The organism is Frankia sp. Allo2, from assembly GCF_000733325.1.
GTDB classification, from domain to species: domain Bacteria; phylum Actinomycetota; class Actinomycetes; order Frankiales; family Frankiaceae; genus Frankia; species Frankia casuarinae.
The window spans coordinates 1-46,579 of record NZ_JPHT01000034.1 but is presented as its reverse complement, the minus strand read 5'-3'; the positions used below and the strand labels follow the sequence as shown (position 1 = coordinate 46,579).

Annotated in this window: 44 protein-coding genes and 2 pseudogenes; 33 read left to right on the top strand and 13 right to left on the bottom strand. The window is 68.8% G+C overall.

Features of this window, described 5'->3' with window-relative positions; translation table 11 throughout:
• Positions 1 to 1,231: 1,231 nt before the first annotated feature.
• The 6 genes from ALLO2_RS18595 (at position 1,232) to ALLO2_RS28370 (ending at position 8,228) form a co-directional block, all read left to right on the top strand.
• A complete protein-coding gene (locus tag ALLO2_RS18595; protein WP_201783644.1) occupies positions 1,232 to 2,434 on the top strand; it encodes a dehydrogenase in 1,203 nt (400 codons plus the stop codon).
• Between the two features lie 48 nt (positions 2,435 to 2,482).
• Positions 2,483 to 3,574: a TauD/TfdA family dioxygenase gene (locus tag ALLO2_RS18590; RefSeq protein WP_011436245.1), complete on the top strand. Its 1,092-nt coding sequence runs from the start codon at positions 2,483 to 2,485 to the stop codon at positions 3,572 to 3,574.
• A complete protein-coding gene (locus ALLO2_RS18585) occupies positions 3,571 to 4,878 on the top strand; it encodes an AMP-binding protein (protein WP_023841625.1) in 1,308 nt (435 codons plus the stop codon). Before ALLO2_RS18590 ends, ALLO2_RS18585 begins: the two co-directional genes overlap by 4 nt.
• A complete protein-coding gene (locus tag ALLO2_RS18580; RefSeq protein ID WP_011436243.1) occupies positions 4,862 to 5,515 on the top strand; it encodes a hypothetical protein in 654 nt (217 codons plus the stop codon). The genes ALLO2_RS18585 and ALLO2_RS18580 overlap by 17 nt, the downstream gene beginning before the upstream one ends.
• Positions 5,512 to 7,092: an AMP-binding protein gene (locus ALLO2_RS18575; RefSeq protein ID WP_035733783.1), complete on the top strand. Its 1,581-nt coding sequence runs from the start codon at positions 5,512 to 5,514 to the stop codon at positions 7,090 to 7,092. The genes ALLO2_RS18580 and ALLO2_RS18575 overlap by 4 nt, the downstream gene beginning before the upstream one ends.
• Positions 7,089 to 8,228, top strand: coding sequence for a DUF6624 domain-containing protein (locus tag ALLO2_RS28370; RefSeq protein ID WP_035733780.1), 1,140 nt, complete (start codon positions 7,089 to 7,091; stop codon positions 8,226 to 8,228). The genes ALLO2_RS18575 and ALLO2_RS28370 overlap by 4 nt, the downstream gene beginning before the upstream one ends.
• 24 nt (positions 8,229 to 8,252) lie before the next feature.
• Here the strand turns inward: ALLO2_RS28370 and ALLO2_RS18565 are convergent, their stop codons facing one another.
• Positions 8,253 to 8,708, bottom strand: a complete 456-nt coding sequence (locus ALLO2_RS18565) for a ribonucleotide reductase (RefSeq protein WP_232235194.1) — start codon at positions 8,706 to 8,708, stop codon at positions 8,253 to 8,255.
• A gap of 1,216 nt (positions 8,709 to 9,924) precedes the next feature.
• On the opposite strand from ALLO2_RS18565, the gene ALLO2_RS18560 reads away from it, so the two are divergent.
• Entirely contained in the window at positions 9,925 to 11,721 is a 1,797-nt protein-coding gene (locus ALLO2_RS18560; protein ID WP_035733813.1) for a radical SAM protein, read from the top strand.
• Between the two features lie 22 nt (positions 11,722 to 11,743).
• Here ALLO2_RS18560 and ALLO2_RS18555 read toward each other — a convergent pair whose 3' ends face one another.
• Complete coding sequence (locus ALLO2_RS18555; protein WP_035733777.1) at positions 11,744 to 12,364, bottom strand: hypothetical protein; 621 nt, start codon at positions 12,362 to 12,364, stop codon at positions 11,744 to 11,746.
• Between the two features lie 82 nt (positions 12,365 to 12,446).
• Here ALLO2_RS18555 and ALLO2_RS18550 point away from each other — a divergent pair, with 82 nt between their 5' ends.
• From ALLO2_RS18550 to ALLO2_RS18525, 7 genes are all read left to right on the top strand, one after another.
• Entirely contained in the window at positions 12,447 to 13,547 is a 1,101-nt protein-coding gene (locus ALLO2_RS18550) for an aldo/keto reductase (RefSeq protein ID WP_035733811.1), read from the top strand.
• Complete coding sequence (locus ALLO2_RS18545) at positions 13,544 to 14,374, top strand: endonuclease/exonuclease/phosphatase family protein (RefSeq protein ID WP_011436236.1); 831 nt, start codon at positions 13,544 to 13,546, stop codon at positions 14,372 to 14,374. Before ALLO2_RS18550 ends, ALLO2_RS18545 begins: the two co-directional genes overlap by 4 nt.
• Before the next feature lie 438 nt (positions 14,375 to 14,812).
• A complete protein-coding gene (locus tag ALLO2_RS25885) occupies positions 14,813 to 15,061 on the top strand; it encodes a hypothetical protein (RefSeq protein WP_023841619.1) in 249 nt (82 codons plus the stop codon).
• A gap of 217 nt (positions 15,062 to 15,278) precedes the next feature.
• Positions 15,279 to 16,058, top strand: coding sequence for a ribulose-phosphate 3-epimerase (locus tag ALLO2_RS18535; RefSeq protein ID WP_011436233.1), 780 nt, complete (start codon positions 15,279 to 15,281; stop codon positions 16,056 to 16,058).
• Between the two features lie 54 nt (positions 16,059 to 16,112).
• Positions 16,113 to 16,316, top strand: a complete 204-nt coding sequence (locus ALLO2_RS28365; protein ID WP_023841618.1) for an SAM-dependent methyltransferase — start codon at positions 16,113 to 16,115, stop codon at positions 16,314 to 16,316.
• A gap of 10 nt (positions 16,317 to 16,326) precedes the next feature.
• Positions 16,327 to 16,974 (top strand): SAM-dependent methyltransferase, encoded by a 648-nt coding sequence (locus ALLO2_RS18530; RefSeq protein ID WP_084588492.1) that lies wholly within the window; start codon positions 16,327 to 16,329, stop codon positions 16,972 to 16,974.
• Complete coding sequence (locus ALLO2_RS18525) at positions 16,971 to 17,663, top strand: hypothetical protein (RefSeq protein WP_011436230.1); 693 nt, start codon at positions 16,971 to 16,973, stop codon at positions 17,661 to 17,663. The genes ALLO2_RS18530 and ALLO2_RS18525 overlap by 4 nt, the downstream gene beginning before the upstream one ends.
• Positions 17,664 to 17,715: 52 nt before the next feature.
• Here ALLO2_RS18525 and ALLO2_RS25880 read toward each other — a convergent pair whose 3' ends face one another.
• Positions 17,716 to 17,877 (bottom strand): hypothetical protein, encoded by a 162-nt coding sequence (locus tag ALLO2_RS25880; RefSeq protein WP_157493461.1) that lies wholly within the window; start codon positions 17,875 to 17,877, stop codon positions 17,716 to 17,718.
• 889 nt (positions 17,878 to 18,766) lie between these two features.
• Here ALLO2_RS25880 and ALLO2_RS26575 point away from each other — a divergent pair.
• From ALLO2_RS26575 to ALLO2_RS18465, 12 genes are all read left to right on the top strand, one after another.
• Positions 18,767 to 18,943: a hypothetical protein gene (locus ALLO2_RS26575; protein ID WP_023841616.1), complete on the top strand. Its 177-nt coding sequence runs from the start codon at positions 18,767 to 18,769 to the stop codon at positions 18,941 to 18,943.
• A gap of 67 nt (positions 18,944 to 19,010) precedes the next feature.
• Positions 19,011 to 19,232, top strand: coding sequence for a hypothetical protein (locus ALLO2_RS26570; protein WP_023841615.1), 222 nt, complete (start codon positions 19,011 to 19,013; stop codon positions 19,230 to 19,232).
• A complete protein-coding gene (locus ALLO2_RS26565) occupies positions 19,229 to 19,429 on the top strand; it encodes a hypothetical protein (protein WP_023841614.1) in 201 nt (66 codons plus the stop codon). The genes ALLO2_RS26570 and ALLO2_RS26565 overlap by 4 nt, the downstream gene beginning before the upstream one ends.
• The gene (locus tag ALLO2_RS26560) at positions 19,426 to 20,385 is read left to right on the top strand and encodes an ROK family protein (RefSeq protein WP_011436227.1); all 960 of its coding nucleotides are present in this window, start codon (positions 19,426 to 19,428) and stop codon (positions 20,383 to 20,385) included. Before ALLO2_RS26565 ends, ALLO2_RS26560 begins: the two co-directional genes overlap by 4 nt.
• Complete coding sequence (locus ALLO2_RS18500) at positions 20,382 to 20,660, top strand: hypothetical protein (protein WP_011436226.1); 279 nt, start codon at positions 20,382 to 20,384, stop codon at positions 20,658 to 20,660. Before ALLO2_RS26560 ends, ALLO2_RS18500 begins: the two co-directional genes overlap by 4 nt.
• On the top strand, positions 20,653 to 20,940 hold the full coding sequence (locus ALLO2_RS18495; protein WP_011436225.1) for a hypothetical protein: 288 nt from the start codon (positions 20,653 to 20,655) through the stop codon (positions 20,938 to 20,940). The genes ALLO2_RS18500 and ALLO2_RS18495 overlap by 8 nt, the downstream gene beginning before the upstream one ends.
• A 698-nt stretch (positions 20,941 to 21,638) precedes the next feature.
• Positions 21,639 to 22,670: a replication-relaxation family protein gene (locus ALLO2_RS18490; protein WP_035733770.1), complete on the top strand. Its 1,032-nt coding sequence runs from the start codon at positions 21,639 to 21,641 to the stop codon at positions 22,668 to 22,670.
• A gap of 297 nt (positions 22,671 to 22,967) precedes the next feature.
• Positions 22,968 to 23,477 (top strand): hypothetical protein, encoded by a 510-nt coding sequence (locus ALLO2_RS18485; RefSeq protein ID WP_011436223.1) that lies wholly within the window; start codon positions 22,968 to 22,970, stop codon positions 23,475 to 23,477.
• 387 nt (positions 23,478 to 23,864) lie between these two features.
• Entirely contained in the window at positions 23,865 to 24,782 is a 918-nt protein-coding gene (locus ALLO2_RS18480; protein WP_011436222.1) for a hypothetical protein, read from the top strand.
• A gap of 402 nt (positions 24,783 to 25,184) precedes the next feature.
• Positions 25,185 to 25,790 (top strand): hypothetical protein, encoded by a 606-nt coding sequence (locus tag ALLO2_RS18475; RefSeq protein WP_035733805.1) that lies wholly within the window; start codon positions 25,185 to 25,187, stop codon positions 25,788 to 25,790.
• A complete protein-coding gene (locus ALLO2_RS18470) occupies positions 25,784 to 26,809 on the top strand; it encodes a hypothetical protein (RefSeq protein ID WP_035733769.1) in 1,026 nt (341 codons plus the stop codon). The genes ALLO2_RS18475 and ALLO2_RS18470 overlap by 7 nt, the downstream gene beginning before the upstream one ends.
• A gap of 1,253 nt (positions 26,810 to 28,062) precedes the next feature.
• On the top strand, positions 28,063 to 28,857 hold the full coding sequence (locus tag ALLO2_RS18465; RefSeq protein WP_011436219.1) for a hypothetical protein: 795 nt from the start codon (positions 28,063 to 28,065) through the stop codon (positions 28,855 to 28,857).
• Between the two features lie 273 nt (positions 28,858 to 29,130).
• Here ALLO2_RS18465 and ALLO2_RS18460 read toward each other — a convergent pair whose 3' ends face one another.
• The 3 genes from ALLO2_RS18460 to ALLO2_RS27455 form a co-directional block, all read right to left on the bottom strand.
• The gene (locus tag ALLO2_RS18460) at positions 29,131 to 29,340 is read right to left on the bottom strand and encodes a DUF397 domain-containing protein (protein ID WP_011436218.1); all 210 of its coding nucleotides are present in this window, start codon (positions 29,338 to 29,340) and stop codon (positions 29,131 to 29,133) included.
• The gene (locus ALLO2_RS18455) at positions 29,324 to 30,202 is read right to left on the bottom strand and encodes a helix-turn-helix transcriptional regulator (protein WP_011436217.1); all 879 of its coding nucleotides are present in this window, start codon (positions 30,200 to 30,202) and stop codon (positions 29,324 to 29,326) included. Before ALLO2_RS18455 ends, ALLO2_RS18460 begins: the two co-directional genes overlap by 17 nt.
• Positions 30,203 to 30,403: 201 nt before the next feature.
• Positions 30,404 to 30,763: a hypothetical protein gene (locus ALLO2_RS27455; protein ID WP_070982510.1), complete on the bottom strand. Its 360-nt coding sequence runs from the start codon at positions 30,761 to 30,763 to the stop codon at positions 30,404 to 30,406.
• Between ALLO2_RS27455 and ALLO2_RS23545 the strand changes: the two genes are divergently transcribed.
• Positions 30,645 to 31,190 carry an ATP-binding protein gene (locus tag ALLO2_RS23545; protein WP_232235195.1) on the top strand — a complete coding sequence of 182 codons (546 nt, stop codon included), beginning with the start codon at positions 30,645 to 30,647 and terminating at the stop codon, positions 31,188 to 31,190. The two genes, ALLO2_RS27455 and ALLO2_RS23545, sit on opposite strands and share 119 nt — an antisense overlap.
• Positions 31,191 to 31,290: 100 nt before the next feature.
• On the opposite strand, the pseudogene ALLO2_RS24870 reads toward ALLO2_RS23545, so the two are convergent.
• Positions 31,291 to 31,831, bottom strand: a pseudogene (locus tag ALLO2_RS24870) (IS6 family transposase); the annotation flags it as partial.
• A 559-nt stretch (positions 31,832 to 32,390) separates the two neighbouring features.
• On the opposite strand from ALLO2_RS24870, the gene ALLO2_RS18440 reads away from it, so the two are divergent.
• The 5 genes from ALLO2_RS18440 (at position 32,391) to ALLO2_RS18420 (ending at position 38,582) form a co-directional block, all read left to right on the top strand.
• Positions 32,391 to 34,079, top strand: coding sequence for a radical SAM protein (locus ALLO2_RS18440; RefSeq protein WP_023841612.1), 1,689 nt, complete (start codon positions 32,391 to 32,393; stop codon positions 34,077 to 34,079).
• A 6-nt stretch (positions 34,080 to 34,085) separates the two neighbouring features.
• Positions 34,086 to 35,171, top strand: coding sequence for a sulfotransferase (locus ALLO2_RS18435; protein ID WP_369808180.1), 1,086 nt, complete (start codon positions 34,086 to 34,088; stop codon positions 35,169 to 35,171).
• Positions 35,172 to 35,185: 14 nt separating this feature from the next.
• Complete coding sequence (locus ALLO2_RS18430) at positions 35,186 to 35,983, top strand: class I SAM-dependent methyltransferase (protein ID WP_198031037.1); 798 nt, start codon at positions 35,186 to 35,188, stop codon at positions 35,981 to 35,983.
• Between the two features lie 125 nt (positions 35,984 to 36,108).
• Complete coding sequence (locus ALLO2_RS18425; RefSeq protein ID WP_084588487.1) at positions 36,109 to 37,572, top strand: MFS transporter; 1,464 nt, start codon at positions 36,109 to 36,111, stop codon at positions 37,570 to 37,572.
• A gap of 134 nt (positions 37,573 to 37,706) precedes the next feature.
• Complete coding sequence (locus tag ALLO2_RS18420) at positions 37,707 to 38,582, top strand: phosphotransferase (RefSeq protein WP_035733766.1); 876 nt, start codon at positions 37,707 to 37,709, stop codon at positions 38,580 to 38,582.
• 224 nt (positions 38,583 to 38,806) lie between these two features.
• Here ALLO2_RS18420 and add read toward each other — a convergent pair whose 3' ends face one another.
• The 6 genes from add to ALLO2_RS18390 all read right to left on the bottom strand — a co-directional run bounded on the left by add (position 38,807) and on the right by ALLO2_RS18390 (position 45,918).
• Positions 38,807 to 39,760 carry an adenosine deaminase gene (gene add, locus ALLO2_RS18415; protein WP_035733765.1) on the bottom strand — a complete coding sequence of 318 codons (954 nt, stop codon included), beginning with the start codon at positions 39,758 to 39,760 and terminating at the stop codon, positions 38,807 to 38,809.
• 398 nt (positions 39,761 to 40,158) lie between these two features.
• On the bottom strand, positions 40,159 to 41,346 hold the full coding sequence (locus tag ALLO2_RS18410) for a cytochrome P450 (protein ID WP_051875387.1): 1,188 nt from the start codon (positions 41,344 to 41,346) through the stop codon (positions 40,159 to 40,161).
• Between the two features lie 45 nt (positions 41,347 to 41,391).
• Positions 41,392 to 42,705, bottom strand: coding sequence for an MFS transporter (locus ALLO2_RS18405; protein WP_011436206.1), 1,314 nt, complete (start codon positions 42,703 to 42,705; stop codon positions 41,392 to 41,394).
• A gap of 48 nt (positions 42,706 to 42,753) precedes the next feature.
• Positions 42,754 to 43,866 (bottom strand): LacI family DNA-binding transcriptional regulator, encoded by a 1,113-nt coding sequence (locus ALLO2_RS18400; RefSeq protein WP_084588486.1) that lies wholly within the window; start codon positions 43,864 to 43,866, stop codon positions 42,754 to 42,756.
• Between the two features lie 461 nt (positions 43,867 to 44,327).
• The gene (locus ALLO2_RS18395) at positions 44,328 to 44,741 is read right to left on the bottom strand and encodes a DUF6027 family protein (RefSeq protein WP_011436204.1); all 414 of its coding nucleotides are present in this window, start codon (positions 44,739 to 44,741) and stop codon (positions 44,328 to 44,330) included.
• Complete coding sequence (locus tag ALLO2_RS18390; protein ID WP_011436203.1) at positions 44,731 to 45,918, bottom strand: sulfatase; 1,188 nt, start codon at positions 45,916 to 45,918, stop codon at positions 44,731 to 44,733. Before ALLO2_RS18390 ends, ALLO2_RS18395 begins: the two co-directional genes overlap by 11 nt.
• Before the next feature lie 349 nt (positions 45,919 to 46,267).
• Here ALLO2_RS18390 and ALLO2_RS18385 point away from each other — a divergent pair.
• Positions 46,268 to 46,579: pseudogene (locus ALLO2_RS18385) on the top strand (transposase); the annotation flags it as partial.

Here is a 46,579-nt window from a genome sequence, read left to right as displayed (position 1 = left end):
CCTCCCGGCTGACCCCGACCCCCGAGACCCCAGCGGAGTGCCCCACGGTCACGCCGCCCACGATCATGCCCCAACGGGATTTCCGAATACGTACGCACGGAGAACCCGTCAACGCGGAACCCCAAAAGTGTGCCCGGATCGCCTGGTTTCCCCTCGACGAGATTCCCGACAGCACGTATCCATACACCCGTGTCGGCATCGATCTCCACAGGCGGCGGGAGAACTTTGCCATCTCCGGGTGGGAGACATAGAAAGCGCTACGACGGCATCCGTACCGTTTGCTAGCGAGCCAACTGATCCTTGCGAAAGCGGATCGAATATGTCCGGACCATCACACTCGGCCGGCGGTGGGACTGGATAGACGACATGTTGACGCCATTGGTGAGCCGGCAATCCGGTACTCCGGGTCCCGTGTCGGCTGTCATTCCATACCATGGAAATCTCAGCTCGGCTGGTCGTTCCTCTCAACCAGCGAGAGGACCGGCGAGTCGACACGGTCCGCCCCCTCGTCTCACCCTGCTCCCGAACGTTTCCCGAGTGTTCGCCATCCCTAGCGGCAATGATCTTCCTTCAAGTGAGGCATCTGCCCAGCTCACGGCGCTCCGCGGCCCCGAACCGAAGCTTCGCGCTGAAGGGAATGGTTCGCGCCCGTCCGCTGGGGATAGTGGCGTCACCTCGTGAGTTTCTCGTCCCGGTCAGTGGGCCACCCGGGGCGAGCGCCGCGTTGGTGCACGCTGCACCCTTTGGCCGGAAGGTTGGAATCTTGGCATCACGTGAGCNTTTCCTGACCCGCCGCTCGAACGACTCCTTCCCGCATGCCTGAGAGTATTCAAGTGTTGGAGAAATTCCTCGACTGCTCGCGCTTTTCTCTGGTCCGCCGCCGTCGATGCCAGGTGGAGGAAAGGGCGCATTGATATCGGCGGAGACTCGTGACCGGCATTTCACCCTGATTGCCGTCGATTCTTCTTCCCTGCTGCGCCTTCCGGTCGCTCTTGCCTCGCTACCGGCATGAGTCAGGTTGATTGCGCGGCGCACCTCTACCTGTAACCCATCGAGAGGAACGATGATGAATGCGCGGGTTTTCCATACCGTCGTGGTGGGTGCCGGCCCCGGGGGGTTGATTGCAGCCTACCGATCTGATGTGCCCGCGCCGGGCCTTCTCCTCCTCGACGGAGGTGACGATGTGGAGGAGCGGATTGGCGCTCTGGGCTCCGATAGCCGAGGGGACGTGGTGACCCGGGGGTTTGGCGGTGCCGGGCTGTTCTCGGACGGCAAGCTGTGCTTGTCACCGCGGATCGGGAGCACCGTCAGCCACAGATTCGATCCTTCTCGCGTTTCCGCGCGGCAGCACGCGATCGATGAGGTTCTTCGCTCCGGCGAGCGGGCCGACCTGCACGGCGGGGACGCCGAAGCCGCAGAAAATTTCGAGAAACGCGCGAAGGTCGCCGGATTAGAATATGTTCATTATCCGGTCCGTCACGTCGGGACCGACCAGCTACCTCGGATGCTCAGCCGGTTGCGGACGCGTCTGGCGGCGAGGGCGACGGTCGCCTGCCGTACGACGTGTATCGGTATCCGCCCGTCAGGACGTTCCGATTTCCGGTGGGAGCTGGAGTTGGATGGTCCCGGGGTCAGGCGGGTCCACGCGGTCAACGTCGTCCTGGCCCCGGGGAAGGTCGGCGCATCGTGGCTCGGGGACGTGGGTCGGGAGCTGGGCCTGGGCCGCGACGACGCCCAACCGAAGATCGGGTTCCGGTTGGAGGGAGCGAAGGAGTTCCTCGGACCGCTGCTGGAGATAGCCACCGACCCGAAGGTCATCTGGAGCGGGCCCGATGGGGTCGAGGTCCGAACCCACTGCGTGTGCTACGGCGGCGACGTCGTCGCGGCCGACTATCACGGGCTGACCCTGGTAGGCGGGCATGCGACCTCAGCGCATGCCGAGAACCGCTCCAACAGCGCGATTATTGCAACGGCCGGCCGGAGATTGCCCCTCACCGCTGACGATGCCCGCACGCTCGTGGCCGCGATCAACCGCCGCCACGGTGGGCTGATCGGCCAGCGGCTCGGCGCCTTCCTTCCGGACACGCCTCTGCCCACCAGCCAGGCGGTAGGCGAGTTTGTGCCGAGCCTGCCCGATGCCGCGCCCGGCGACTTCACCGCCGAGTTCCCGACAGCGATCGTGAGCGCGCTACAAACATTTCTTTTCCGGCTCGCCTCCCTGTGTCCGGGGGTTCTGCACCCGGATAACTTTCTCTACGGGCCCGCGGTGGAACGGTGGGCATCACGTTTCACGGTTACCGACGAGATGGAAGCCCCAGGCCAGCCGGGACTGTATCTCGTGGGCGACGGCCCCGGGCTCACCGGCGGCATCATCGGCGCGGCGGAAACAGGCTGGCTCGCGGGCGACGCCATTACTGCGCAGGCGCGCCGTTAGTGCACTTTTCGCCCATTAATATCGGCGACTCAACATCGGAGGTCCGCTATGGCGGAAACCATCGACTCCATTTTCATACCGACCGAGCTGACAGCCGGTCATGCACCGCTCTGGACCGGTCGGGAGCTGCATCCCGATGCCTATCTCCAGCGGATCGACGATGCGCACCGCGCCGACCTGGCCGCGGCGGTGCGCGCGGCGAGTGCCCGGTTGGCATCCCGAGACCTGTTCCACGACCGTGACCTCACAGACCAGGACGTTCTCCTGCCGCACCTGGACGCGCCGCTCGCCGCGCTCGCCACGGCGGTCGCCGTGGGACACGGCTTCGCCGTACTCCGGGGCTTACCTGTGGAGGATCTCGACGACCGCGAGTGCCTCGTGCTGATCCGCGGCATCGCGGCCCGGCTGGGACGGATCGCGACCCAGAGCCGCGACGGGCAGCTTGTCCGTCGCGTTCGGGCGAGTGGCCGGCAGCTCGGTGACGGCCGGGTACGGGGACACCAAACCGCGGAACGGTTGTGGTTTCACACTGACGGCGCCGACGCGACGCTGCTGCTGTGCCGGCGCCCCGCGGACCGGGGTGGGATGAGCCGCGTGGCGTCCGCCGCGGCGGTGCACAACGCGATGCTCGCGAGCGCGCCGAACCTCGTCGCCGAGCTCTACCAGCCGTTTCACTTCCACATGGCCGGCGGGAACATCCCCGGCGGCCCACCGACGTTCCTCTCGCCGATCTTCTGCGCGTACCGCGGGCTTTTCAGTGTCCGCTTCGTGCGGCACACGCTCCTGGAGACGCAGACGGTCACCGGTGTGCCGCTGTCCCCGACAGCTCTCGCGGCGTTTGACCTCCTCGACGAGGTCGCCGACCAGCTGGCCTGCGACATGGAACTTCGGCCCGGTGATCTCCAGATCGTCCACAACCACTGTGTTCTGCATTCCCGCACGGCCTACACCGACGCGCCCGACCCCCGGCAGGCCCGCCACCTGCTGCGCTGCTGGATCACCCTGCCGGCCCCCGACCGCCGGCCCGGTGCCGTCGAGCAGGGCCTGCGAGGCGGATGGCTCACGGACGATCTACAGCAGGCTGCCGCCTCCACCTGGACACCTCCCACCGCCGCCGGTCTTGCGGACGGCCCCACGTGACCGGCCCGCAGGCATGGCGGCAGGAGATCACCGTCGCCCTCGACCGACTGGCCCGTGATCGCCGCGACCAGCCCGCGGTGATCGACTCCGGGGGTGCGTGCACCTTCGGCCAGCTGGGCCGGGACGCCCACCGTCTTGCCCGTGATCTTGGCGGTGAGGGCGGCCGTGGCCTGCTGCGTCCCGTCACCGCCCGGTCGGAGGCGGATTTCCTCGTCGAGGTGTTCGCCACCTGGCTGGCCGGGGGAATCCCCCTGCCGCTGTCCGCCCGTGGGGCCGCGGTGTCGACACCGGATTTCCCGCGCGCTCCGGCTGGCGGATGCGAGCCGTGGAAGGCGATCGTCGGCGTCTGTGACGGCCTCTACCGCCCGCTGGTGACACATGGGGAGCCCCCGAGCGTCCCGCGGAAGGCGCTCGCGCTCGGCCTGCGCCCCGACGGGCGAGCATTGATCGGCTCCCCGTTGCACCTCAACGGCCCGTTCGAGTTCGCCGTGCGGCAGATCCTGCTCGGCGGCACCGTCGTGATCTGTCCGGTCTTCACCCCGCAGGTGTGGGTCACCTACGCGGGCCGCCACCGGCCGACCTGGGCGTTCCTCGTGCCCACGCAGCTGCGCCGGCTGCTCGACGACGCCGGCGAGACCGCCGTCGCGAAGGCCGCCTCGTCGGTGGACAGGCTGGTCTACTCCTCCCAGCCCTGCCCACCCGACCTCCGCGGGCGTCTGCTCGCGTTGCTGGGCGGCGACCGGCTCGCGGAGTATTACGGCACCGCCGAATACGACGGCACGCTGCGCGTCGGAGCCGCCGACGGTGGCGTCCCGATCGACGGAGCCGAGATACGGATCACCGGGCCGCAGCGGGTGCCGGTTCCCGCGGGGACGGTCGGCACGATCGAAGGGCGAAGCCGCGTGGGGCTCGCCAGCCACCCTGTTCCCGGGGCATGCCCACCATCCGGTGCGTGGCAGAGCGTCGGTGACCGCGGCCATCTCGACGGCACCGGACGGCTGCATGTCGCCTCCGTCGCCGTGCCTGGACGGGCGATCGTCGGCGGCGTCAACGTCGCCGTCGCCCAGGTCCGTGTCGTGCTCGCCGCTCACCCCGCGATCAGCGACTGCACGGTGTCGGTGGTCCCCGACGCCGTCTACGGCCATCGTCTGACTGCCCGCGCATGCACCCGGCATCCGACGCTGACGGCCGAGGAGATCCACGCCTACTGCGCCACCCGCCTCGCCGCGCCCGAACGGCCGAGCCGCCTTGACCTGATCCGTCTCAGCCCGTCGGAGGCCACTGCCCATGCCGTCGACCTGTGACCTGTGTGACGCCCTCGACCCGGCCGTCAGCGACTGCGCGCTGCAACGGCACCTGACCGTGGCAGCGCCCCGCATCCTGGCGGCGAACGCGTATGCCGCCGCGGTCCCCACCATCGGGGCGTACGTCGCCGGCTACCTGCTCCTCGTCCCCCGAAGCCATGTCCTGTCCCTGGGCGCACTCGACCGCACTGCTCGCGCCGGCGTCGACGCGCTGATGCGGGAGATGGCCGCACGTCTCGCCGATCGTTACGACAGCCCGGTGCTGGGCTTCGAGTACGGCCTGAACGCCGCCGGGCAGCGGCGGATCGAACACGGCCACCTGCACCTGCTCCCCACCGAGGCGAACCTGCGCGGGTGGCTGGCCAAGCGGCTCACCGGCCATCCCATCGCCTCCCTGGTCGACCTGCCCGCTGACCCGGCCCACTCCTACATCCTGGTGCGTGATCAAAGCGGTGCGTTGACCGTCTACCCGGTCCCGACCGGCACCCATCCCCGCATTCGGCTGCGGCACGTCGTCGCCGCCCTCGACCCACGACTGGACGGAAGCGACTGGGACTGGGAGAGCGATCCCCACGCCGATCTCATGCGCCGCACCGTGGACGATCTCGCCCCCACCACCAGCCGGCCGCTGCCATGACAACCCCGTGGACCCTCGCGGCTCTCTGGCAGCGCATCGCCGCGCAGCAGCCCCACCAGACCGCGCTGATCCACGGCGATCAGGCGTGGACGTGGGCGCAGTTCGACGCGGCATCAGCGGCCCTCGCCCGCACCCTGCGGCGGCACGGAGTGCAGGCCGGCCAGGTCGTCGCCCTCTGCCTGCCGAACATCCCCGAACACCTTGTCAGCCTCGCTGCCGTGCTCCGTCTCGGCGCAACGCCCGCGCAGCTCAACCCCCGCTACCGTGCCCGCGAACTCGACCAGCTTCACCGCCTGCTCCAGCCCGCCGCAATGATCGCCGATCCGGTCCAGGTCCCAGACGTCGCGACGCTCCACGCCCGCTGCCAACCTGGCCAGGAAGTACCGATCCGCCCCCTCGGAGGCCACGGGCTGCTCCTGACCTCCGCGGCCCCGCGGGCATCCTCGTCGCCGCCGGCGAATGGGCCGCGACCGCCTTTGATGATCAAATGTACGGGTGGGACCACCGGCACNCCCCAGGCCGTGCTCTGGCGCGTCGCCGACATCCTGGACAACCTCAACGCCCACANCCCCTGGGCCCGCCACGACCTGTCCCGCCCTCTCACCCGGATGGCGTCCCTGACGCTGGCCGACGCGCGCATCGTCGTCGCCAGTCCCCTCAGCCACGGCTCGGGTCTGACGCGCGCGATGGGCGCGCTCTGCGCCGGCGGCACAGTGATCACCCTGCCAGGGTCGTCCTACGACCCCGACAGGGTGCTCGACACGGTCGTGCAGCAGCGCGCCGACACCCTGGCGATCGTCGGCGACGCCTACGCACGACCGCTCACGAGCGCGCTTGGCGCCCGCCTCGGCGCTGACCTGTCCGCTTTGCGGACGGTCACCTCGTCGGGCGCGCCGTGGACGGACCAGGTCAAGACCGAACTCCTCGCCCTGGTCCCACACCTGCGGCTGGTCGAAACCCTCGGCGCCACCGAGGCCACCGGCCTGGGATCATCACTCGCCCGCCTCGGAGACGTACCTGCGACCGGGTCCTTCGACCTCGGCCGACACGCCCGGGTGTTCCACGCTGATGGAACCCCGACCGCGGTCGGTGAGACGGGACAGGTCGCGGTCCACCGGCCGCTGCCCGTCGGTCTGCACCCCCACGGCACGCTTCCACCCCACCGCTACGTCCGCGCCTATGACGGCCGCACCTACCTCCTGTCCGGAGACCTCGTCCGGCTTCAGACGAGTCGGAGGATCGCGCTGCTCGGCCGCGAGCAGGACTGCATCAACACCGGCGGGGAGAAGGTGTACGCCCCCGATGTCGCCGCCGTCCTCCTGGCCCACCCCCACGTCGCCGACGCCGCCATCCTCGCCGTCCCCGACACGCGGCTCGGGAGCACCGTCGGCGGCCTCCTCCAGCTCCACGCCGGCGGCAGACTCGCACAGGTACTGGGTGACATCCGTGGCGACCTCGCCGGCTACAAGATCCCACGGGTGGTGCGGGTCGTCGCCGCCATACCCAGGACCCCGGCCGGGAAGGTCGACCTCGTCCGCGCCCGCCAGCTCCTCAGCGACCAGGAGGCCAGTTCATGACATCACCCGCCGTCGCCGCGTGGGCTGACCTCATCACGCTCGCCGAGCAAGAACAGCAGGCGCTCCTCGCCGTCCTGACCCGGCTTGTCNCCGACCCCCGCCTCGAAGCCCAGGTCGCCGCAGCCCTGGACTACCCCGGCTGGCCGCTACCCCTCACGCTGCTACCGCACCGAGCGGCACACCTCACTGCCGGCACACCCGAACTCGCCACCTTCGCGTCCGTCTCGACTGCCGCGACGACCGCGGTCCTCACGACACTGAACCGATGGGGCTGGCCGTCTCCCGCCTCGTGCGCCGCCAGCGACGCCGCCTGGCTTCTCCTCCAACNCGCCGACACCNAANCCGAGNCCCGCCACGATCTCCTCCGCGATCTGGCGCGCACGTGGCAGCACCGCGGGGCCGACCCGCGACAGCTGGCTCTCCTGACGGACCGGGACCGTTCCCTGCGCGGTGAGGAGCAGCTGTACGGAACATTCGTCCTCATTCGTGACGACCGCCCGCGCTTCCTCTACCCGATTGCCGACATCAACCATATTGATGATCAGCGGAGTCGGATCGGACTGCCGAGTCTCGCCGACGACACGCCCTACGCCTACTGCCCGATCACCCCCTACCGGCAGGCCCGCAGCGCACCCGTCAACCTCTGGGCGCCGGCCACCAGCCCAGCCCCACAACTCCGGCGCACCCAGCAGCGGACACCACAGAGCCTCGCCGGCGATGCCACCCCTCGCCACGGCGTCTACCTCGCGGCGACGCTGCGCGACCGAGACGAGATCCGCCGTATCCGCGCCCGCCTGCCCCCGCCCCTGGAATCCACCGCCCGCTGGCTCGACCTCGACCCCCTCACCCGACCCAGCAGCCAGTTCGACGCAGGCATCGTCGTCAACCAACTCGCGGCCCAGCTCTGCATCCACGACATCGCCCGCGCGCGCCTTCTCCTCGCCTACCCGCTCAGCCGGCGCAGCGACGGCGTCACGGCCGAGATCGGCTGCGCGCTCGCCTACGGCAAACCCGTCATCATCGCCAAGGGCTCACCCCGATGCAGCTTCGACATGCTGCCTTCCGTCACGATCAGCGACGACATCGACAGCGCCCTGACTGCGGCACATCACGCCCTCACGGACCACGCCACCTGAACAATCCAGCAGGCAGAAGGCCCCTCAGCGCGAGACCTGGACCGGGATCTCGAACGGTACGAACATCGGCATCCCCGGCGTGTCCGACCAAACCTTCGGCACCGGCGTCACCCCGGTCGCCACCGTGGCGCGCTCCGACGGCGTGAGCACACCCAACGCGGCCCGCTCCTCCAACGGCAGGAAATCCAAGGCCAGACGCCGCACCACATAATCGATGATCGACGTGGCCTGTGGGATCTCCGCGTCGTCGGTTAGCCCCGCCGGCTCGAACCGCAGGTCTATGAACTGCCGAACGAACGTCACCAGCGGTACGTCGTGCGCCAGACCAGTCGAGATCGCCAACGAGAGGGTCTCGGTCATCCCGCGCAGGGTCGACCCCTGCTTCGCCATGATCAGATTGACGTCCGCCAGCGAACCGTCAGCGTGCAGGGACGTGATGACGAAGCCGTAAGCGCCGCCCACCGTGAACGACCTCGTCACGGACTCGCGATGCCGTGGCGCGCGCCGTGCCACGCCACTGGGCGGCTGGGTTCCCATCGTTGATGTTGCGTCAACCACAACACGTTCCTCTCGATCGGCGCGTCGATGCCGCATACTCACATCCGGAGACGATCACAACAGATAGCGCCACCACATCCCGAGCAGTGCCAGATGTTGTGGCCGATCCGAGATGTCAGCATAGGGCACCGGCCGTCCGATCNCACCGTGGAGGCGTCGGCGTGTCCGACCGCGCCCAGCCGCACTCGCCGGGCCCACCCCGGCCGCCTCGAACCACCCGCATGAACCACGCGCGCCATAGCCACAAGCCTGAACGAGCGCCGGTCCTCGACCAGGAGCGGGCTGGGTTGACCCGCGATGTACGCAACTGACGTTGTCGTCGGCTGGGCGCGGTCGTCGGGATTCCAGCGAGGCAGGCGGCGTGCGAGGGTCAACATGACCCAAACCGGTGAAGCACCGGGCGATCCCGGTGCATCTGTAGGTCTGCGCCGTCGCCAGTGCTGCCCAAGAAAGCGAACCGGACCGGCCAGCGTCGCACGCCCCATCAGCGCCAACTCGATCCCGGCCTGGGTGTGACCCCGGGCGCGCCTCCACGTTCGGATGGGCATTCGGTATCCACGAACAATTCCGCGTGAGATCCGAGATCGTCGTGGAAGTTACGGCGCCGTATGTCGCCGTCTGCGCAGGTAGCGGCATAGCGCGGCGCCGAACGAACTTCTTCGCGGAACGGGGAATGATTAGCAAGTCGCGGCGGCGGACAGTGACAGGAGCTACCCGCAGGCCGCCGAGGCTGCTCCGGTAACGGGCGCCCGCATCGCGGTCGAGCGCCGTCCCTCCGGAAGGCATAGCCGTGGAGCAGCATCCACATGAGCCCTTGGCTCGCTTGTCCGTCGCCCTACGCAGCGCCGGCGTGCGTCCCGACTTCCCGTCTCCGGATCGGTGGGAGTTGCTGCTCGATCCGGCTGTGTTCCGTGGCTGGGTAGAGCAGCGGTGCGCCGGCCACGTGGGTCGGGTCCGGATCGCGGGACCGCTCGATCGCCGTCTGGCCGTCGTCGAGCGGACCGACGGCCGGTGGGTCGTCGCGGATCTCTCCGGCCAGCCACACCGCTCCCGGGCCTGGCCAGCGTGGACGCGCGAACAACTGATCCTGGAGGACCCGGCGTCGTGGCTGTCGCTGGCCCACCTGGACGAGCGGGCCGTGTGGCGGCTGTCGCGGCCCAGCGCCCTGCTAGCGGCGCTGTATCACCCGGAGACGTTCCCGCTGCCGCGGTTTCCGTTGGGGATCAGCACGGTGGCGCGGGCGGCCCGGGACACGTTGCTCGGAACAGTGGCCTTGGCCGACATGCAGCTCGGGCTCTCCCTCGATGGCCTCGTCGCCCGCATCGACGGCGACCGGCCGGACATCCTCGGGGTCTCGGCGACGTTCGGCCAGTACGACCTGCTCGTCGAGCTGCTGGAATCGGTCTACGCCCAGGATGATCCGCCGCTGGTCGTCGCCGGTGGCAGTCTCACCCTGCGGGTCGAGCGGGTCCTGCTGGACAGGTTCCCGTCGCTGCTGGTCGCCAGGGCGGGTGGCGAGGCGACGATCGGCGCGTTGCTGGCGCACTGGCACGGCGACTGCGGCCTCGACGACGTGCCCGGACTGGGGTACGCGGGGGCACCACGTGGGGGTGGGCTGGCGGTCGGGCGGCGGCGGACCGCGAAGCCCGTCACCCGGGACGTGACGGCCGACGTCGTTCCGGAACTCGATCTGCTGCCGGCGACGTTCGACCGTCACGGTGTCGCGCAGTTGGAGACCAGCCGGGGCTGCACCAGCTACTGCTCGTTCTGCCCACGCGACCACAAGGGCAGTTGGGTGGGGGCCGGTACGGGCCGGTTGCCGTGGCTCCTGGGTGAGCTTTCGGCGGTCTTCGAGCGCTACCCGCAGGTGTCGCGGACGTTGTACCTGGTTGACGAGGAATTCCTCGGTCGCGCCCCCGACGCGACCAGCAGGGCGTTAGAGCTGGCCAGTCTGCTGCACCGGGCGGGGTTCGGGTGGGAATCCAGCTGCCGCGTCGACCAGGTCGTCGACCCCGACCAGAGCCATGGCTGGCACGTCGAACGCGCCGAGATGTGGCGGGCGCTGGTCGCCCGGGGCCTGCGGCGGATGCTGTTCGGCGTCGAGTCCGGCGTCGACAGCATTCTGGACCGGTTCGCGAAGGACACCACGGGCGAGCAGAACCTGCTGGCTGTCCGTACCCTGTCCGCACTCGGCGTCCCGACCCGGTTCACCTACATCACCTTCGACCCGCTGATGACCCTCGACGAGCTGAAGGCCACACATGCGTTCCAGGGCCGCACCGATCTGCTCCTGGCCCCGCAACCCGATCTTTCGCCCGCCGAGGTCGTCCGCGGAGTCCGGGACGCTCGGTTCGCCGCGGCGGCGGGCACGGGCCAGCCGTTCTACCAGGGGATCTCCTACCTGCTGGTCAGCATGGAGTGCCTGATCGGCGCCGCCTACACCCGCCGAGTCCAGCAGGCTGGACTTGCCGGGGCGGTGACGCCGTCGATGGGCCGGGTAGAGGCCCGCTACGCCGACTGGCGGATCGGAGTAGCCGCCAGCTGGGCGCAGCGCTGGGTCGACCGGCACTTCGCCCTCGACTACACGTTCAAGTCGCTGGAGAAGGTCCTCGACGGCGCCCCGCGCCGTCAGGTGCGTGAGGCCCGCGGCGTGCTCAAGGACGCCAGCTACACGGTCCTCGGCGACCTGATCACCGAACTCGACACCCGCCCGCTGCACCGTGATCCGACGGCCGAGGCGATCCTGGACGTGCGGATCTGGCAGCGGATTGAGAACCGTCTCGCTCTATTGCGGGGCGTCCTCGCCGCCGCTGTGCACGACCTGCTGCCTGTTCTCGGCCGGGAACACGCCGCACTGCTCGTCACCGAACACCGGCGATGGTCCGCAGCCGGCGGTTGGACGCTGATCAACGCGGCGGACGCCTGTGCCAGCTGACCGGCGGACCCGAATCGGAAGATCAGGCGCCGGTCTTTTCCGGGATCGGCACCCAGTTGAACTCTGGGCAGAACCGGGCGTAGGTGACCAGCTTCCAGGCCGCGTAGTCCTCCAGCCGGCCGGCTTGGCGCAGCAGGTGCTTGACCCAGGTGTGACACACCCGCTCGTCGTGGCTCATCGCCTCGTCGATCTGGTCGAGCATTCGGCAGGCGACCGCGAAGTCGTCCACGGTCAGCGCGCTCAGGTCGATCTCGACGTCGTCCACGGTGAAGCTGAACACCAGCCGGGTGGTGGAGAAGCTGGTGTAGCGCTCGCCGAGGAAGCGGGCGGTCCCGTCGAGCGTGGCCATCAGCTCGGCACGGCGTTCCACCGGGTAGCCGATGCCCAGATCCAGATCCGAGGTCTCCAGGTTCAACCGGGTTCCGAACGAGCCGACGTCCCGCGGCCGATGCCCGGTCCACCGCTCGATGAGTTCCGACGCCCTCGCGCGCACCGCGTGCAGGCGTTCGTCGTGGGCGCGCATCGCCGTGTAGAACGCCTCGGCGCGGTCGAACTCGGCGGTGGGGAAGTCGCTGCGGTCGGCCCACCCCTTCGCCCTGATCGCATCCAGGTTCAGCGGGGTGTCAGGGTCCGGAGTCGTCATGCCGGTGACCTTAACGTCACAGTCAGCGGCGCCCATGCACAGGCCCGTCCAGCAATCGTCGGCAGACAATGAGGTGAACGAGATGACGGAAGAACGTTTTCCCGCGCCCCGCGCGCTGGCCGGCGGGCTGACGGTGCACCCGATCGGCGTCGGCTGCTGGGCCATCGGCGGACCCGACCACANCCTGGGCCTGCCGATGGGCTGGTCCACCGCCGACGACCACGCCTCCCGCGCGGGGTTAGAACTCGCCTACACCCTGGGTGCGAACCTGTTCGACACCGCCGACGTCTATGGCCACGGCCACTCCGAACGTCTCCTCGGCCACCTCGTCGAGCAGGTCGACCGGGACAGTCTCGTGCTGTCGTCCAAGGTCGGCTACTTTGCGGGCACCGCCGCCCACGCCTATCTGCCCGCCGCGATGCGCCGCCAGCTGGAGACCAGCCTGGAGAACCTGCGCACCGACCGGCTCGACATCTACTTCTTCCACACCAGCGAGTTCGGCCCCGACGACCGCTACCTCGACGGCGCCGTCGCCCAGATGCGCGAGTTCCAACGCCAGGGCCTGGTGCGCTGCGTCGGGATGCGCGGCCCGCACCGCTACGCCCCTGACCGGCTCATACAGCCACGATCCGATCGGCCGGACAAGCACGCCCGGTTCCGGGTCCTGTTCGAGCGAATCCGTCCCGACTTCCTCGCCGTCCGACACAACCCGCTGACCCCACCGCCGCCCGCCGGCCAGCCGGACATCTTCACCCTCGCCGCCGACCACCACATCAGCATCCTGATCAACAAGCCGCTCGGGCAGGGCCTGCTCACCGGTAAGCACGACCCGCGTCGGCCACCCCAGTTCGGTGCCGGGGATCATCGGCAACGCAAACGCTGGTATACCCCGGATGCCCTCGCACTCGTCGAGCGCCACCTTGCACCTCTGCGCGACCGGTTCGGCCCGTCGACCCGCGACCTGGTCCGGGTGGCACTGGCCTACAGCCTCCAGCGCGCCGACAGCGCGGCCGTCCTTGTCGGCTTCACCACCCCCGACCAGGTCCGCGAGAACCTCACCGCCCTCGACACACCGCTGTCCGGCGACGACCTCAGCTTCGTCCGCGCCACTCTCGGCCAGCTCCAGCAGGACCTCGACGCCGCCGGCGAAGTCTTCCTCGACGAAACGGCCCTGCCCGAATGAACCCGCAGCAGTCCCTGTTCCCGAACCCGCCCACGCCGGTCGCTCCCACATCCACGACCGAGCTGCGGCTCGTCACGTTCAACGCCCAGCACGCCGCACCCGACCGGGCCCGCCGCCAAGCAGCCTGGCTCGGACAGCAACCCGACGCGGACCTCGTCGTGCTCACCGAGGTCGGCCACGGACCCGGTCGCCACGCGCTCCTCGACGCGCTCGCCCAGCACGGTTACACCCACCTCCACGCCCCGCGGCCGGACCAGCCCGACTACAGCACGGTCATCGCCTCCCGCCATACGCCCCTCGAACCCGTGCCCGCCGGCATCGACGTGCTTGCCCACCGCGCACCCGCCGTCGACCTGTGGGTCGGCGGACAGCGACTGCGCCTGGTCGGCCTCTACGTCCCGTCCCGCGGGCCGGCCGCACGCCGCAACGAGAACAAGCGCGCCTTCCAACACGCCGTCACCCGCGCCCTGCCCGGCGTCCTTGCCGGCTTCGACGGGCCGGTCGTGGTCACCGGCGACCTCAACGTCGTCGAACCCGGCCACGTCCCGCACTACCCGGTCTTCGGCCGCTGGGAGCACGACTTCTACCGCTCCTTCACCGACGCCGGCCTCACCGACGCCTACCGCACCCTGCACCCCGACGCCCCCGGCCACAGCTGGTACGGCCGCGGCGGCAACGGCTACCGCTTCGACCACACCTTCCTCACCACCGACCGGCTCGACCTGACCCGCTGCGACTACGTCCACGCCCCCCGCCACCACGGCCTCAGCGACCATGCCGCGATGGCCGTCGCCGCTGTCGTTGCNCCCCGGCAGCTCCAGCCATAGGTCGCCGGCGTCAGTTCGATTCCGCCGCGATCCAGGCGAGGACCACCCGCCGTACGAAGGCTTGACCTTCGGCGAGGTCCATGGCCGACGTCTTGCTCGGGGTGCCGGGCATCCGGGCGTGGCGTGCGGCCTGCCCGCTGATGCCGGGATGGTTACGGCCTGCGTGAACGCCCGCGCCTCGGCTTTCGTCACCCAGCCGAATGCGACCGGGTCGCGGCCGTCCTGCATGATCTCCCACACCTTGTAGAGCTCGACCCACCCAAGGTGCGTGGTCCGGCCGAGAATCGCCAGGGCCTCAGCGAGCGCCGGACCGCGGGCCGCGGCAGCCGCCTGCGGAGGGCCCGGCGGCGGTGGCGGCTCGGAGGCCACCGCGTCTCCTCCTATGACGACGCTCCCGATGCGGGTGGTCAATCTGATCGTCTTGGGCGTGAGGACGGCATGACGTCGATCACCGTCGTCGTACATCCCGGTCAGCTCGACGGCGTGGAAGCCGGTGCTGTTCAGCCAGCCGATGCCGTTGACCCAGGCGAGCACCTCAGCCGCTGCCTCGTGGAAGTCCGTGCCCTCGGGCCGGTAGTCCACCGCCGGCGAGGTGAGGTAGTAGTCCTCCGCGTCGCGGACGACCTGAGTGTCACCCGTGGGCAGGACCCGCGAGAGCAGGGCGAGGTCGGTCTCCCTGCCCCGTAGACGCGCTTTCAAGGCCATTCGCCCAGCATACGGTCCTTGGCGATCTCCAAAACCGGATTCATGCGGTGGAAGAAGTCGCCTGTCGGTGAACCATCATCGCTGGTCAGCAGCGTGCAATGGCGCGAATGGTTTCTTCGTGCGCGGGGGAATGACCAGCCTCGCGACGACTGCAACCATGATCTCGAACATTCCCCGGGGTCGAGAGGTTGCGCAGCCGATGACGACGGAGCAGACGCCCTCGGCGAGCCGGCCGACCGGTTGGCCGGCTGCACTTCCCCATGGTCGGCTTCTGCTTGACGTGTCGCTGTGGTCGGCGGATCTGGCCGCGCTCGGGGTGGAGCTCGATCGGACCAGCGGCGTCGCTGACGTGGTCCACTTCGACATCGCTGACGGGTCCTTCGGGCCTGACCTGATGTTCTCCCCGGCGATGCTTGCGGCCCTGCGCCCTCGGACGACGGTCCCGTTCCACGCCCACCTGCTGGCGCGCCGGCCGATAGCGCTCATCGACGCGGTCACGACCGCGGGCGCCGATCTGATCACGGTGCCAGCCGAGATCGATGACGTCGCGCGTGCCCTGCATCGCATTCGCGACAACGGCAACGCAGCGGGCCTGGCACTCGGGGTGGACACCCGGGTCGTCGATGCCCGCCCCTACCTCGGCGCGATCGACGTGCTCGTGGTCGTCTGCACACCTGGCGGCGCGCGGGACGCCGCGCTGACCCTGGCCGCTCTGCGCCGCCTGCACGCTGCTCGCAGACTCGTTGAGGCGACCGGGCACCAGCACACGGTGCGTCTCCTGGCCGAGGGAGGGGTCGGTGCGCGCACCGTGGGGCCGCTCAGTGTCGCCGGGGTCGACGGCCTGATCACGGATCTGCCCGTCCTCGGCGACGACCCCGCGGGCACCGCCCAGTGGCTTCGTAGCCAACGCCCGGCGGGACGGCGCCCTTTGCCGAGGCCGCCTCGGGACGGGCAGGGGTTCACGCGAAGGCTCCCCTAGCGTGTCTGGACCACAACGAAACGATCACCAATCCCGGCTGAGTCGACAAGGGGTATGACAGCAGTGGCGGAACAGGACAGCGCGGTCGCTGGCTGGAACTTCCAGTCGGCGGTTCCGGAGGCGGCGGTGCCGACGGGTCTGCGGCCCGAGGTGCCGCACCTGGCCCGGATCTACGACTACTGGCTCGGCGGCAAGAACAACTACCCGGCGGACCAGGCTGTCGCCGAGGCCATGATCCGGACAGTGCCCGATCCATGAAGGTGTGCTCGTGAACCGGGCGTTCCTGCGCAACGCGGTGCGCTTCCTGGCAGCCGACTGCGGGATACGGCAGTTCCTCGACATCGGCACCGGGCTGCCGGCAACCGACAACACCCACGAGGTCGCCCAAGGCGTCGCCCCGGACGCGCGCATCGTGTACGTCGACAACGACCCGCTGGTTTTGACCCATGCGCGGGCGCTGCTGACCAGCACGCCGGCGGGACGCACGGCCTACGTGGAGGCCGATCTCGCGGACCCGGAGTCGATCCTGTCCTCGCCGGTGCTCGCGGACANGCTCGACCTGACCAGGCCGGTGGCCCTGTCCCTGATCGCAATCCTGCACTTCTTCCCCGACGTGGCGGAGCCGTACGCGATCGTGGCCAGGTTGATGGACGCGTTGCCGGCGGGCAGCTACCTGATGCTCAGCCACGCCACCGGCGACTTCGACCCGGCGGTGGCCCGGGCGGCCGACTCCTACCGGTCGCAGGGCATCGCCGGGCAGCTGCGAAGCCGCGCGGAGGTGGCACGGTTCTTCGACGGGCTGGACCTGGTGAACCCGGGCCTTGTCGTGGCGCACCGGTGGCGGCCGGGCGGGCCGGTGGAGGAGCTGGCGGACGCGCAGGTGAGCATCTACAGCGCGGTTGCCCGCAAGCCATGATCCACACACCTCGGGTGCTGGTGCTGCTGCCAGGCGGTGGTCTGTCGCTGGTCGCGGGCATCGTCGCGGGGATGGGTCAGGCCGCCCGTGTCGTGGCCCTGGTGCCCTCGCTCGCCATCGGCGAGGCGGACAGCGGCGGCGGGCGGATCGTGGCCGACCTGGCGGCGGGGCTACCCGTCGCCGACTGCGCGGTGGACATGGTCGCCGTCGACGGCATCACCCCGGCGGATCCGACTTCGCTGCTCGACGAGGCGTGCCGGGTTCTCACCCGGTCGGGGCAGGTCGTGTTCACCGTGACGCTGGCGCATCTGCGTCAACCCGCCAGCGACCTGCCCGGTCTCACCGACGAAGACGCACGGCGGATCGGCCGGGCTGTCGGCGCAGCGGTGGCCGAGGCGCCGCATCCGTGGGACCCGCTGATCGAGGTGATGTCCACCGGCCGCCCCGGGTTGCACCCCGCCGACGTCAACATGCTGCGGATGACCGCCGACCTGGACCACCAGGGTGTCGAGGAGTACCTGTACACGTCAACACCCGTCGGCCCGTCACCGGTGGCGGCGGTGCGAGTGGGTCTCGACGCGCGGGTCGCACGCCGGTACGCGGCGGCCTGCCACCGGGCCGTCGACGTCCATGGTGCGCTACGACTGCATTCCCCGGTCATGTTTCTGCGTGCCCAGCGGGCCGCATGACCAGCGGCGACCGTCGTCGCGGGGGCCACCGGCTGGGACCGGCGCGATCGTCCTACAGCCGGATCGAGCTGCGTGCCGCGCTGGCGACCGCCACGGTACGCGCCGCGAGCAGGATCCGGAGGGGGTCGGTAGGGGTGTCCCTGCCGGCCCCGATCCGGCCCGGCACCGGCCCATGGATCGCGGAAGCCGGGAGCAGGCGGGCGAGCGCGCCCACGCGGGGGGCGTTCCTTCGCCTACGGGTGGACATCCCCACTTCCAGGGCCGGACGGCACCATGATTGATCTTCACGCGTACACGTCGGAGTCCGGTGGCAGTCTGATGCCGCACGAGCTGGTCGCGCAGGCCGTCGTGGCCGGCGTCAAGGTTCTCGCGATCACCGATCGGGACACGGTGGCGGGGATCGATCCGGCGGCCGCGGTGCTGCCGGCGAGGATGACGCTGGTGCCGGGTGTGGAGATCTCCTGCCAGGCGGTCGTCGGTGGGCNGCCGAGGCCGGTCCGTCTGCTCTCCTACCTGTTCGACCCCGACGATCGGGCGGTGAGCGAGCTGCTCGGCCGGGCCCGCGACAGCGCCGAGCTGCGGGCACGACGCGCCGTCCGCCTCCTGCACATGGAGGGCTACCCGATCGACTGGCCGCAGGTAGCCGCCCAGACCCGGGGCGGACCGGTCGGCCGCAGGCACATCGCGGCAGCCCTGGTCGCCGCGGGCATCGTGCCCACCCTCGACGCCGCGCTCGGACGGGGCTGGCTCGGGGCCGGCGGCCCGTTCCACGTCGCGTCACGGCAGCCGGACATCACAGCGGCGCTGACCGTGGTCCGCGGCGCCGGAGGCGTCGCCGCACTCGCCTATCCCTGCGCGTCGCTGCCCGTGGACCTTCTGAGGGATCTGGCGGCGCGCGGCCTGGCCGGCATCGAGGTTGATCACCCCGAGCATGACGAAGACACCCGCCGCCGGCTGCTCGATGTCGCCGGGGGGCTGCGTCTGCTGCCGATCGGTGGCAGCGGCTACCACAGACCACCAGGACGCCTCGGCTCCGAGACCACACCGCCCGCCGTCTACCGGCGGCTCATGGCCACGGCCACCGGCNCCCCGCCGATCCGCGGATGAACGCCCGGCGGCGATGGCAGATCGTCGACCTGGACGACGGCGAACGGTGGGAGGAGATGGACCCGGCCGTACGCAGAGCGGTCGACGAAGCCGGCCAGACCGGCTGGGGGCTGGTCTACGTCTCGGTTGGCCTGGGCGTCGCCTTCCTCCTGTCCATGATCGTGTGCCGGTAGGACGGCCGCTCTGCCCGTCGCCCCTGCGGGCGGAGCGGCCTCGCACATCCAGGGGCGGGACACGTGGATGGCAGACATCGATACACAGGGGCGGGCGCGGCTCGCGGACCTGGCCGGGGCCGTGCCGCTGGCGTTCGCGGCGGCGCACTGCGACCGCGACCAGCAGGTACTGGCCGGCTTCTGGCGGCGCAGCCTGCGGGCCGGCCCTCTCTACGAGAGGTACTGCGCGGCGCTCGCGACCACCGACGGCGAACGACGGGTGCGGGAACGAGGGGAGGAACCGGGATGACGCTCACCAGCGTGGGAATCGTCGTCGCCGTCAGTGCGGCGATGAGCCTGCTCCTGGGGTGGTACGCGGATCTGATCCGCCAGGCCCTGCGGCAGGGACACCACCGCGAAGTCCGCGCCGCCCTGATCGCGGGAACGGGGAACGCCCTGATCATAGGGATGATCGGGGTGGGTGTCTGGACGGTGGTGCACCGATGAAAGTCCACGCTTTCGACATCGGCGCGTCGGCCATCAAACAGGCGATCGTCGATACCGGTCCGCCCTGCCAGATCGTCACCGCGCTTCCCGTGCTGCGGCTCCCCCCGACACCGACGTTCCACGCCGTGCAGGAACGCATCCTCGCGGCGCTGACCGGCGCGGTCGAGGTCGAGCGGGTCGCGATCGCGACGGCCGGCGCGATCGACGCCGACGGCACCGTGATCCGCGCCGGGGCCATCCAGGGCTACACCCGCATCCACTGGCCCACCCTGCTCGCCGGCTTCTTCCCCGACCTGCGAGGGCGGGTCTATGTCGTCAACGACGGCGCCGCCGCGACCTGGGCGGAATACCGGCGGCGCGGGCGCACCGGGACCCACGTCCACTTCGCGCTCGGCTCCGGGATCGGTGGAGGCATCGCGATCGGCGGACAGCTCGCGCAGGGCACACCGCCAGGCCCTGCCGGTCTCGGTCACATTCTCGTCGACCCGGTCAGCACGCTGCGCTGCTCCTGCACCCGCACCGGCTGCGTGGAAACCCTCGCTGGCGCGCGTGCCGTGCGCCGCGGCTACCAGCCGTCACAGCCCGCCGCGGCGCGGCGCACCTCCCCAGCCCCGCGCACACGGGTCCCGACCGTGGCCGAACTCGTCCACAAGACCCAACACGGCGACCCGGCGGCCCGCCGCACGTTCGAGGCCGCCGGCTACTGGCTGGGGGTATCCGCCGCGACCGTCCTGAACATTCTGGGCGCCGACGTGATCACCATCGGTGGGGGGCTCGCGCAGGCCGCCCTCAGCGCCGCCGGCCCCGACAGCGGCTACCTCGGCGCCGCCCAACGTGCGCTGCGCCAACGGGCGGTTCCCCGCCTGGCCGACCGGGCCGTTCTCACCCCCGCCGCCTACGGGCCGGACGGGCCGCTGATCGGCGCGGCTCTCCTCGCCTCCGAGGGTGAGCTGTGATCGACGAACAGCGGGCACAGGAGATCGCCGCCACCCTGCTCGGCCGCCCCGCCGAGGACCCGCAGCAGCCCTGGAGTCTCCAGGAGTTCCCCCAGGGCTGGCTGATCAACAGGACCGCGCACCTCACCGAGGAGTACGTCGGCGCGGCGGGGTACGTCATCGAGAAGAACGCCGGCCGCGTCATGTGCTTCCCCTCGTTCGTGCCGCCCCGCCGGATCTTGCACGAGTACGACGCGGTCGTCGACCGGGGATACCCGGAGCACGCCGATGATTGACACGGAAAGAGCCCGGGAGATCGCGGTCGCGTTCCTCGGACGGCCGAGCAGCGATCCGATCCGGCCCTGGAGCCTCATCGAGTTCCCCCAGGGATGGATCATCAACGAGACCGGCTATCTTGGCGACGACTTTGTCGGCTCTCTGGGTCACGTGATCGAGAGGGAGGGTGGACGGGTGATGCGCTTCCCCACCCGTATTCCGACCGGCCGGATCATGACCGAGTACGACTCCGTTGTGGGGGCCGCGAGGGTCGCCTCGCCACACCAACAAAGTTCGTGAGCGGGCCGGACGAAGCAGCTCGCGTCCTCCAGGCCGACAACCTCGTCACGGCAACACCACGTGCGTCACATCCTCGAACTCCGCTGAGGCGCGACAGCGGGCGGCCCCGGTTGTCGAACACCCAGCCCCACCGGAGACGTGATTCGGGTCACAGCAAGTGAGGGGCTTTCGTTCTGGATTGTCGGACATGTGGCGATCGTGCTGCCCCTACCCACCGGACCCCCCGTCCGTGCGCCAAAGGAAGAGCCGCGTGACGTCGGCGATCAAGGGTGATGTCGCAGGTCAGAGGCTATCCGCTCCCTACCCGACAGGTCCCGGATTCGCGCTATGGACACGGTTTTCTGGGAGGCGGTGAGGTGGGCGCGGCGGGGTAACGGGTGGCCGGTTGGATTAAGCGACGATTCGGGTTAGCTTTTGTGGATCGTGTCATGTAACTGGTGCGCGGGGCCGTTTGAGCATCGGCGTTCGCTCGGTGCTGTCCCGGGCTGCCATGGACGTCGGAGCGTGCCCGTCGGACATCGGCACGGCACGATGCTTGCCGCGCTGCTTCGAGGGCGTGCGCAGCGGTGGGCGTCCGACGGAATGCCGCGACTGTCTGCGCCTTCCGGCCTCACGCGCCGTCCCGCTGCTCGGGTTCCGGGCTGCCGTCGTTCTCGTCGCCGTCGCCTGCACCGTCCTGGGTTGGGAGCCGCCACCGTATGATCACGAATCCTCCGCAGCAGCGTCATGTCGGCCGCCGTACCTACGCCCGGCCCTCCGCTCGCACGGTGACCGGAGGCGACCATCAGCTCTGGCTGGTTCGCCATCTCACTGCCCGGGACCGGTGGCTCGCCCGGATGGTCGGGGAGCATCGGGTACTGACCACCCATCAGATCACCCGGCTTGGCTGGACGTCGCAGCGCTCGGCGAACATCCGCCTGCTGGGGCTCTACCGGTGGCGGGTCCTCGACCGCTTTCAACCGCTGGTGTCCCGCGGCCTGGCGCCCATGCACTACATTCTCGACGTCGCCGGGGCGGCGGTCCTGGCCCACGAGGACGACCTGGACCCGAAGAAGATCGGCTATCAGCATGACCGGGCGAAGGGCATCGCCCACTCCCTGCATCTCGCGCACCGTGTCGTGGTCAACGAGATGTTCACCCACCTCGTCCACCACGCCCGCCAGCCCGACAGCGCCGCCCGGCTGACCGCCTGGTGGTCGCAGGAGCGCTGTGCCTTCGCGTTCGGGGACATCGTGCGGCCCGACGCCTACGGCCGCTGGGCCGAGCGCGGTGTCACGCTCGACTGGTTCCTCGAACTCGACCAGGGCACCGAAGCGACGCGTCGCCTCGCCGTGAAGCTCCTCGACTACCACAAGCTCGCGACCACCACCCGGATCACCACGCCGGTGCTGTTCTGGTTTCCCNCCNCCCGCCGCGAGGTCGCTGCCCGCAAAGCGCTGGCGCCCACGCTCCGTGGACTCGGCCAGCCGGCCCTCGTACCCGTGGCCACCACCGCCGCGGACCTCACCGCGACCGACGACCACCTCGACCCCACGCTCGCCCGCTGGCTTCCCCTGGGCCCGACCGGGCCTGGTCGCCTCAGCCTGCGTCACCTCGGCCAGTTCTGGCCCAACCGTCTCGCCGCCAGCGGCACGGACGCCGTCGCCAGCCCTCCGACCCGCGAGGGGCGGCTGCNCCCGCCACCGCCGATGCCCCCGACCGGTGTGGACGGGCAGTACAACGCCGCCTGACCGCCCCCACGCTCGCCGACGGTCCCGCCCTCGTGCCCACCCCCCGGCATGCGGCGGGACCGTCGCTGTTTCCGGCACCATCGGCCGCGGCACCTCACCTCACGTCTTCTCGGCGCGGCCCGGACGGTCGGGGCCGTGCACGGCCCGCATAGAGGTGAAGGGGCGGCACCGCCACCGGCCGGCGCGCGCGGCGTGTCCAGCCGAGGCGGACGGTCGGGACCGGCCCGCACCCGCATAGCAGGCAGGGACCGGACTCGGACCCTGCCGCGACCGTCACCGGAGANGACAACAAAGCCCATGAACACCCACACCTGGACCCTGATCGAGGACATCACCGCCCGCGTGCAACGCGCCGTCCGCGCCGGCGACCAGCCCGCGATCCTCGGACTCCACGGCACACGGAACCTGATCGTCAGCGACTACGACTACCTCTGCAGCTGGGCCACCGCCCTCGCCTTCGAGATCCGCGCCGCGGCCCAGGCCCAGAGCAACGCCACCCACCGGTGGGTCCTCGCCGTTCCCCAGGTCTGGTACGACGACGGCGAGATCATCCAGGCCCGGCCGCTGCACACCGCACCCGTCCAAGCCGACGAGCAGGAGGCGATCACCTGGATGAGCTGCGACGACACCGACGGCGTCGACTACGGCCGCGTCCCGTTCACCCGCCGACCCAACGGCGAACCGGTCTTCGACGACCCCGAGTACTTCACCAGCCCCGTCCACTCGCTCCAGCGCACCCCCGGCGCCGCGCTGCACCGCCTTCTGACCGCCAACATCCCCGACCTCGCCTCCCATCTGCCGACGTGATCGCTGACCGGTCGCCTGAACGTCCCGCGGCGCGCTGCTTGGGGTCCGCGTCGCCCGCGGAGGAAGGCACTCGCCTCGGGATCGCCCAGAGTCCGCTGTCCGCTTCCGTGAAGTCCGGGTCCGGACTCGGTCCGGCCAGGGGCCGAAACCGGATCCACACCGCGTGGGACCGGGCCGGAGACGAACCGGACGCCGTACCGACCGTGGGCCGCAGGGCGAGCGCAGGGCAGGGGACGACAAGCCTTCCTGGCCCACCAACGGCTGACCTGCCGCGCTGTGACACGGGCACAGGCTGCCAGCGATCACTGGCCGAAAAAGATCAGCTGTGCCAGCTGCTCACGCTGGCCCGTGTCATCCCCTACCAGGGATCAGGAGGAGACGACAACCATGACTGTCGAAGGCGGGCGCGACAACGTCGGTTGTCGCGTGGACGATGACGCGCGCACGGCCGCGCTCGGCGCGTTGGCCGAGGCCCGGGAACGGGCGCGGTCCATCGAGACGGAGATCCGGACGCTCGCGGCACGGGCGGCGGCCGAGGGGGCGTCCTACGGCGATATCGGCCGCGCCCTCGGGATCACACGGCAAGGAGCCCGCAAGCGATTCCCCCGGCTCGTGGACGCCCGACAGCCCGCGACACCGCGGGTCGTCGGGGAGGAGCTGGAGGGCACGGGGAGCCCGGCTGGCCGCCCGTCGCCTGAGGTGTCGAAGCCAACGGCCTCCGACTCGACAACTCGGGTTGTCGAGCCTGCGGTGAGGCGGGAGGGGAGCGCGGTAGCCCGGCACTCCGGCGGCGCTGAGGAGAGACTGGATCTAGCCCCGACCGAACCCGCCGCGCCGGAGATCGTCTCGGACCAGGCGACAACCATGGTTGTCATCTCGGAGGAGCCGCCCCCGTCGCCGTTCTCCGACCCACAGGAGAGGGCCGCCGCGCCTTCCGCCGCGGCCCGGCCTCGTACGGCGCGTTCGCCGCGTGCGCGGACGACGCCGCCGTTGTCGGAGATGGATCAGGCGTTGGCCACTGCGGCGGGACTGACTGAGGACAGCGAGTACATCCTGGAACGGACCGGCAGCGGCTACCGCGTCCTGGTCGACGGCGTGCTGTGCGGCACCCTGCGCCCCGTCTATACGGGCATGGTCAGGAACCGGCCGCGCGGCTGGCTTCCCCAGGCACCAGGACACACCTCGGTCTTCCCTCCCGCACGCCACTACCCAACCCGCGACGAGGCCGTGTCCCATCTCCTCACCGACCTACGCCACCAGGCTGCCGAACGTCGACGAGCCCGCCGCCGCAGAGCCCACCGCTGACCCCTCCGTGCGCTCGCCATCCCCGACGCGCCCTNCCGCAGCCGCTCGCTCACGCTCACGGCTTCGGGCCGCAAACGCCCCCACCGAGCTGCGGATGGGACACGGAGCTGGCGCCGATCACCGACAACCGCAGATGTCACGCCCGAGCCGACCACGGCCAACGGCAGCGACCTGGAGGCCCCTTTCTCCCGCTGCCAGCGGTGAATGGTCCGTTCTGATGGCTCCTCCTGGTCCCTGGGCACCAGTCGCTCGCTGGCTAGAAAGGGTCAAATCATGCTGGCGTGCCGTACTGACTGAAAAGTTGGTACGAACGGTTCGAAGNCCGGCGGAGCAGGCTAGGAGAAGAGACGGTCCGCGGCGTAGAGGTGACGGACCGGCATCAGTCGATGCGAGGTGGACGCTGTGGCTTCTCCGTCCGCGACCGGCCGTCGCCACCATCTGGCCCGTCACACGGCCGCCAGCGCGCTGCTGGCTGTCACGATGGCCGTTGCGGCGTGCAGTTCGGGTAAGGACACGGGGCCGGAACCGGTGGCGCCCTCGACCGGTCCGGCAGCTCCTTCGCGGCTGACCGCGTCGCCGTCGCCGACGTCGCCGGCGGATCTCGCCGGTCAGCGGGCGGTCGCTGCGTATGANGGGTTGTGGCACGCGATCGCCGAGGCCAGCCACACCTCGAACTGGCGGTCCGCGGACCTCGCGCGTTACTCCTCCGGATCGGCGTTGCAGGTCGCCTCCGGGGGCCTGTACGCCGATCACTACAACGGGCTGGTGTCGCGCGGCGCGCCGGTACTGCATCCGAAGGTCACCTCGGTCAGCCCCACCCAGGCACCGACGACGGTGATGCTGTTCGACTGCGCGGACAGCGCGAACTGGCTGCGCTACCGCACCGCCGGCCCGTCGTTCACCGACGACCCCGGCGGCCGGCGGGCGGTCACCTCCGAGGTTCGGCTGCACCAGGACGGATCATGGAAGGTCACCCGGTACGCGGTCGAACCGGTCGGGTCATGCTGACCCGCAGCGTCCTCATCGGCGCCTGCCTGCTGGGCTTCCTCGCGACCACAGCACCCGCCTTCGCCGACAGCTACGCCNCCGCGGACTGCGCGCAGANCCCCCNCCCCGGCTGCGAGGTAAGCGCCGGCACGAACGGCACCGCGCCCACNCCNCCCCGCCGTGACGTCCGGCCCGGGCCGCCGGGCGGCACCTCGACCGGCCGCGGCGGCGGGGAGAAGAGCGCACGTCCGCCCGGTGACCTCTCACTCGACCCCTCGGAACTCGCGGGCTGCGCCTACACGCGCAGCGACTTCCAGCCCGAGGGCGACCCGATCCGGCCGGTAGCCTTCCGCCCAGCTCCACAGGGCAGCCGACCGCGCGTNGTCGCCGCCCTGGACCGCCTCGGCGCGCCACAGGTGCAACCCGTCGCCACCGCGGCAGACGGGCAGCCCGGAGCCTGGTACGTATACCAGTGCCAGGGCGACGGATGGCACGACGCGCTCTACCGGCCACCGGTATGGATCGCGGACGGGCAGGCCGGCCCCACAGCCACCGCACCCGACCCGGCCACCCTCGCCGAGCAGGCCCGCAACCAACTGCGCCTCCAAGGCCCCGCCATCGCCTTCAGCCCAACCAGACGGCAGCTCGTGCGACTACCAACCTGGATGTGGCTCGACCCCGCCAGCTGGCGACCCGTCTCCGCCACCGCCGCCGCCGGCGGAGTCTCGGTGCAAGCGGTCGCCACCCCCGCGCAGGTCGTATGGTCCATGGGCGACGGCACCGACGTGCGCTGCACCGGCCCCGGCACCCCCTACCAGCCCACCGTCGACCCGACGGCCGCCTCCCCCGACTGCGGCCACACCTACACCACCGACTCCGAAGACGAACCCGGCGGCGTCTTCCCCGTGTCCGCCACCGTCACCTGGAACGTCACCTGGGCCGGCGGCGGCCAGAACGGCACCTTCAACGGGCTCACCACCATCTCCACCGCCCAGGTCAGCGTCATCTCCGTGCCCGCACTGACCACCGGCGGAGGCTGACCACCAACCGCGACCCCTGCCCATCGGGGCAGCGAGTAGCGTGGGCAGCAGCCCATCGAGAATAAGAAACCGACCCTCAAACAATGCGACAAATCCGAAATCGCATATCCGAGAGTGAAATCGGAATCGGTGAGCAGGTCCCGCAGCAGCGGCAGCCCAAGCCGCCAGCGAGACACGTACCAGCCAGATGCCATACTCAAGGTAGGAACTCCACTGCCCGCGCAGCGCCCCTACCCGGTCGCCGCCGCTCATCTTTCCCGCATCCCGTGATAGGGACAGCTCGCAAGTAAACGCCCCGGGCCCTGCTGCCCACCGAGGCGACGTTCCCGCGGACACTGCCAGCATGGGCAGGTACCGGAACGCCGGCCCGCGTGCCCAGCGAGACATCCAACCTGGTCAGCGCGCTACTNAAGGTGGNCCCGNCCCCCGCCGCTCCTGCGCAGTGCTCGCTTTCGTCGCGCTGCCCATCTGGCCCTTCCCCGCAGCCGTTGTGGGGATCGGCTGAGAATGAGCAGCCGGACCTGGGAGTTCGCGTCTATCTGAGCAGCGCTCCGAGGTGCGCGGCCGGGATACTTAAGCAGCGGATCGCCGGCTGCGGCAGTGCCCAGCGAACTGCCAGCGAGGCGTTTGCCCTGGTCAGCGCGCTACTCAAGTAGACCTGACCACCGCTGCTCATGCGGTCCGCATCTTCGGTGGCCGCTGCTCATCTATACCTGGCCCCTTCAGCCCGACCAGCACCCCGACGGTGGGCCCGTCCGTCAGCCAATCCGGTCGCCTGCTTGAGCCGCTACCCCCCACTCGCACGCTGGTGCAGGTCAGCGGCCTGCTGGCAGTACCAGAACACAGCCCGACTTTAGCTCCTCGGAGCTTTGTTAATAATCGATGGACCCTGTGGGGACTGGCCGTTCGCTGGCGGCGGTCGACTGGAATTCCGGGCACTACCGGCACGCCCTCCCGAATAGAAGACTTCCCCGCAAAGGAATCCCTCCATCCCTCCCGCTTTTCTATACATCTTCCATTCTACGATTTCACGCCTTCCGCCCTCTTCTGCTATTCGTCCGATTCTTATTTCGCCCTCCCCGTAGGCGTGATGGGTGCATCTTTGTCGACGAAAAATGGACGCGCGATGCCTGGGAAATTCCAGAAAAGATGGTCTGGGGATATTGATTTCTCGGTACCGGTGGGGGATTATTAGTTATCGGCGCGTTGCGCCCGGCGCGCGACGCCAATTCACCCTTCTGTGGAGTCTTTCCATGTCGCATGTCTTCTTTTCCCGTGAGATTCCGTCGACCGTTCCCGGTGAGGCCGCCACCCGCGAGGACATGGCGCGCGTCACCCAAGCCGACTGGGAGGCCATCGTCGGTCACGCCCGCCGCTACTGCCGGAAGCTCGACGCGTCCCGCTCCCGCAAGCGGGCCGACCGCAGCGCCACCATCAGCCGCAACGGCTACGCCCCCTATGGCACGGACGACGTGTCCGACGACGTCGCCCACGACGCCGTCCTGATCTACGCGCGTAGGCTCGGTGTGATCGTCCGGGACTGCGTCGTCGCGTCCGTCAATGTCGCCACCCGAGAGCCCGACCGCTGGCAGTACCAGCCCCAGGACGGGGAGATGTTCATCGTTGACCGTGGCACCGTCCGTGCGTGGGCGGTCAAGTCCGCCGCCCAGCGCAACGGCTACCGTCCCCCACGCCGCGAGACCAGCGCGGGAGAGATCGAGTCGCAGGCGCATCACCTCGCGGCGGTGACGTTCCTCGCTGGCGTCTCCGATGTCGTGTTCGCGGCGGCATGGGGAGACGGACGCGACTTCCCGACGCTGCGGAGGATCATGGCTGTCGCTCGCCGCGCTGAAGATCTTGGACGTACCGGCGTGTTCGCCATCGTCGCCCAGCAGATCTACGGCGGAAAGTACGGATCACGCCGCGCTGTGATCAAGGTTCGGGATGCCGCACTCGCGGAAGCACGCGAACTCACCTCGCGCTGCGACACGATCCGAGACGCTCTCACCTATCAGGACCGGCATCGGCGCATCAGCAACGACGACTGACCGCGCCACCTGGAGCCTCCGAGCCCACGGCTCGGAGGCTCCACCCATGTCCGGTCACCTTGTAGGCCGATGCGACGCCTGGTCCCGTCAAGCCGTCCCGCCTGATCATCGAAGACGGGAGACCGGCGGTGTCCCGATCGGTGTAGCGCAGATCACGCCGGGCTGAGCACGGCGCACAGAAGCGGTCGGCGTCGGGAGACGAAGACCGGGCGGAAGGCGCCCGTCTCACCCACGGCGCACGACTGGGAGATCAGCAACGCNGCTACGTCGCTGTCAGGAACCGAACTCGCCATCGCGTGCGCCAGCGAGGAACGCCGTCCACTCTGCCGCCGTGAACACGAGGACGGGCCCGCCGGGGTCCTTGGAGTCCCGGACCGCACGGCCACCGTCGGGCAGCTCGGCGACTTCGACGCAGGCCCCGCCGTTGCCGTTGCTATGGCTGCTCTTGCGCCAGTGCAACTGGGTGTCACGGGTTGTGGTCATCGTCAACACCTTCCATCGCGTCGACGATCAGGCGGCGTGATGCGTCCTCATCGTGGGCTGATGCCCGCAGCCTATCCATCCGTTCCCGGTACTGACTGACGTCCGCCGGGCGATCAAGGTACAGGCTGCCGGTCGCCTGATCGATGTAGACGATCTCCGGTGTGTTGTCCCCGTCGGGGAAGCCCAGCAGGATGAACGATCCACCCATGCCCGCGTGGGCCCCGAGACGGAACGGCAGCACCTGGATAGTGATCTCGGGACGGCGGGACATCTCGATCAGGTGGGCGAGTTGGGCACGTGTCACCGTGGGCCCACCGACCACACGGCGGACCGCGGCTTCGTCCAGGATCGCCCAGAGCTGCGGCGGTGGGTCGGCGGCCAGCGCCTTCTGACGACCGAGGCGGAGATCCACGGCACGATCGATCTCCGCATCAGCCAGCAGCGGCGTGGCGGCCTGCATCACCGCGCGGGCGTAGTCGGCGGTCTGGAGTAGCCCGGGAACGAGCAACATCTCGAATGTCGCGATGTGGCTCGCCTCGGCTTCGAGCCCGACATACACCTCGAACCAGCGCGGAACCACATCCCCGTAGGTGTGCCACCAGCCCTGCTGCCGGGTCTCCTTGGCCAGCGCGAGGACCGCCTCACGTCGGGCGTCGTCGGTGATGCCGTAGGCGTGCAGAAGATCACTGACGTCGATCGCCCGGAACGAGACGAGCCCGTTCTCCATCCGGCTGATCTTCGCCTCCGACCCGCGGATCGCCTTGGCCGCCTCGGCGGCGGTGAGCCCGGCCGCTTCGCGCAGGCGGCGCAGCTCGACCCCGAGCCTGCGTCGTCGAACCGTTGGCCCCGATCGTGCCGCCACGACCCCTCCACTCCGCCTTGCCCCGCTGGCGCCACAGTCTGGCACCGCTGCGTGCGTCGCCGCCCACACAGGACCACAACAAGTCCGAACGGACTTCCGATCGTACTTGCATCCGGAAGTCCACAGGCCCATCATCGGCTTGCCAGGGGGACGATCCGCGCAGATCAGGTCACGCAGGCCGCATCAGCGCGGGCACGTCCTTCACACCGTCCGCTGTCCCCGCCGGATGCACCGCCGCCAGGCCAGGCCCGGCGGGGTCAGCGTCACCAACCGCAACGACAGGCGGGGATGAGCTTGTGTGGTGCCGTAGACAGCCAGAGGCGACACGGCCAGGGCCGCGGGCATGAGCGGTGACCCGACGCCCATTGTCCGGGTGGCCGTGGCGCACTTCCCACCCACCGACGCCGCCGTGACCGACGTGCGCACGAGCACGGTTCGCACGCTGACCGCATGGTTCGTGAGCCGCGCCGCAGTCTCGATCACCGAAGCCGTCGCCTGTGAACTGGCGTCCAATGCCGTCAAGGCCAGCCACCCGCGCGACGTGGTGGCGATACGGCTCACCGCCGCGAGCGGACACGTGCTCGTCGAAGTGTGGGATAGCAGCGAGGTGGGTCCGCAGCTCACCAGCCCCGACGCCTTCGACGAGCACGGACGCGGTCTCACCCTTGTCGATGCGCTGAGCACCCGATGGGGATGGTTCCGGGCGCGTACCGGCGGAAAGGTCGTCTGGGCGCAGATTCCGGGTGGATTGCGCCCGACGACGGCCATCACGGCTCCGGTGATGCCGACACGAACGCCGGTGGCAGGGCCGCAACCGGTGGAACCGGTGGCCTACCGCACCGACCAGCAAACCCTGCGGCGGGTCGCGGACGCGCTGCGCGCTCTGGACCCCTGGCAGCACCCCCGCCGACCCGAGGCGGTCACCTCTGGCCAGCACCTCGCAGCCCAGAGAAGGAAGCGGGGATCAGGCCTGCGGACCGTCCCATGAGCAGTGATGGAAGACATCCGCGGCGGCCTGCGGGCCACGGGATGATCCACCTGGAGATCGCCAGCGAGCTTGACCAGCGATACCCGTTCCGTCCCGCGCGGCGATCGCATCGGCTGTAGTCGTGCCGTGATCCGGCCGTGGTCGGCCTCGATCGGATTGTTCGCGTACTGGTCGTCGATGTGAGGAGCGGCAGGGAGCTGTTCGTCGAGGACTCGTGGGGAGNAGGCGGCCCGGTCGGTGGTCACCTCGACGGGCCGCCGGCCGTGGGACAGGGCGCGGGTAAAGAACCGGCGGGCCGCGGCGAGATCCCGCTTCTCGCCGGCCACCACGTCGATGACCTGGCCGACCTGGTCGACGGCCCGGTACAGACAGGTCCATCGTCCGGCGACCTTCACCGACGTTTCGTCGACGAACCAACGATCATCCGGTGTGTGCCGGCATGGCCGGGCCGCGTCGATCAGCAGCGGGGTGAACCGGCGCACCCACCGGTAGACCGTGACGTGATCAATCTCGAGGCCGCGTTCGGCGAGGAGTTCCGCCACGTCGCGGTACGACAGGGCGAACCGCAGGTACCAGCGGACCGCCAGGGTGATCACCTCGGGTGGGAACCGGAACCCGGCGCACTCCGACGTCGGAACCAGTTGTCACCAGTGGACGGACACGACGTCGACGCATCACTCGATCACGACCGATCGGCGGTCGCGGACAGCGGACTCCGCCGATGCACCAGAGCCCCCNCGGGTCGTTCGCAACCTCGCCGATGGCCGGTGGTTCTGCCAGACAGGCGCAGCGGCGGGCGACTGTTTTCAGGAAGCTGCGACCCGGCGGCCCATGGCACCTTTGGGTGAGGGCCAGCCTGGTGTGGGAACTGTCGTGAACAGTCGAGGGCCATGCCGTATCTGTTACCTCCTGGCCTCGGCGCATCGACGCTGCCACCTGCCCCGACACTTCGCCGCGGCGCACCAGGAAACATTTTATGATCTGCTTGAAAGCAACTTCATTCGAGTGTCGCGCGGGCGGTCTGGCACTAGTTATTCCGGGTGGTTTCGGTTTTCCTGTCGTGACCTATTGGGCTGCGGTGTTACGATTGGGATATCGGTCATCCGGCGCCCGTCGACGACTAGCGCCATGCACCTGGTAGTCGGCCGAATCGTATTCCGGTGGCCACGCCGATATCACTTCTTCAGGGAGGACACTGCAATGGCACGTAAGTCCCTGGCACTTGAGCTCTATACCAACGCCGACGACACCGTCGACCACCGCTACATGGCTCAGATGCGAGAGCAGGATTCTACTCCGGTGGCGACGAACCCATCGCTGCCTCGCTTCACACTGGTCGTCGGCCCCTCTCCTTTCAGTATGCCGCGTGGGTGGGAGTTCTTCCTCACCTCCCCGTACGAGGGCGCCAGCTACATCTCCACTGTCCTGCACAACGCGGGCTATCCGGTGCGCATTATCGACGTGCGGTACTCGCTGGACCCGCTAAACGAGGCCTACAATGCCATCGTCGGACAGACCGACGTGCTGGGCGTGTGCACATTCGAGGACAACTTCCCCTTTTGTCGCGAGCTTATGGCTAAGATGAAGGAAGCAGAACCGGACGTGCCGATCATCTGCGGCGGCTCGCTGGTCACCTCGGTGCCGCACGTGTTCATGAACGACACCGCCTGCGACATCGCAGTGATCAGCGAAGGCGAGATCACAATCCTGGAGCTGATGGAGAGCTACGCGGCGGGTCGTTGGGAGCGCGACCTGCCCAGTATCCGTGGGATCTGCTACCGCACCAAGGAGGGTGAGGTCAAGCGGACGCCTGCTCGGGGTCAAATGATGGATCTCGACGCGCTGCCCAGGATGCGGCTGGAGCTGTGGCCGCAGTCTCAGGGTCACAATGGCCTCCAGCCTCAGATCATCTCCTCCTACAGCCGCGGCTGCAAGATGGACTGCTCCTTCTGCTATCGCACCACTCCGCAAGTACGGGCCAAATCCCCGGAAAAGATGGATCGGGACATGGCTTGGCTGAAGACTCGCTATGGCATTGACTTCTGCTTCTTTGTCGATCTGACCTTCAGCTCGCACCGCGGCCAGACCATCGAGATGTGCGACGTCATCAAGCCATACAACATCGGCTGGACGTGCCTGACGCGGTGTGCGGACATGGACAAGCCAAGGGCCGATGCCATGCGTGATTCGGGCGCCGATATCATCCTCTACGGCGTGGAGTCGCTGGGCAAGGACGTGCTCCGTGAGGCCCGCAAGGGCAGCAGCGAGAACCTGACTATCCGGGCGATGAACACCACCTTCGACGCTGGCGTGCGCTTCGGGTCCCTGCTCATCGTCGGACTGGCCAACGAGAGCGAGGAATCGCTGAGACACATGGTGGAGTTCGCCGAGACCTACAACCATGTCACCCGAGTCAAGTACCTGTCGGCCATGCCGGGAACCACGGTCTACCAACAGGCCATCGCCTCCGGTCTTATCCGCTCCGAGATTGACCACCTGAATTGGCTCTCGACCGAGCAGGCGCTGTATGAGGACGAGTTTCTCAACGTCAGTGGCCTGCCCGAGCAGGTCTGCCGCGATGCCTACAAGCGCATCTATGACTCCTACGAGCCGGGGCCGGTGATGAACTTCAAGCACTTCCCCGAGAACTTCCAGTACTTTCATCCGCAGCCCGACGACGGCCTGGAGCGGTCGACGTCATACGCGGGCCGCAACTGGCGGCGGGAGTTCAGCTCTGCGGCAGGCCCGTTGGCCCCCGGCTCGGAGCGATTCACCCTGGACAGGTGCGCCAGCCCGGATGTGGCCGCCCTGGGTAGTAGCCTGATCCCCAGCGGGGCCGCGCGGATGGTTAAGGCCGCCCCGGCGCATGTCGCGGCCGCATCGGCTTGAGCGGCGGTGGTTGTGGTGAGCGCCGCCGTTCCACCACCTGGGTCGGCGCGCCCTGTCCTGATTATTGGTACTGAGCGATCCGGGTCGAATCTTCTGCGGCTCATGCTCGACGCACACCCCGCCATCGCGGNCCCGCNCCCGCCGCACCTGATGAGGTACCTGGCCCCGCTGGCAGCGTCCTACGGAGACCTCGGTGTTGCGGCCAACCGCACACGGCTGGCCCGCGACGCGCTGCGGATCGTGCGTGCTCACCTGCATCCTTGGCCGCATCCGGTAGATCTCGCACGCGTGGTCCGCGAGTCCGACGCCTCCACGTTCGGCGTTGTAGCCGCGATCTACGAACAGTACCGCGAGGCCGAGGACAAGCCGCGGTGGGGGTGCAAGAGCACGTTCATGGTCGACCACATCGACGAGGTGCTACGCCGCTATCCCGACGCCCGGTTCGTCTGGCTGGTCCGGGATCCCCTAGACGTCGCTGCCTCGGCCAAGCGTGCGGTCTTCGGCCCAAGCATGCCCTATCGGATGGCCCGGCTATGGCTACGCGAGCAGCGGTGCGCGGACGCGGCGCTGGCGCGGCACGGGCCCGCGGTGGTATACCTGCTTCGCTACGAGGACTTGGTGACCGAGCCAGAGGGCGCGTTGAACGAACTCTGCTCCTTTCTCGGCGAGCCCATGCATGCCGGGATGTTGCACCATCATCTCACATCGGGGGCGCGTCGGATCGGCGCGCTCGCCGAGTCTTGGAGACGGGCCGCGCAGCCGGTCGGCGCCGACCGGATCGGCGCGCACCGCACCGGCCTGACCGCCGCCGAGCGTAGGCAGGTGGCTGCGGTGGCTGCACCGCTGGCCCGGCGGCTGGGCTACGACCATGGCTCGGACGCCGACGCCGCGCCGGAGGAGGTGGCGCCTTCGATGGTCGCCATGGCGCTGCGCTCGGCTGGACTGCGCACCGTGATCGAGGTGCGTTCGTTGTGCCGGGACCGTAACTACACCCGTAGGCTCCGGCGCGACGCGACGGTGCGCTCGCTGCGGCTGACAGCGTGGGCGCGCACCCGGGTGCCAATGGAACTGCCCCAGTTGAGAACCCGGTGATGAATGGGAGACGCGTGAAAATCAACAGGCTGGAGCTCGGCCGGGAAGGGACCGGGATCGACCGTGAAAACGTCGTCGGCCACTTCAGTGCCCGCGCTCGCACCTATGACATGTCCAGTTCCTGGTGTACCGACGACGAGCTAGGCGCAGTGATCGTGCGTGTCGCCAATGCGGGTCCGACCGACCGCGTGCTGGACGTTGCCTGCGGGACCGGATTGGTATCGCGACTGTTTCACGGCAGGGTTGGCGCAGTCATCGGGGTCGATATCACCGAGGACATGGCTGCTCAGGCCCGGCCACACCTCGACGAGCTGGTCATCAGCCCTGCGGAGGAACTGCCCTGGCCCAATGCCAGCTTCGACGTCGTGGTGTGCAGGCAGGGCGTGCAGTTCATGCGCCTGCCCGATGCGGTGCGCGAGATGGTGCGGGTACTGCGGCCGGGCGGGCGGCTCATACTGATCAACCTGTGTGCCTACGGACCGGACGACCGCGACGAATACTTCGAGGTGCTGCGTCTGCGCAATCCGGTACGGCGCCACTTTTTCCTACCCGAGGACATGGCGAAGCTGGTTGCCAGCTCGGGGTGCACCGATCTGCGGACCGAGCGGNATGTCTCGATCGAGGACGTCGATGTCTGGTCGGACAACGGCGCTATCGACGAGTCCGCCCGAGAGGCCATCCGCGAGGTGTACCGCTCTGCCTCGCCTGAGTTCAGCCGCCTGCACTCGGTGCACCAGCGAAACGGCCTGTTTGTCGATCACATGCTCTTCGTGATCGCCTCCGGCTGCAAACCTGGCGGTGACGTTGCATGACCGCGGTAAACGCTTCATCTGCCGGCTGACCCTGGAAGCCGCCGCGTTCGCCGGCCTGCCTGGGCCTCGGTAGCCCACCGAGGCCCAGTGTCAGGCAATCTTTATCCAATCAGGAATCGGGTGAAATGGTTAATAAGAGGGGGAGTCGGGCGATTCGCGGCGGGCGCGACCTTGACGCTGATAAATCCAGCCCGACTGGTGCGCTCCTTCTGCTGAACATCCAACACCTGCTGATCGCGATGGACTTCACCGTCGTCTTCGTGGCGCTGCCAACAATGGGGGACGACCTCGGTCTCACTGATCGTGGGCTGACCTACGTCACCGCGACTTACGGGCTGGCCTTCGCTGCGTTCCTGCTGTTGGGTGGCCGAGCCGCGGACGTGTTCGGGCGGCGCCGGGTGCTCTTGGTGGGACTCGCGCTATTCGTCGTCGCCTCGGTAGTCGCGGTGTCAGGCTCGGCCGCCGCGTTGCTGGTTGGCCGCAGCATGCAGGGTGCCGCCGCGGGCCTCATCACCCCGGCCGCCCAAGCCTTGGTCGTCACGCGATACCCCGAGGGGAAACAGCGTACGAGGGCGCTGAGTTGGTGGGGTGTCACCGGTGCGGGCGGCCTGGCCCTGGGGGGACCGGCCGCAGGGGTACTGACCTGGGCACTGGACTGGCGGGCTGTCCTGCTGGTCAATGTCCCGATTGGGTTGCTGTGCTTGGTCTTGGCGCCACGGCTGATCGCCGTCGACGCGACCAGGGAGACCGAGGCTGGGCCCCGGTTCCGTCTTCCCGCGGTCCTAACGGCAGGCGCGGCGATGGGTCTTCTGGTATGGACGGTCGCCGAGGGTCCGGTCTCTGCCGCTGCGGATACCCTGGTCCGGGCAACGGCCGTAGTGGTGCTACTGGGAGCATTCGTGCTTATGGAGCGGCGGAGCACAGATCGGCTGATGCACCGCGATATCTTGCGCGTCCGTCCGGTGGCTGTCGCCGNCCTGATGTCGGTGTTTTTCGGTGCCGCCCTCGGAGGGCAGTTCTTCGCTATCACCCTGTATCTGCAGGCAGTGAGCGGAATGTCCGCGCTCGTCGCCGGACTGATGTTTATTCCGGTTACGCTTTTCATGGTCGTAGGCAACAAGGTCGGAGTCCTGCTGATCGCTAGAATCGGCCCCATCCGCAGCCTGCCTGTCGGGCTGGCAATTGCTGCGGTGGCCGAGGTGGCGATGGCGTTCTTGCCCACCGGTGGTGGCGTGCCGTTGCTGGTTCCCGCGATGATCCTGCTCGGTCTGGGCCAGGGCATCGCGTTCGTCGCGATCACCGTTGCTGCCACGGCCACCGTCGCAGCTGAGCGGCAGGGTGTTGCGTCCGGACTACTCAACGTTGGCATGAACATTGGGCAGTCGATCGGTCCCGCCGTGCTCGCCGCGATTGTCACCTGGCGGTCCACTGCCGCCCTCGACGGCGGGGCGGGCCAGGCCGAGGCGAACAACCAGGGTTTGCACGGCGCTTTTCTGGCCATCGCCGCGATCGTGGTCGTGGGACTGCTGGTGTGCGGGGTGCTGCTGCGGTCGGGACCGGGCCGAGTCGAATCGGTCCACGCAGGCTGATGCCGGCGGACGTGCCCGGGGGTGCCGTCACCGTGTGATCGGTTCGTCTGGCTATGCAGCACCGACGCTGCAGGTTGCCCCACGTCACTTCATCCAGATGCGGGTGGCTGACTCATGGTCAGTATGATGCCGTCGTGGAACTCAGTTTGGCCGATGCCGAGCGGCTGCGTCGGATCTTGGGTGATCGTGTGGTTGCCGCCCGCGCGATCACCGACAGAGGCTACACCCCGAACCGTCGTTGGGTCGTCGAGCTGGCCGGGGGCCGTTCTGTCTTCGTCAAGCAGGCGGTCAATGAGGAGACAGGGGCCTGGCTACGTACCGAGCACGCGGTCTACTCCTCACTGGGTGGGTCGTTCCTGCCTGAATCGCTAGGGTGGGNCGACGACGGCGCGACTCCGATGCTGGTGCTGGAGAACCTCTCCGACGGCGAGTGGCCGCCGCCGTGGACTCCCGAGGCGATCGAGGCAGTGCAGACAAGCCTGGCCGAGCTGCACCGGGTGCCCGCCCCCGCCGACCTGCCGGCTATCGAGGCCAGCCCCTACTGCCAGCAGGGCTGGCGGCTGGTCGCAGAAGACCCCGGCCCTTTCCTCTCGCTCGGCCTGTGCACGCACGGCTGGCTGGACCGGGCGCTGCCTGCTCTGCTCGGCGCGGCCGACAGCCAGACGCTCGCCGGGCGTTCCACCCTCCATCTCGACGTACGCAGCGACAACGTCTTCCTACGCAAAGGCCGNGCGGTCCTGTTCGACTGGAACCACGCCGCCATCGGCAATCCTGAGTTTGACATCGCGTTTTGGCTGCCGAGCCTGCGTGCCGAGGGCGGTCCGCTACCCGAGCGGGTCGTAGCCGACCTCGACCCGGCTATGGCCGCGCACGTGGCGGGTTTCTTCGCCGCGCGCGCAGGCCAGCCGCCTATCCCCGACGCACCGGGGGTCCGCGGCATCCAGCTGGTTCAGCTACGCATCGCCCTGCCCTGGGCCGCGCGTGTGCTGGGCCTGCCGGCTCTGACCTGACCTGCCGCGACCCGGTGCTCGCGGTGCCACTGCGGGCAGATGTTCGCCGACGGGTTTGTTCGGGGTGTGGAGAGCGACCTCTGGCGGCGGCGACACGGCTGGGCCGAGGCCCGCGTCTGGCAGCGTCTGCCTGGCACTGCTGCCCGAGCGCAACGTCGCCGGACAGATTGTCCTGTACCAGGCATTGGTCGACTCGTCACACATCCCCGCAGTGAGCAGGATGGTTATGAGACTTTCGGCCATGTCGGTAGCAGCGGACCGAAGGCGCCCTTGGCGGCGTTGCGGCATAGCAGTTCGGGTTCGTCATCGCTCCAGCCGAACTCCCGGGCGAGCGAATCCAGCTCGGCGGTGAGAGTGGTAGCAGCGGTGGTGCGCGCGTCGGTGTTGACCGTTGCGCGGATGTCCTCGTTCAGGAAACGCGCCACTGGATGTGCCGCCAGCGCGGGCACGGCCCGCGTCAGCACATTGGAGCGTGGACAAGTTTCCAGCACGATCTGATCCCGGCGCAGACGATCCAGTAGCGCCGCTTCCTCGACGCTGCGTACCCCATGCCCGATACGCCAGGCGCCGAGCACGTCCAACGCTTCCCACACGCTCTCGGGACCGACCGCCTCGCCCGCGTGAACGGTCACCGGGATACCTTGGCTGTGCGCCAGGTTGAATGCCTCGACGTGTCGCGCGCCAAGGACCCGCTCGTCGCCCGCCAGATCCAGACCAGCGACGACGTGCCGTAGCCGCGCGGCGGCGTCGGCGACCATGAGACTGATCTCCGGAGACTGCTGGCGTAGGCAACATACGATCAGCGCGGAGCCGACTCCATGTGCGCGCGTTCCCTCCGCCAAGCCGTCGGCCACCGCGATAATCGCATCGTCGATCGCCATGTCCGCGCGGGTGTGCAGCTGCGGAGCGAAGCGGGCTTCACCATAGTCGACCCCATCGGCGGCCCAGTCCGCGACCAGTTCAGCGGCGGTCCGGCGCAGCGCATCCGGGGTCTGCAGCACGTCCAGGGCAATGTCGATGTATGTCAGGAAGGAGGGCAGATCTCCCACGTCCTCCGGTGCGACGGCCAGACGCTCGATGGGCGCGACGAGGGTCAGTCGTGCTGCTGCGGCCATGTTGNCCAGTGTGTTCAGCCGGACCGAGCCGTCGAGATGGCAGTGCAGTTCGCACCGGTTCACGGCATCGGATCCGCGTTCCGAAAGCGACTGGTGGAAAATAGGCACCGAGGCCCTTCAGCCCTTCCTACCAGGGCCACGCAAGCGGAGTGGCCGCTTCGTTGTCGGTCAACGAGCACACGCCCTTCACCCACCCGCTCGTCCAGCGTCATCTGCGCATGAGCCTCTCCAGCCCGCACCCCAGTGTGATGCCTGGGGACGGCTATATTGATCGAACTGAAAAGGCGTGGCTTGAGCCAAATCCAGGTATGCATGGCGCCCTGCGAACCACCTGCGCGAGCAGCATGCGTCGCGCCAGAAGTGTTGTCGCCCGCGCACGCCGGCTATTCGAACACGGTGGCGGACGTCAGCGTGACCGCGGTCAGNGGCNAGTATCCGAATTGACCGTCACGTGGTGGGCGCTATCGGGACACCGATACCGGGAGTTTCACCGCAGACCGCAGACCCAAGCTGCTGGACCATTCCACCTGGCCTGCCAACTCCAGGTTCGGCGCCATGTCGATGATCGCCTCGATCGACTCGGTCATCTCCAGCCGGGCCAAGCCCGCGCCGATGCAGTAATGGCTGCCTTTGCCGAAGCCCAGGTGCGGATTGGGTGAACGGCCGACGTCCACCTCGTCCGGACGTTCAAACACACCAGGGTCGCGATTGGCGGCCAGCAGCATGAACAGTACCCGAGAGCCTTCGTGGAGGTGCTGCCCGGCCACGGTCATCGGCTCGGTCACCACTCTGGGCACGAGGGNGAATGGGGACTCGTAACGGATGAACTCCTCTATCGCGGTCGGGATCAGTGAGCGGTCGCGCTCCAGTCTCTGCATCTGGTCGGGGTGGGCGAGCAACGTGGCCACCGCGTTGGCGATCGCGGCCGAGATCGGGTCGCAGCCGCCGGTCATGAACTGCGCGAACGTGCCCACCACCGCGTGCGCGCCGACGTCGGCCACGGCCAGCATCGGCGAGTCGTCGCGGCCGGTGCGGCGATGTTCCTCCACCAGGTGGTAGACATAGTCGCACATCTGGTCGTAGGACTCCGCCGCAGCCATGGCCCGCGACGCATCCGGCTGCGGCGCACTGATGAAGTCGATGATGTGGTGCGACCAGCGGGAGCAGTTGTCCCACTCCTGCTCTGGAACACCGAGCACCTCCGAGANCACCGCCGTGGCCAGCGGTCTGGCGAAGTCGCTGTTGACGTCGACGACCTCCGCTCTGGCCCGGTCCAACAGTGACCGCGCCGCGGCGCGGACCGCCTCTTGGCGTTTCTGCACCGCTCTCGGGGTCAGCACGCGTTGCACCGACCCGCGCACAACGGTGTGGTAAGGCTCGTTGGAGAAGACCATCCAGCTTTCGTAGAATCGTTGCAGGTCGGCGAATTTCGCCAGGTCTTCGGCGGACAGTTGGGCCATGAATGACGTCGGGCCCTGTGAGGACAGCCGGTGGTCGTACAGGCCCATCTCGACGTCGGCGTGCCGAGTTACCAGCCACGCGCCGACGGCGTCATCCCAGTACATCCGTTGGTGTTCGCGGATCGCACGGAAGGAGGTGTGCCAGTCCCGCAGGGCGTCGGCATCACCGAGGTCGGGTAGGGTCGCCATGTGGATGTCCTCTCTCAGATCAGCAAAGGGGAGCGACGAGTGTGATTAGCTCACGGTAGCTACATGATCGCCTACGGGGGTGGTGGTGGATGGCATGAAAGGTTGGGGTGCCAGGGAAGTCGCGATCGCGGCGACGGTGGCGACACCGCAGAACAGCAGTGCGACATCGACGGTCATGCGCGTGCCGGAGGCAATCGCTGTGGCGGCCAACGGGAGGAAGCTGGCGACGGTGACACCAACTTGGTACGTCACCGCAAGCGCGGAGAATCGCCGGGTAGGCGGGAACAGCTCGGAGAGGAATGCCGCGAGATTACCATAGCAGCCGCCGTGCCCGATCGATATGGCCATGACGTAGATTGCGCTCACCGCGAGTAGGTTTCCACTGTCGAACCACAGCAGCGCCGGGACGGTGGTCGCTGCGGCGACCGCGTAACCGAACACCATCAATGGTTTGCGCCCGATCCGATCCGACAGTGTGGCGAACAGCGGTATCGAGAGACACTGCAACGCGGCGCTGATGACCAGTGCAGTCAGCGCGACATCGTGGCGACCACCTCCTGTGGCCACGGTGGACAGCAGGAAGACGCTGTAGAGCGAGACCGTGCTGCCCACTCCGAGCGCCGCCAGTAGCCCGCACAGCACGTGGCGCGGCTGCTCGCGCAGGACCTGTGCCACNGGTAGCCGCACCACCTCGCCCGCGGCCCTGGCCTGGCTGAACTCAGGGGTCTCGGCGATGCCCAGTCGCACGTACAGTCCGATGCCCACCAGCACCACAGAGGCCAGGAACGGGAGACGCCAGCCCCAGGACAGTAGCTCCTGCCTGGGCAGCTGGGCCAGCGCCGTCCAGGTGAGGGTGCTCAACGCGAGGCCGACCGGGAACCCCAGCAGCGGCCAGCTGCTGTACCATCCGCCCCGGCCCGGTGGGGCGTTCTCCACCGCCAGCAGCACCCCGCCGCCCCACTCGCCGCCGATGCCGATCCCCTGCAACACGCGCAGCACGATCAGCAGCGCGGGGGCCAGCACCCCGACCTGGTTGCTGGTAGGCAGCAGGCCGACGAGAAACGTGGCCATCCCCATCACGCCGAGAGTCAGCACCAGGATCGACTTGCGCCCGACCCGGTCGCCGAGGTGTCCGGCAAGCAGGCCACCGATTGGCCGGGCCAGAAAGCCGGCTGCGTAGGTCGCGAACACAGCCAGGATCTGGGCCTGAGGCGAGCTCTTAGGGAAGAACAGCGGCCCCAGTACCAGCGCCGACGCGGTGGAGTACAGGTAGAAGTCGTACCATTCGATGGCGCTGCCGATCATGCTCGTCAGCAGGATCCGTAGCGCCGACCGGTCCCGGTTATGGGGGGTCGGCAAATGTCTGCTCCTCAACATCGGGGACGGGTTCATGTGGGTGAGCCCGGATCAGACGTCCGTAGTGGACGTACTGGTCCGAGCGGGCGCCGGGGCGCACCCGCAGCTGAGACGCGGAACCAGCCGCACGCCGAAGACGGTTACCCGGGTGTCGCCCGGTCNGGGGTTCNGGGCCTCNTTTACCGCCATATCGGCGAAGCCCGCGATGTCTACCGCCACGGTCGACAACGGCGGCGCGGCGAACTCACCTTCCGGTAGCCCGTCCATGGCCAGCACGGCCAGGTCGTCGGGCACCCGCACCCCCGCAGCCCGCGCCGCAGCGAGCACCCCGTGCGCATGCTCCTCGGTGGTAGCGAAGATCGCGTCCGGCTGGTAGCTGCCCGCTATGGCCGCCAGCGTAGCGCGCATGGCCTCGGCACGGAGGAAGCCGCTGCGCAGCACCGAGGTGACGGGGGCGCCCGCAGCCCGCAGCGCGGCGGAGAACCCCCGCTCGCGGTCGGCCACCGGGGACTCCCGGTCCGGACCGCTCAGACACAGCGGCCTCTTACGGCCATGGCCGACCAGGTGCTCGGCGGCCAGCCAGCCCCCTCGGTAGTCGTCGCCGATGACCAGCGGCCCGTGGAAGCCGATGACTCGCTTGTGGAGCAGCACCACTCGGCAGTCCAGCATCGACAGGACGTGTCGGATCCCGGGGGTATCCGCGGAGTTGACTACGATGAGCGCGGCGGGGGAGAGCCGTGAGAATGCGTCAAGGTAGTGCTCTTCCGCGCTAGGGGAAAACGCCGTGTTGCCTACCAGCAACAGGTGTCCCCGGCGGGCCGCTGCCCGCTCGACCGCGTGGACTAACCGTGCGAAGAACGGGTTGGCTGCGTCGGGCACCACCAGCCCCAGCAGCATTACCCCGCGCATGCTCAGCCCTCGGGCCAGGGCGTTGGGCCGGTACCCCAGTTGCTCAATCGCAGCTAGCACTCTGGCCCTCGTGGCGCCCGCGACCGGTCGCGGGCCACCGTTGACCACGTAGCTGACCACTGCCGTCGAGGTGCCCGCCAACCGCGCCACGTCGTCGCGGGTGACCCGCCCGCCCGCCACCGGCTCACGCTCGCGCACAGTCGGGCCGGCCGGCAGCCGAGCGGCCAGTTCAGTGGCTTGAGTCCTGATCGTCATGGTTGCGCTGCTCTCGACAGGCTGCTACGACGCGGGGCGCGCACCTGCTCGACGACCGCCACCGGCAGCCGGCGGCGTTGCCGGACCACCCTCCAGCAGCGACTGAACCGGCTCGGGGGGCGCCTGCGGTCAGCGACCATTAGGCCCAACCAGGTCCGGGCCACCTGCGGGCGCGGGCCGTCGACCATTCCGCACCGCTCGCCGGCCACCCAGCCTGCGTCGTCCACCGCAGGCAGCGTGCCCGCCGCACGTTAGTCGGGTACGTGCCGCCCGAGTTCCGCGCGCAGCGCGGTGGGCAGCCGACGCTGATCGTCGAGGGCGAGGATGATCGTGTCCGGGGCCAGTCTACGACCGTCGAGCGAACCCGTAGAGCTGCAGCCGCGGGGTGCAGGTGAATGGCGCAACAGCGTGCCCCTGACGCTCCGCCGGCCNCCCTCGCCGCGGGTGGGAGCCCGCCNGCCTCACTCACCGGCCACCGGGTAGACCGTTGGATCGTCCAAGGGAACCTTGAGCCAGGAGAGCATCTGCCGCAGCTGATGGTAGGCGGCGAGCCGATGTTCGTCGGAGTCGGCCTCCTCGGCGGTGCGTACCGGCTCCCACATCCTGCGCACCATTGTGGGCCCCAGTTCCAGTAGCCCCGCGCTGCCGCCGGTGGCCCATCTCGCCAGCACGTAGCGCACCAGCGCGCCGACCGGGATCTCCAGCCTGCTCGCCAGGGTGCTCACCGTGGTCAGCGGTTCGAGCCGGGTGTAGTCGGCGACCTCGGCACGGAAGTTGGCATCCGGGTCTTCCGCGGACCACTCCCCGCGCCAGCGCAGCAGCCGTACCACCGGCACGCCCTCGGCGTCGGTCCACGAGGATGCGTCAAGACTCATCCGAACCCCTTCGCGGGGCCTGGCCGAAGAACCCGTAGGGCGAGCGTTCCGCCGGGTCGTTAACCAGATCGTAGAGCTCCACGTTCTCGGTTCCGCGTTCCCAGATGATCTTGTGGTCGGGTTTGCGGACCGCGGTGAGCGCCTTGAGGTGGCGCCAGCGCGGGTCTGCCTTGGCGAGTTCGAGCCGGTAGAACGTCTCGCAGTAGGCGGGCAGGTCCTCGGCGGTGGTGCCCGACTTCATCATTGGCACCAGCGACACCCCGTCGGTCTCCGGCGCGGGAACGTCCACTAGTTCCAGGATTGTGCTCATCACGTCGGCCAGCCGAACCTGGCTGTCCACCACAGTGCCCGGCGAGCCTGCCCACGACGCACGCACGATCAGCGGGACTCGTTGGGTCACGTCGAACAGCAGGGTGCCGTGCCCACGCTCCTCAGGATGGCCCAGCTCGCCCGCATGGTCGTCGGGGTACCAGCCGCCGAGGTCCTCGCCGTGGTCGGAGAACAGCACGACAGCGGTGTCCTCGAGGACAAGGCCGCGCTCGACCAGCCCGTCGAGCAGGTGTCCGACGCTGCGGTCCATGTAGGCGACTTCGCCCTCGTAAGGGTTGCGCACGGGAATGCCCACGTCCTCCGGTGGTTCATAGGGCCAGTGGGAGTCGAAATAGTGCGCGAACAGCAGCACCGGCCTCGGCCCTTGGCGCTCGAACCACCGCAACGCCCGTTCGGTGACCATCGGCGCCCGCTTCATCGCGGTGCCGCGCAGTTCGACGTCGACCACCCGCAGCGCGTCACCACCGTCGGCCAACGGGGGAACCCAATCGTCATAGTGGTCGAAGCCGCGGCCGAGACCGTACCAGGCGTTCATTCCAGGTGAGGCGACGACCGCGCCGGTGGCGTACCCCTGCTCTCGCAGCACCTCGGCGAGTGTCGTCACCTCAGAGTTCATCGATTCCTGGAACAGGTGTCGCACCCCGTGTACCGGTGGCTGCCTGCCCGACAGCACCGTGGCATGGCTGACCGGGGTTAACGGTGAAGAGGATATCGCCTGACTGAACATGACGCTGGACTCGCTGAGTCCGCGCAACGTCGGGAAGATTCCTGAGTATGCGACGTCGGCGCGCAGCGTGTCCAGGGAAATAAGCAGAACATTTTTGCGCGATGTGCTCTTTTGTGACATGCAGATGGAGTTCCCCTCGCGCGCCGAAGATGACCTCTCGCTCAGTCGAGTCTAGGGCGGTCGGCGCTCGGTAGCAAGGCCCAGGCCATATNTACGACTGACTCCCCTGTCTGTCGAGGCGCGCGTCCTTCATCGGCTGCGGGGAGCCGCTCGTGGTTGGCCTGGTAGACCTACATGAAGCTGCTTTCGAGCAGATCATAAATTGATCCCTGGTGGGTCGCGGGGAAGAGGATGGATCAGGTGGCAGTACCGATAACGAGACGGGCAGGTAACTAGAGTTTCGCAGTTTTCTTGATCCAGATCAGTGTCTGGCAACGGCTGGATAATTTTCCCGATTGCTTTCGGGTGGATGATTCCCTGGTGCCTGCCGGTGGTATCGCGGTGCGTGGCGGAGGGGTGGAAGGCCAGCGCGAGGGGCTGGTGGCGGGAGCATCAGCGTTTCCTGTACCAACCCGAAAGTTGGACGCCGATGCTCCCGGACGTGACGATACCGGTTTCTCTGGCGGTGCTGCTGGAGGGTTTCCGGCCGTGTTTCACCGCGCCGTCGTTCCGGACGTTCCGGGCGCTCGTCGTGGGGATGCTCGCCACCGGCGGGCGGCGCACGGTGTGCGGGATGCTCGTCGGCGCGGGCCTGTCCACGCTGTGGCCGCACGACCGGGCG

What these genes read in the sequence shown, in the direction of transcription:
- ALLO2_RS18590 (WP_011436245.1), top strand. Translation starts at nt 2,483, where the DNA reads ATGGCGGAAACCATCGACTCCATTTTCATACCGACCGAGCTGACAGCC.
- ALLO2_RS18580 (WP_011436243.1), top strand. Translation starts at nt 4,862, where the DNA reads ATGCCGTCGACCTGTGACCTGTGTGACGCCCTCGACCCGGCCGTCAGC.
- ALLO2_RS18555 (WP_035733777.1), bottom strand. Translation starts at nt 12,364, where the DNA reads ATGACGACTCCGGACCCTGACACCCCGCTGAACCTGGATGCGATCAGG.
- ALLO2_RS25885 (WP_023841619.1), top strand. Translation starts at nt 14,813, where the DNA reads ATGACGTCGATCACCGTCGTCGTACATCCCGGTCAGCTCGACGGCGTG.
- ALLO2_RS18535 (WP_011436233.1), top strand. Translation starts at nt 15,279, where the DNA reads ATGACGACGGAGCAGACGCCCTCGGCGAGCCGGCCGACCGGTTGGCCG.
- ALLO2_RS28365 (WP_023841618.1), top strand. Translation starts at nt 16,113, where the DNA reads ATGACAGCAGTGGCGGAACAGGACAGCGCGGTCGCTGGCTGGAACTTC.
- ALLO2_RS18525 (WP_011436230.1), top strand. Translation starts at nt 16,971, where the DNA reads ATGATCCACACACCTCGGGTGCTGGTGCTGCTGCCAGGCGGTGGTCTG.
- ALLO2_RS26575 (WP_023841616.1), top strand. Translation starts at nt 18,767, where the DNA reads ATGAACGCCCGGCGGCGATGGCAGATCGTCGACCTGGACGACGGCGAA.
- ALLO2_RS26570 (WP_023841615.1), top strand. Translation starts at nt 19,011, where the DNA reads ATGGCAGACATCGATACACAGGGGCGGGCGCGGCTCGCGGACCTGGCC.
- ALLO2_RS26565 (WP_023841614.1), top strand. Translation starts at nt 19,229, where the DNA reads ATGACGCTCACCAGCGTGGGAATCGTCGTCGCCGTCAGTGCGGCGATG.
- ALLO2_RS26560 (WP_011436227.1), top strand. Translation starts at nt 19,426, where the DNA reads ATGAAAGTCCACGCTTTCGACATCGGCGCGTCGGCCATCAAACAGGCG.
- ALLO2_RS18495 (WP_011436225.1), top strand. Translation starts at nt 20,653, where the DNA reads ATGATTGACACGGAAAGAGCCCGGGAGATCGCGGTCGCGTTCCTCGGA.
- ALLO2_RS18485 (WP_011436223.1), top strand. Translation starts at nt 22,968, where the DNA reads ATGAACACCCACACCTGGACCCTGATCGAGGACATCACCGCCCGCGTG.
- ALLO2_RS18480 (WP_011436222.1), top strand. Translation starts at nt 23,865, where the DNA reads ATGACTGTCGAAGGCGGGCGCGACAACGTCGGTTGTCGCGTGGACGAT.
- ALLO2_RS18465 (WP_011436219.1), top strand. Translation starts at nt 28,063, where the DNA reads ATGTCGCATGTCTTCTTTTCCCGTGAGATTCCGTCGACCGTTCCCGGT.
- ALLO2_RS18460 (WP_011436218.1), bottom strand. Translation starts at nt 29,340, where the DNA reads ATGACCACAACCCGTGACACCCAGTTGCACTGGCGCAAGAGCAGCCAT.
- ALLO2_RS18440 (WP_023841612.1), top strand. Translation starts at nt 32,391, where the DNA reads ATGGCACGTAAGTCCCTGGCACTTGAGCTCTATACCAACGCCGACGAC.
- ALLO2_RS18395 (WP_011436204.1), bottom strand. Translation starts at nt 44,741, where the DNA reads ATGAGTCTTGACGCATCCTCGTGGACCGACGCCGAGGGCGTGCCGGTG.
- ALLO2_RS18390 (WP_011436203.1), bottom strand. Translation starts at nt 45,918, where the DNA reads ATGTCACAAAAGAGCACATCGCGCAAAAATGTTCTGCTTATTTCCCTG.